The sequence below is a fragment of the Acidovorax sp. sic0104 genome (genome assembly GCF_019219095.1).
Classification (GTDB): Bacteria; Pseudomonadota; Gammaproteobacteria; order Burkholderiales; family Burkholderiaceae_C; genus Acidovorax.
In genome coordinates this window covers 57,672-112,987 of record NZ_JAHUWH010000015.1, presented here as the reverse complement: position 1 = coordinate 112,987, position 55,316 = coordinate 57,672, and the positions used below count along the sequence as shown (strand labels likewise).

Genomic DNA, 55,316 nt, shown 5'->3' with positions numbered 1-55,316 from the left:
GTGCACCTGGCGCGCCTGGGCTTCAAGCTGCGGGCTGCGCGCAATGAGGCGCACCTGTGCTGCGGCTCGGCGGGCACGTATTCCGTGCTGAACCCCACGCTGTCCTACCAACTGCGCGACCGCAAGCTCGGCGTGCTGGGCGAGGCCTTCGGCGAGCAGCCGCCGGATGTGATCCTGTCGGCCAACATCGGGTGCATCACCCACCTGCAAAGCGGCACGGGCACACCCGTGCGGCACTGGATCGAGGTGCTGGACGAGGCCATGCGCTGACGCACACAGGGCTCGCTGTCGGACATTTTTGCCAACGCTGGCATGATGGAGGGCTTTGTCGCCCCCCACCTCACCCTTTTGCACGCCATGACCGATTCCGTGTCCGCACAAGAACAACAAGCACCGAACGCAGCAGCAGCAACGACGGCTGCGGCCCCGGCCGGGTCCACCGCTACTGCCGCCCCTGCCGGCGTGGCAGCCGCCGTGCCCGATGCACCCGCTGGCGAGCACGCCGCAGAGCGCGGTCGCCGCTCGGACGGAAAGCGCCGCAGCAACCGCGGCAATGCGCCGCGCCAGGGCGCCGCGCGCAACGGCGATGCAGCGCAGCCCTTGATCGCCCAGGGCGCTGCGGCCCGCACGCCGCCGCGCACGCACCCTGCGCTGGAGCAGCTTGCCGGCCTGTACCCGCAACTGTTCGGTGCGGTGTTCCGCCCCCTCAAGCGCGGAATCTTCCAGGACATCCTGGCGGCGCACCCCGACGCTTTTGAGCGCGAGGCGCTCAAGGTGGCGCTGGGTATCCACACCCGCTCCACACGCTACCTGCAAAGCGTGGCGGCCGGCGACAAGCGGCATGACCTATCGGGCCAGCCGGTGGAAGACATGGCGCCCGAGCATGTGCACCACGCGCTGCTGGAGGTCTACCGCCGCCGCAAGAACAGCAAGACCCGCCCCACCGAAGACCTTCTGCCCAAGCTGCGCAATCGCATGATGGCCGCGTTCGAGGCATCGGGCCTGGCGCGCGAGGCGTACACCGAACTCGTGCAGGGCCGCGACGACGCTGCCAACGCGATCCTGGAAGAAGCGTTTGCCGAATGGTCTGCCCGCAATGCGAAGGACGAGGCCCTGCTGCGCGCCTTCGAGGGCAGCGGCCAGACGCTGGAAGCCTTTGCCGACATGTACGGCCTGGTGCCGCGCACGGTGGGCCAGCAGCTCGAACGCGCGCGCCGCCTGGCGGCTGCGCGCGCGCAGCAGGCTGCGGATGCCGCCGCCGCTCCTGTCGCATCCGCTGAGGATGGCGATGGTCATGCAGCGGTGGTGCCGCCGACGGCGCCGGCCCAGGACAGCTGACGCCGCCCGTCACCAGCTTTGTGTCCGCAGCACCCGGCCGCCTGATCTTCCTGCCCGGCGTGGGCGGCAACCCGGCTTTCTGGCGGCCTGCCTCGGACGCGATCGTGTTCGAGTCAGAGCGGGTGCTGCTGGGCTGGCCGTGGTTTGGCGCGGCATCGGCGGCGGACATGCCGCCAGGCACGGCGGACCGCATGCAGAACCTGGTCGATGCGGTCACGCCGCACATGGACCAGCCCTGCGCACTGATAGCCCAGTCCATGGGCGGCGTGGTGGCCGCGCTGGCCGCCCTGCAGCGGCCCGAACATCTCACGCACCTGGTGCTTGTGGCCACGTCCGGCGGTGTGCCCATCGACGACCTGCGCCCCCACGACTGGCGCCCTGATTTCATCCGCGCAAACCGCGCCTTCCCACCATGGATGGCCCGTGAACGCTGGGACCTCGCACCGCAGCTCGGCTCGGTGCGTGCGCCCGCCTTGCTGCTGTGGGGCGACGCCGACCCCATCAGCCCCGTGGCGGTGGGCGAGCGCCTGCTGGGCCTGCTGCCGCAGGCGCAGCTGCACGTGCTGCCAGGCGGCGCCCACGACGTGTCCCAGACGCACGCCGAGGCGGTGGCCGCGCACATCGACCGCCACCTGCGGGCGGGGCACTGAGCGCCTGGGCGCTGTCCTGGCTGGAGGCCTTCCCGGCCTGGCCGTCCGGTGCTGCTGGCGCACGTTGTCAGCAACCGGCGCTGCCCACCCCAATGCCCGCAGCAGGCTACTGACATCAGGGTGTCAGCAGCAGGCCCCCACCATCCGTTGCCTGCAGCTGCACACACGCGGCAACGATCGATCCGTCGATCGGCTCCACCATCGAACAAAGAGAGAGAGGACCTGCCATGACCACCCCCGCTATCGTCCGCATCCCTGCTTTCAGCGTGGCCGGCATCGCCGTGCGCACGCGCAACAGCGAAGAGATGAACCCTGCCATCGCGCGCCTTGGAGGCCTGTGGAACCGCTTCTTCAGCCAGAGCTGGGAACACAAGCTGCCCAGCCGGGGTGACGACGGCCGGGTTTTCGGCGTCTACAGCGGCTACGAATCCAACGAACATGGCGCTTTCGACGTGACGGCTGGCGTGGCCGTCGCCGAGGCGGACAGGGCGCAGGCAGCGGCCGTGCCAGGCGCGGCGCGCGTCGACATCGAGGCGGGCGACTACCTCGTGTTCACCGGCGCAGGCGAGATGCCACAGATGGTGATCGACACCTGGGTGCGCATCTGGCAATACTTTGCCGAAAATCCGCAGGTGCAGCGCCGCTTCGGCACCGACTTCGAGGCCTACGAAGGCCCGGACCAGGTGGCCATCCACATCGGCGTGAAGCCATAGCCAACGGTCGGGCAGCGGAGCCCGGCAAGCTGCAATTGCTATATTATTGATAGCTGACGACGCTTTCTGATCAGGCGCTGCAGCCCCAAATGCTGAGAGAATGAGCCCCGTCCATGCGCCGCGCTGACCGCCTTTTCCAGATCGTCCAGCTCATCCGGGGCCGGCGCCTGTCCACGGCGGCTTTCCTGGCAGAGCGGCTCGAAGTCTCGGCGCGGACCATCTACCGCGACGTGGCGGACCTGCAGCACCAGGGCGTGCCCATTGAGGGCGAAGCCGGTGTGGGCTACCGCCTGGGTGCGGGCTTTGACCTGCCGCCGCTGATGTTCAGCCAGGGAGAGGCCAACGCGCTGGTGGCAGCCGCTCGGCTGGCGCAAGCCTGGCTGGATGCGGGCCTGGCGCGCGAAGTGGAGGGCGCCCTGGGCAAGATCCTGTCGGTGCTGCCCCCCGCAGCGCGCGTGGCAGCCGAGGCGCAGGCGCTGTACGCGCCGTCGGTGGGCCTGGGCCCGCAGGCACAGGCCACGCTGCAGGCGCTGCGCGAAGCGGTGCACAGCCGCCACGTTGTGCAGGTCCACTATGCCGATGTGCAAGGCCGGCCCAGCCTGAGGCGCCTGCGCCCGCTGGGCTGCTTCTATTGGGGCAAGGTGTGGACGCTCTCTGCGTGGTGCGAGCTGCGCGGCGACTTCCGGGGCTTTCGCATCGACCGCATCGTGGACCTGGTGGTGCTGGAAGAGCAGTTCCGCCAGGAGCCCGGCAAGACGCTGGCCGACATGCTGCGCAAGGTGGAGGCGGAGATGGGCTCGCGCCCGCACGAATGGCCGCCTTCGGACACTCCCGGCCTGAATGTCTGAGCAGGCAGACCCAGCCTGCCGCCTCGATGTCGCCGCGGCGCCGGGGCGTGCCGGCAGCGGCGGCCCCAAGGCATCGAGCTGCGGCCGCACTTCGGCCTGCCCCGCAGCGCAACCTGCACAATGCGCCGATGACCCTTTGCCTGCTCGACCTTGCGCCTGCCGTGGCGCTGCGCCCCGCAGCCCCCGATGACGTGCTCCGGCTGGCCCGACTGTGGCGTGACGCCTGGAGCTCTGCCAACCCGTCGGCACCTGCCGTCGCGCCGCTGCCTCACTGGGAGGCCCGGGTGCGTGCCGAGTTCGGTGCGCCCCACACGGCACTGCTGGCCGAACGCGCCGATGGGACGCTGCTGGCGTTCATGGTGCTGGACCTTCGGCGCAGCCATCTGGAGCAGCTGTTTGTAGCCCCCGCCGCGCAGGGCCAGGGGCTGGGCGCCGCGATGGTGCGGGAGATCTGCGCGCGGCTGTGCCCCGCCGGCTGGACCTTAGAACCTGTTCAAGATCTTTTCGGGGATCGCATTGGAGTGCAATCGGGATGAGTGGATGCCTCGGATGCGCCGCATGGGCTCGTGCCCATGCAAGCAGCCGGGGCGTCCAATCGCCCGATTTCACTCCAACCCTTCGGGCAAGTGCCTTGCCGGGCGGTCTGCGGCGTTGCGGCGCTTGTGGATAGCAGGGCTATCCACTGCGCACCGCGCCTAGCATCCCATCCCGGCAAGGCACTTGTGCGACCCCGAAAAGATCTTGAACAGGTTCTTACATGTGGCCACCGCCAACCAGCGTGCGCGGCGGTTCTATGCGGTGTGCGGGCTCGTGGAGGAGGCAGTGGACAGGCACCCGCAGACCGGCCGGGAGCGGGTGCTGTGCCGCTGGGCGCCGCAGGACATCGATTGAGCAGGGGCGCTTTCCGTGACCTCGGTCAGGCCAGCGCGGCCTCGATGTCCCCCGCCAGTTTCTTGGGCGCATCCTGCGGTGCATAGCGCCGTATCACCTGGCCGTCCTTGCCGACCAGGAACTTGGTGAAGTTCCACTTGATGGCCTTGCTGCCCAGCAGGCCCGGGGCCTCGGCGGTCAGCCACTTGTACAGGGGCGATGCGCTGGCGCCGTTCACGTCGATCTTGGCCATCATCGGAAAGCTCACGCCGTAGTTGAGCTGGCAGAAGCTTGCGATCTCGTCGTTGCTGCCGGGGTCCTGGCTGCCGAACTGGTTGCACGGAAAGCCCAGCACCACCAGGCCCTGGCCGGCGTACTGCTTGTGCAGCTCTTCCAGTCCGCCGAACTGGGGCGTGAAGCCGCAGGCGCTGGCGGTGTTGACGATCAGCAGCACCTTGCCTTTGTACTGCGAGAGCGGCACGGTCTGGCCGTTCATCTGCTGGGCGTCGAAGTCGTAGATGCTGTCGGGCATGGCGCAGGCTCCTCAAAGGGTGGATGACCGTCGATGGTAGTGGTTGTCCGTGGTGCGTGCTGCAGCTGCGGGATGTTCTCAGGCAGTGCTTCGTCCGCGCCTGTACTGCAGCGCGGCCAGCAGCGACGCCGCCAGGATCAATGCGCCGCCCGCTACCGTGCGCGGCGTGAGCGTGGCCGCGCCCAGCAGGGCCGACGACACGCTGGCGAACATCACCTCCGACAGCATCACCAGCGCTGTGGTGCCTGCGGCCAGGCGCGCGGCGCCGAACTGCAGCGCCCAGTTGCCCAGCATGAGCACGCCCGCCAGCAGCAGGCCGGTGGTGAGCCAGGTGGCGTTCACGGCGGGGAACGGATCGACCACGCCCAGCTGCAGCCCCACGCAGGCCACGGCCAGCGCCATGAGCATGCAGCCGCCGAACATCGAGAACATGCGCGCGGGCCCCGGCACGGCGTGCAGGCGCCGCAGCGTCACGTTGGTGAGCGCGAACATGAACCCGCCCAGCAGCGCAAGACCGTCGGCCAGCGACAGGTTCTGCAGCAGCCGTGCGGCGGGCGCGCCCTCGGGCAGCAGCACCAGCACCACACCCGTGAAGGCCAGCGCCAGCCGCAGCAGCGCGGACGCCGTGGGCCGCTCGCCCAGCACCTTCCAGGCCAGCAGCACCGCCCAGGCGGGCATCAGGTAGAACAGCAGGATCACGCGCACCACGTCGCCGATCGTCACGGCCCAGTTGAACGCCACGTTGTTCAGCCCCGAACTCAGCGCCAGCAGCCACAGCTCTGGGTGCGCCCGCACCTGCGCAAGGATCCCCGGCCGCCACGCCAGCAGCCCCAGCAGCACCACCGCATACATGAACGCCGTGGCCCACAGCGGATGCAGCCCCGCCTGGTGCATGTGCTGAAACGGCCACCACGCCAGCCCCCAGACAAAGGCGTTGAACAGCAGGGCAGCGAAAGGCAAAGGCGATTGCATAAGAAAATGGCCGCCAACGCTGGGTAGAAAAGCGCAAGCAGCTACAAAAACGATAGTAATTCGCACCGAGCGTAAAAACCGGCGCGCCCTGAAGCCAGTGCACCCGTGGATCTGGCTCCGCCAGTCCACCGGGTGCGTTCCCCTCCGGGGGAAGCGGCGCAGCCGCTCAGGGGGGCACTCCGTGGGGCTTCAGTGATGCGTATCGTGCCGCGCAATGTGCAGCAGGTGCTCCACCTCTTCGCGGTGCTGGACGCAGTTGTTCTGGTGCCAGCGCTGGATCACCCACATCACCGCGGCCACCACCAGCCCGAACGCCGTGATGGCACCGAAGACCGACAGACCCAGCTTGAGCGAGAGGCTGTAGAAAGCGCCCAGCGCCAGGATGCAGGCCTGTTCGTTGAAGTTCTGCACGGCGATCGAACGGCCCGCGCCCATCAGGTTGTGGCCCCGGTGCTGTAGCAGCGCATTCATGGGCACGACCAGGTAGCCGCCCAGGCCACCCAGGATGATGAGGAACGGGATGGCCACCCAGATGTTGTTGATGAACACCATCAGGATCAACAGCAGCCCCATCGCAATGCCCAGCGGGATGACCTTGGTGGCGACATCCAGCCGCATCCGCATCGAGGCCACCACTGCGCCCACGGCGGTGCCGATGGCGACCACGCCGGTGAGGGCCGATGCCTGCGTGGTGTTGTAGCCCAATGCCACGGCGGCCCAGGCCAGCACGATGAACTTGAGGTTGCCGCCCGCGCCCCAGAACAGGGTGGTGGTGGACAGCGAGATCTGGCCGAGCTTGTCGCGCCACAGGCGGCTGTTGCAGGCCCAGAAGTCGGGCAGCAAGCTCAGCGCGTTCGACAGGATGCCGCGGGCCGGGTCGGCGCGCAGCGGGCGCATCTCCACGCCGGTGTGCGGAATGCGGGTGTTGAACCAGGCGGCCAGCGCGTACACGGCGATCAGCGCGGCGATGGCCGACTCGGCCGGCGTGTCCACGCCCGTGTCGATGAGCGGGAAGTCAAAGCCCAGCAGCATGCCCGACAGGTGCTGGCCCACGAGCTGGCCGCCGAACAGGACGCCCAGGATGATCGATGCGATGGTGAGCCCTTCGATCCAGCCGTTGGCCTTGACCAGCTGCGACGCGGGCAGCAGCTCGGTCAGGATGCCGTACTTGGCGGGTGAGTACGCCGCGGCGCCCAGGCCCACCACCGCGTAGGCAATGAGCGGGTGCGAGCCGAACAGCATCATCAGGCAGCCCACCACCTTGATGGCGTTGCTGATGAACATGACCTTGCCCTTGGGCAGTGCATCGGCAAAGGCCCCCACGAAAGGCGCGAGCACCACATAGAACAGCGCGAACATGGGCACCAGCGCCGCGCGCTGCCACTCCGGGGCGCCTTCTGAGCGCAGGAGTTCCACGGCGGCCACGAAAAGTGCGTTGTCGGCCAGCGAGCTGAAAAACTGCGCCGACATGATGGTGTAGAAACCGCGCTTCATCGAATGGCTGTTGGGTGCATCAGTTCGGCTGATGCACTGTTAAAAGTGGGGAACCCTGGCGAGTGACAGGCGGTTATATCACGCGGATAAACGGCTGCAGTGCCAGAATCCTCCGCGTATTCCCCGGTAAATCCCTCGCCCGAACAGGTCCTTTGTCATGCCCCGTCCCATCGCCGCCACCATCCACACCGCCGCCCTGCACCACAACCTGGAGCGGGTGCGCCGTTCGGTCCCGGACGCCAAGGTCTGGGCGGTGGTGAAGGCCAATGCCTATGGGCATGGCATCGAGCGGGTGTTCGAGGGCCTGCGCAGCGCCGACGGCTTTGCGCTCATCGACCTGGCCGAGGCCGAGCGCGTGCGCCACCTCGGCTGGCGCGGTCCCATCCTGCTGCTCGAAGGCGTGTTCGAGCCGCGCGACCTGGAGCTGTGTTCGCGCCTGGGCCTCTGGCATGCGGTGCACTGCGACGAGCAGATCGACATGCTGGCCGCGCACAAGACGCAGGTGCCGCACCGCGTGTTCCTCAAGATGAACTCGGGCATGAACCGCCTGGGCTTCACGCCCCAGCGCTACCGCGCGGCCTGGGCGCGGCTCGATGCGCTGCCGCAGGTGGACGAGATATCCGTCATGACGCACTTCAGCGACGCCGATGGATCGCGTGGCATCGACCACCAGATCGATGTGTTCAACCAGGCCACGCAGGACCTGCCGGGCGAGCGCAGCGTGGCCAACAGTGCCGCCACGCTGCGCCACCACGCCGACGCGCGCCTGCGCTCGGACTGGGTGCGCGCCGGCATCGTGGTGTACGGCAGCGCGCCGGACTTCCCAGAGAACGACGCCGGCCACTGGGCGCTGCAGCCCACCATGACGCTGTCCACGCGCCTGCTGGCGGTGCAGCAGCTGCAAAAGGGCGACACCGTGGGCTACGGCTCGCGCTTCACGGCCGACGGCCCGCTCACCATCGGCGTGGCGGCCTGCGGCTATGCCGACGGCTACCCACGCCATTGCGACACCGGCACGCCCGTGCTGGTCAACGGCGTGCGCACCCGTCTCGTGGGCCGTGTGAGCATGGACATGGTCACGGTGGACCTCACGCCGCTGATCGCGCAGGGCATGGCGGTGGGCTTCGGCACCGAGGTCACGCTGTGGGGCAGCGCCAGCAACGGCGCCGTGCTGTCCATCGACGAGGTGGCGCGCGCTGCCGGGACGGTGGGGTACGAGCTGATGTGCGCGCTGGCCCAGCGCGTGCCGGTGTCGGTGGACGGCGAGCGCTGACACCCGCCTTCGCTGCGACCGCTCGGGCGCAACGGGGTGCAGATTCGTCGACAAGTTCACGCGCCCTGCGGCTTGCCGGGTAGCGTGGGGCACCGGCACGGCGTGAAAGTGGTGTGAAATGGGCGCTGCCCCACATCCACAACGCGTTTCCTTGTATGGCCACTCCCCGAAGCAACGGCACCAGAAGCAATAGCGGCAACAGCACCAAGCCCCGGAAGAAGAGCTCCAGCTGGCGCTCCGTGCGCATGCCCCAGCAAGGCAGCGTGGCGCGCACCCTGCAGCAGCGCTACAGCTTGCGGCTGCACGGGCTGCTCATCGGCAGCTTCACGTTGCTGCTCATGTGGTGCACGTCGCATGTGCAGATGCTGGTGGGCGTCGATTCGCTCGCGCTGCGTTATGCGGTGACGCTGTCGGTCGGCTACCTTGCCTACCTGCTGGTGCTGCGGGCCTGGGCCGCGCGGCTGGTGGACCGGCGTGAGCACAACGACGGCGGCGACGCCGGCCTGGACCTGCCCGATGTGTCCTGGCCGAACGGCGGTGGTTCGTCATCCGGCGGCGGCGGCGGTGTGCCGCTGCCGCGCACGGGTGGCGGCAACTTCGGCGGGGGCGGTGCGTCGGGGGACTATGGGGGCGGGTGGACCTCCGGCCTGTCCAACGCCGGCTCCGCAAGCAGCAGCGGCAGCGAAGGCAGCGCCCTGGGCGATCTGGCCAGCGGCGCCGCCGATGCGATCGGCAGTGCGGACGAGGGGGCCGTGGTGGTCGTTCCCGTCGTGGCCATCTTCCTCATCGGGGCCGCGCTCATCTTCGGTGCCGGGTCGCTGGCCATGCTGTTCTTCGGCTGGGACGTGCTGCTGACCGTGGCGGTGGAGCTGGCCTTCTCGGTCGCCACCGCGCGCGTGGCGGTGGGTGTGGAGCGCGAAGGCTGGCTGGGCGCCGCCGTGCGGCTCACCTGGAAACCGCTGCTCGGCGCGCTCCTGTGCGCCGTGGCGCTGGGCGCCACCATCGACCACTTCCTGCCGGATGTGCAGTCCTTGCCCCAGGCGGTGCGGGCCATCCAGGGGCGCTGAAGATCTCCTATTTGCTATGCATATAGTAGCGATGGGCGCTCTCCCATAAAGCGCTAGAGCCTCATAGGGCCTGCGAAATGCAAGCCCCCAGGCCCGTCCCACTCAGCGGAGTCCGTGCCGCCCGTGCCGGCCCTCGGCGCAACCCGCAGTGCCTTGCGCCTCCATGCTGCTGCGCACCTGCGCCAGCAAGTCCAGGAGCTGAGACTGCGTGGCGCTGTCGCAGTCCTGCAGCAGCGTGGCGGCAACGCCCCGGCGGGCTTCGCGCAGCGCCTGGTGCAGGGCTTTGCCCTGCTCGCTCAGGCTCAGGCAGCGGCTGCGCTTGTCGTCGGCGTTGGGCGCGCTCTCCAGCCATCCCTTGTCCTGCAGCATGGCCACCATGCGCGCCACCTGGGCCTTGTCGGCGCCGCTGTGGGCCACCAGTTCCTTCTGCGTGGCGCCCGGATGGCGGCCCACGAACATCAGCGCGCGCACTTCATTGAGCGTGAGCTCCGGGTGGACGGACGCCATCGTGCGCACCATGTGCGCCTTGTACACGTGGAGCAGGTCGTGCATGGCCTCGAACACCTCGGAGGCTGCGTGGGGGGCTGTACGGGATTTCATCGCGGCATGTTGTTGACAAAATCAACCAAATGGCGGATCATTTGGTGGACTTTGTCAACATTTTAGATCATGAACGCACCCCTGCCTGCCACCGCCCTTGCGCACCTCACCGTCGAACGTGTGCGCCACACCCTGCAAGCCCGTCACCTCCAGGTGGTGCGGCGCACCGCCGTCAGCCCCGGCTTCGTGCGGCTCACCCTGGCCGGGCCTGAGCTGGCCGGCTTCGTGAGCGCGGGCTTTGACGACCATGTGAAGCTCATCCTGCCCCAGCCGGGGCAGGAGCGCCCCTCGCTGCCATCGCTGCAGGACGGCCGTCCGGTGTTCCCCGACCCGCGCCCCGTGCTGCGCGACTACACGCCCGCACGCTTCGACGCCGCCGCTGGCGAGCTGGACATCGAAGTGGCCCTGCACGACGCCGGTCCTGCGACCGACTGGGCGGCCAGCGCGTTCGTCGGGCAGTGGGTGGGCATTGCAGGCCCGCGCGGCAGCCTGGTGATTCCCACGGGCTTCGACTGGCACTGGCTCATCGGCGACGAATCGGCGCTGCCGGCCATCGCGCGCCGGCTGGCCGAGCTGCCGGCCACCACGGCGGCCACGGTGCGCATCCATGTCCGCAACCCGGCGGACCGGCGCGCGCTGGCCAGCGCGGCGCAGCTGGACGTCGCGTGGGTCGATTCGCTGCCGGCCGCGGTGGATGCCCTGGCACTGCCGCCCGGCGCGGGCTACATCTGGGCTGCCGGAGAGCACGCCGAGATGGCCACGGTGCGCAAAGCCGTGCTTGCCAAGCCGGGCGCGGACGCCAAGCGCATGCGCATCGCGGCGTACTGGAAGCGTGGCGTCGCAGATCACCACGAAGATCTGGCGACGGCCTGAGGCAGCAAGGTCCCGGCCCAAGCGCTGTGGAGGCCCGACCAGGACAGGGCGGTCAGGTGGTCACGTGATCAGCGTGAGTGCGGCGGCCTGCCGCACCGCCTCCGTCATGCGGTGCAGCGCCCGCACGTTCAGGCGCCAGTACTGCCAGTACAGCGGCACGTCCACGGGCCTGTTGGGGGTCAGCTCCACCAGCGTGCCGGCTGCGAGGTCGCGCTCCACCATCGGGTCGGGCGTCATGCCCCAACCCAGCCCGGCGTGCGTCGCGATGACAAAGGCATGGGCCTCGGGCAGCCAGTGCACCGGCGGCGCGATGGCACGGCGCGTGATGCGGCGCACGAAGCGCCCCTGCAAGGCGTCCTTGCGGTTGAATACCAGCATCGGGGCCTGCGCGAGCGACGCCGCGTTGACGCCCTGCGCGAAGTGGCGCTGCATGAACGCGGGACTGGCCAGCGCCCGGTAGCGCAGCGTGCCCAGGGGCAACACCTGGCAGCCCTGCACGGGCTGCGGGTCGGCCGTGACTGCGGCCATCACGCGACCCTCGCGCAGCAGGTCAGCGGAATGGTCCTGGTCCTCCACATGGATGTCGAAGGTCAGGCCGGGGCCGTCGGCGGCATGCGCACGCTCCATCGCCGCCGGGAACCAGGTGGCCAGCGAGTCCGCATTCACGCCGATCGCCAGACGCGTGGACGTGCGCTGCCCGCCGCCGATGGCGTCGAGCGCATCGGCCTCGCTCAGGGCCACTTCGCGGGCGTGGCGGTACAGGGCCTGGCCGGCTTCGGTGGGCGTGCACGGGGTGGCGCGGCGCACCAGCACTTGGCCCACTCGCTCTTCCAGCAGCTTCACGCGCTGTGACACGGCCGAGCGGGTGACATGCAGCGCAGCGGCGGCGCGCTCGAAGCTGCCCTCGTCGATCACGGCGGCGAAGGCGCTGAGCTGGGCAGAGTCAAGGGTCATGGCTAATGCTGCCAAGCTGGTTAGAAATTCTGACGGATAGTTAAAAAGTATAGCTGGCGTCAACAGTGACGAATGCCCAGAATCCGTGCCATGAGCAGCACCGCCTTCGTCCACGGATTCACTTCCACCGCCCTTCTGATCATGGCCATCGGCGCGCAGAACGCTTTTGTGCTGCGCCAGGGTCTGCGGCGAGAGCACGTGCTGCCCGTGGTGCTGTTCTGTGCGCTGTCCGACGCCGTGCTGCTCCAGGCGGGCATCTGGGGCATGGGGGGCGTGCTGGTTGCCCGGCCGGAATGGGCGCAGCTCATGCGCTGGGCCGGTGCCATCTTTCTCGTGGCCTACGCCTTGCAGGCCGCGGCGCGGGTGTTCAAGCCCGGCCACCTTCTGGTGTCGGCCAACGGCGCGGGCGCGAGCCTGCGCACCACCTTGCTGACCGTGATGGCTTTGACCTGGCTCAACCCGCATGTCTATCTGGACACCGTGGTGCTGCTGGGCACCATGGCCAGCCCCTATCCCGCCTGGGGGCGGGCCACCTTCGCAGCCGGGGGCTCGCTGGCCAGCGCGCTGTGGTTCCTGAGCCTGGGTTTCGGTTCGCGCTGGCTAGCGCCGCTGTTCGCCTCGCCCGGTGCGTGGCGCGTGCTGGACGGTGCCACGGCCGCCACCATGCTGGTGCTGGCCGGGGTGATGGCGTGGGGATGAGGCGCTGCCCTTCTGCCCAACTGTTCTTGTGCCTGTCTGCCTAAGCTAAGAAGGATAAGTTCGTTAGCGAAGGGCGCGCTTTGGGCCATAGTGCGGGGATTGATTGACCCGGAGTGATTCCCCCCATGCGTTTCAAGACTCTTTTGCTGGCTGCCGCCGTTGTCGCCGCCGCAGTGCCCCTGGCCAGCCAGGCCAAGACCTTCCGGTGGTCCCGTGCCGTCGACGTGTCCTCGTGGGACGTGCATGCCCAGAACGTGGGTGTGAACAACACGCTGCACGCCGCTGTGTACGACACGCTGGTCGAATACAACAGCAAGACCTTCAAGGCCGAGCCGGCCCTGGCCACCGAGTGGAAGCGCGTGAGCCCCACGCAGCTGCGCATCAGCCTGCGCAAGGGCGTGAAGTTCAGCGACGGCAGCGACTTCACAGCCGACGACGCGAAGTTCTCGCTGGAGCGCGCCAAGGCCAAGAGCTCCAACTACGCGGTGTATGCGCTGGGTATCGACCGCATCGAAAAGGTGGACTCGCACACCATCGACATCTTCTCCGACCTGCCCAACCCCGTGCTGGTGAACCAGCTCACCGAGCTGCGCATCCTGAGCAAGGCCTGGGCCGAGAAGAACAAGTCGGTGGAGCCCAAGGACATCAAGACCAAGGACGAGACCTTCGCCCACCGCAATGCGCTGGGCACCGGCCCCTTCCAGCTCAAGTCCTGGACGCCCGATCAGCGCGTGGTGCTCGAGCCCAACCCGCACTGGTGGGGCAAGGGCAAGTTCCCCACCAACGTGACCGAGGTGGTCTACACCCCCATCAAGGCGGACGCCACGCGCACGGCGGCGCTGCTGTCAGGCGAGATCGACTTCATCATCGACCCGAGCCTGCAGGACCTGGCGCGCGTGCGCCAGACGCCCGCGCTCAAGGTGCTCGAAGGCGCCGAGTACCGCACCATCTTCCTGGGCCTCGACCAGTTCCGCGAGGAGCTCCCGGGCTCCGACGTGAAGGGCAAGAATCCGCTCAAGGACGTGCGCGTGCGCAAGGCGCTCTACCAGGCCATCGACATCAACGCCATCCAGCGCGTGGTGCTGCGCGGCCTGGCACAGCCCACCGGCACGCTGATCGCCCGCCAGGTAAACGGCTGGACGCCCAAGGCCGATGCACGCTGGCCCTACGATGCCAAAGCCGCGCAGAAGCTGCTGGCCGACGCGGGCTACCCCAACGGTTTCGAGGTGGACTTCGCCTGCAGCGCGGGCCGCTACATCAACGATGAGCAGCTGTGCCAGGCCATCACTTCGCACTGGGCCAAGGTGGGCATCAAGGCCAAGCTGCGCTCGCTGCCGTTTGCCACGTACTTCCCGATGATCCAGCGCAACGAGGCCAGCATCTACCTGCTGGGCTGGGGCGTGCCGACGTTCGACGCGTTCTATTCGCTGCAGTCGCTGATCCGCTCGCCGGGCGCGGGCGGCGACGGCAACTTCAACCTGGGCCGCTACTCCGACCCGCAGCAGGACGCCCTGATCGAGCGCATCAAGAAGGAAACCGATGCCGTCACGCGCAACGCGCTGATCGAGAAGGTGCTGGTGCAGGACCACGAAGCCATCTCGCACATCCCGCTGTACAACCAGGTGATCCCGTGGGCCGCCACGCAGAAGGTGGACCTGCCGCACCGTGCGGACAACCGCATCGACTGGCGGTATCTGAAGGTGAATTGATCCCCTGCGTCCGTTCGGCGCAGCAGCCGGGAAAGAAAGGCCCCGGTCGTCCCGCAAGACGACCGGGGCCTTTTCTATGTGGGGACGGCCTTGGTCAGGCCAGCGCGCGCTGAACCGCAGGCCGCGCCGCCACCCGCTGGTAGTGGTCGGCCACCTTGGGGAAGCGCGCAATGTCCACCCCGTCGCTCTTGAGCCAGCCCGCGATGGTGAACAGGTATGCGTCCGCCACCGAGTAGTGTTCGCCGAGCACCCACGGGCCCTGCAGATAGTGCTGCTCGATCACCTCGAAGCACTCGGTCATGGTCTGCGGCACCTTGCGCTGCATGGCGGCGATGGCCTCGGGCTCGTCGGCCCAGCGGGCCGCACGGCGGCCGTGCGCATGGGCCACGTGCACCGTGGAGGCCAGGTAGCTGTTGAACTCCTGCAGGCGAGCCAGTGCGAACGGATCGTCCAGCGGCGCCAGGCGAGCCTGTGGAAAGTGCTGCGCCACGTACACCAGCAGCGCCGGGGTCTCGGTGAGCACGCCACGGTCTGTGAGCAGCGCTGGCACGCGGCCCTTGGGGTTGATGGCCAGGTACTCGGGGCTGCGCTGCTGGCTGTTGGCAAAGTCCAGCCGCGCCACCTCGTGGCCCGCGTTGGCCTCGTGCAGAGCGATGTGGACGGCGAGGGCGCAGGTGCCGGGGGCGTAGAAAAGCTTGAGCATGTGGAAGGTGCAGAAAAGGTTGAATGGAAGGGGGTCTAGTAGAGGCCGCGCGTCTGCGCCATCAGCCGCACCAGCCCGAGCAGGGCATCGGTGTGCGGCGTGGGCGTGCCGGTGATCTGGCCCAGCTCGCGCACGGCGCCCACCAGGGCGTCGATCTCCATGGGCTTGCCGGCCTCCACGTCCTGCAGCATCGAGGTCTTGAAAGCGCCCAGCTTGCGTGTGACGGCGTGGCGGTCTTCGGGTTGCTGGTCGATGGGCAGGCCCAACTTCTCGCCGATAGCCTTGGCTTCTAGCATGACGTGAGAGACGAAGCCGCGCACCAGGTCGTCGTCCAGAATGCGGTCGGTGGTGGCACCGGTGAGTGCGCTGATGGGATTCATGGTGAGGTTGCCCCAGAGCTTGAACCAGATGTCCCGCTGGATGCAGCCGGACACCTCCACGTCGATGCCGCCGCGCTGCAGCGTGGCGGCCAGTGTCTGAAGGCGCGCGCTCTGGCTGCCATCTGGTTCGCCCACGATGAGCCGGTTGCCGAAATGCTGGCGCACGAAGCCGGGCGCGTCCAGCGAACAGCTGGTGTGCACCACGCTGCCCACCACGTTCTGCGCGGGAATGGCGCCGGCGATCACGCCGCCCGCGTCCACCGACTCCAGCGCCCGCCCCTGGGCCGCGCCGCCAAAGCCGTCCAGGAACCACCAGGGCACGCCGTTCATGGCCGTGAGCACGATGGTGTCAGGGCCTATCAAGGGCCCCATGGCCTGTGCGACCTCCGGCAGGCCCGGTGCCTTGACTGCCACCACCACCAGGTCCTGCACGCCCAGCGCGGCAGGGTTGGCCTGCGCGTTCACTGCCGTGTGGGCCAGGGAACCGTCGGGCCGGCGCAGGCGCAGGCCGTCGGACTGCAGCGCGCTCAGCGTGGCGCCGCGCGCCACCAGGCTGACGTCGCAGCCGGCTTCTGCCAGTGCTACGCCCAGCCAGCCGCCGATGGCGCCAGCGCCGTAGATACATGCTTTCATCGTCAAGGCTTTCAGGTCAGTTGAGAGAGAAACACTAAAAAGAAGAAGGGGCCGCGTCAGTAGCCCAGCGGCCTCGCAGCGGCACTGCCCGGGGCGCGAAAGCGGGCTGCCAGATCGGCCGCCGCGCTGGCCAGCAGCATGGTGTCCACGCCGACCGCGACAAACAACGCGCCAGCGGCCAGCCACTGGCGTGCCTGGGCCTCGCTGGTCGCCAGAATGCCGGGCGCCTTGCCCGCGCGCAGGATGCTCGCGATGCCGCCCAGGATGGCGGCCTGCACGTCCGGGTGGCCGGGGTTGCCCGGGTGGCCCATCGACGCCGACAGGTCGGCCGGACCGATGAATACGCCGTCCACGCCGGGCGTGGCGGCGATCGCATCGAGATTGCGCATGGCCTCCATCGTCTCGGCCTGCACCAGCAGGCAGACCTGCTCGTTGGCCTCGTGCACGTACTGCGGGAAGGCCTGCCAGCGCGAGGAGCGGGCCAGGGCGCTGCCCATGCCGCGCACGCCTTCGGGCGCATAGCGCGTGGCGCTGACCAGGGCCTGAGCCTGCTGCGCCGTGTCGACCATGGGCACCAGCAGCGTCTGTGCGCCGATGTCCAGGTACTGCTTGATCAGCGCGGTGTCGCCCACCGGCACGCGGGCGATGGCATGGGGCGGTGCAACGCCGGGGGGCAGGGCGCTGGTGGCGCTGGCGATGGCCTGCAGCTGGTGCAGGATGGAGCGCAGGTCGTTGGGCGCGTGCTCGCCGTCGACCAGCAGCCAGTCATAGCCCGTGCCGGCAACGATTTCTGCCGTGTACGCGTCGGCGAGGGCCAGCCACAGGCCGATCTGGGCCTGGCCCTGGGCCATGGCCGCCTTGAAGCGGTTGGTGGGTGTGTGCATGCATGCATTTTGCCGACGATGGCAAGCCTGTGTGCGATGCTGCGCCACATCGGCGCCGCTATAGTCTCCAGCCCGCCCCGCCGATCGCTCGTTTTCAACTCCCCCATGGCCAAAGAAAAAACTGTCTTCACCTGCACCGAGTGCGGCGGCACCAGCCCCCGCTGGCTGGGTAAGTGCCCTGCCTGCGGCGCCTGGAACACCCTGATCGAAGCCGTGGCAGACGCGGGGCCGGGCAAGAACCGCTACAGCGCGCCGCAGTTTGCGGGCCTGGCGCAATCGCAGGCGGTGATGCCCCTGTCGGCCATCGAGGCCAGCGATGTGGAGCGCACCCCGAGCGGTATCGACGAGCTCGACCGCGTGCTGGGCGGCGGCATCGTGGAAGGCGGCGTGGTGCTCATCGGCGGCGACCCGGGCATCGGCAAGTCCACGCTGCTGCTGCAGGCGCTTGATGCGCTGCAGCGCGCGGGTTTGCCCACGCTGTACGTGACGGGCGAGGAAAGCGGCGCGCAGGTCGCGCTGCGCTCGCGCCGGCTGGGGCTCGATCACAGCCAGGTCAACGTGCTGGCCGAGATTCAGCTCGAAAAGATCCTGGCCACCATCGACGCCATGCAGCCCTCGGTGGCGGTGATCGACTCCATCCAGACCGTGTACTCCGACCAGCTCACCTCGGCCCCAGGCTCGGTGGCGCAGGTGCGCGAATGCGCGGCCCACCTCACGCGCGCGGCCAAGGCCTCGGGCGTGGCCATCGTGCTGGTGGGCCACGTGACGAAGGAGGGTGCTTTGGCCGGGCCGCGGGTGCTGGAGCACATGGTGGACACGGTGCTGTATTTCGAAGGCGACACGCACAGCCAGTTTCGCCTGGTGCGTGCCATCAAGAACCGCTTTGGCGCCGTCAACGAGATCGGCGTGTTCGCCATGACGGAAAAGGGCCTCAAGGGCGTGAGCAACCCGAGCGCGATCTTCCTGTCGCAGCACAGCGAGCCGGTACCCGGCAGCTGCGTGATGGTGACGCTGGAGGGTACGCGGCCCATGCTGGTGGAGATCCAGGCGCTGGTGGACAGCGCGGGCCCCAGCCCCCGGCGCCTGTCCGTGGGCCTGGACAAGGACCGCCTGGCCATGCTGTTGGCCGTGCTGCACCGGCATGCGGGGGTGGCCTGCATGGACCAGGACGTGTTCGTGAACGCGGTGGGCGGCGTGCGCATCAGCGAGCCCGCGGCCGACCTGGCCGTGATGCTGGCCATCACTTCCAGCCTGCGCGGCAAGGCGTTGCCGCAGGGCTTTCTGGCGTTCGGCGAAGTGGGGCTGGCGGGCGAGGTGCGGCCAGCGCCGCGCGGCCAGGAGCGCCTGAAGGAAGCCGCCAAGCTCGGCTTTCGCGTGGCCGTGGTGCCCAAGGCCAACGCACCGAAGAAGCCCATCGAGGGCCTCACCATCCACGCCGTGGAGCGCGTGGAAGAAGCGATGAACGTCGTGCGCGAGATGGGCTGAAGAGGGCGGCTAGGAGAGAAGAGAAAGGTACGAAAAAGGAGCGGGAGCGTGTTCAGCCCACGGGCCTGCAGACGGCGGTGACGCGCTTGTACAGGACCACGCCGCTGTACAGGCCCAGCACCTCGTCGCGCGTGCAGAGCATGGTCACCGCATGCTGTCCCTCAACGGAGATCGCGGCCCTGGATTCGTACTTGGCCGTGGCCTGCGTGCCTTCTGCGCTGACACGGATGTCGGCCTTGTTCATGCGGCTGCTGGAGCGCAGGCCGCCGGCCTGCATCGCCTGGGCGGATTCCTGCTGCAGTGCGCAGATCTCGGCGCGCCCGCCGGTGTAGACGCCTGCCGGGCTGCTGCTGTGGTCCGTGAGCTTGAAGTTCAGGTCGGGGGCTGCCAGCGCGCACTGTGCGCGGTAGTCCCTTCGGTCGGCCAGTTCCAGTGCGCCTTGCAGCACGCCCTCGACGATGGCGGCCGTCAGCTTGGCAACGCTCTCGGGCTTGGCCGGGCCGGCTGGCGCCGGGGCGGCGGCTGCGGTGCCCGCGGCGGGGCCGGCCTTGGCTGCCGGCGCGGGTCTGGGCGCCGGTGGGGCAGGCCTCGGCGCCTGTTCGCACGCCCGGTCCGAGTAGGTCGTCTGCCCTTTGTCGTTCGTGCACTTGAACATGTGCTGGGCGGATGCCGTGGACGTGGTCACGGCGGCGGCCAGGGTGGCCAGCAAGAGAAGAACGTTGCGCATGCGAGAGGCGGGACTGATGGAAGACAGCGTGATTAGATCAGCACGCAGCGACGGCGCCGCGACACGGCGTGCCGCCCGATCAAAACGACTCCCAGTCGTCGTCTGACCCTTTGGCCGCCTTCGGCGCGGCTGCGGGCGTTGCGGCCGGCTTCGGGGCCTGGAGCTTGCGGGCCGCAGCGGGGGCTGCAGCGGGCCCCGTCGCCCTGGCAGCGGTCGGAGTGGCCGGGCGCAGTGCAGGTGCTGCTGCACGGACTGCCACCGTGGATGCCACACGCGCCGCCGTAGGCAGGGCTGTCGGCGCAGGCACTGCGCTGGCGGCTGCCGGCGTGTGCCCCACATTGAACACCGACACCACTTCGGACAGGCGCTGAGCCTGGTCGCGCAGCGAGGCGGCGGCCGCCGCCGATTCTTCGACCAGTGCGGCGTTCTGCTGGGTCATCTGGTCCAGGTTGCTCACGGCCTGGTTGACCTGCCCGATGCCGTCGCGCTGCTCGTTCGACGACGCGGTGATCTCGCCGATCAGGTCGGACACGCGGCGCACGCTGGCGACGATCTCGTCCATGGTCTGGCCGGCCTGCGCGACCTGGCTGGAGCCGGTCTCGACCGTGGTGACGGACGCGCCGATGAGGTTCTTGATCTCCTTGGCGGCCTCGGCGCTGCGCTGCGCCAGGCCCCGCACCTCGCTGGCCACCACGGCAAAGCCCCGTCCCTGTTCACCGGCGCGTGCAGCCTCCACGGCGGCGTTCAGCGCCAGGATGTTGGTCTGGAACGCGATGCCGTCGATCACCCCGATGATGTCGGCGATCTTGCGCGAGCTGTGGCTGATGCCCTGCATGCTTTCCACCACCTGTGCCACGACCTCTCCGCCACGGGCGGCCGCCTGCGCGGCGGTAGTAGCCAGTTGGTTGGCCTGGCGCGCCGTGTCGGCCGACTGGGTGACTGTGGCGGTCAGCTCTTCCATGCTGGCGGCGGTCTGCTGCAGGTTGGCGGCAGTCTGCTCCGTGCGTGCCGACAGGTCGTGGTTGCCGGTGGCGATCTCCACCGATGCATTGGACATGGAGTCCACGCCGCTGCGCACCTCCGACACCAGGCTGCGCAGGCGCGCGGCCATTTGCGAGACAGAGCGCAGCAGGTGGCCGAACTCGTCCTGGCGCTCATCGTGGGCCGACACAGTCAGGTTGCCGCCGGCAATGGCATCCGACAGCTCCACCGCGCGGTGCAGCGGGCGCGCGATGGATCGCACCAGCAGGAAGGACAGCACCAGGCCCAGGGCGAACACAATGCCTTGCGTCACCCACGCGAGCATGCTGGCCTGGGTGCGGGCGGCCTGTGCTTCCTGGCGCGCCGCGTCGCGCTGGCTCTGCTGCAGCTGCACGAAGGCTTCCAGGCTGTCCACGTAGCTGCCGATGGCCGCGAGGTACCTGGTTTCGATGAAGGCCTTGAAGGCGGCGCCATCGCCGGCCTGCTTGATCTCGCGCGCCTGCTTGTTCAGCGCCAGCACGCCGGTGCGCTCGCTGGCCACGCGCTCAAGCGCCTTCTTGTCGGCGGGCGTGGTGGCCAGTTCGAGCACCTTGGCCTGGATGGCCGAGATGCCGGCGATGCCCGACTTCACGCGGCCATCGAAAAGCGTGGTCAGGTCCGCGTCCGGGGTGGAGTTACTGGCCAACACGCGCTCTCCGGTGGTCTCGGTGGCGCCCTTCCACTGCACGGCCAGCGTGATGCGGTTCTCGAACGAAGCCATCGATGCGAGGGTGCTGTCCATCACCTGCGCCGCCTGGTACTGCGCCCAGATCGACACCAGGAGCATGGCACCCAACAGACCCACGATAGAACCCCACAGCTTGGGCGCCAGGCGCACGTTATCCAGTTTCATTCCATGATCTCCAGAAGGACGAGCCTGCATTTTTCGTGCTTCGGCGACTGTCGTAAACAGTCTGCAGCGCAAGTTGGCGGGAGGTTGCCAGCTTCTTTGATTAATGTAGTGCTTACACAACGAAACATTTGCGGCGAAGCATCTGGAGGGGCGAACACGCCAGGGTGCGTCCGACGCCGGACCCGGCGCTTGGCCGTGGTCCCCGGGGGGGCAGCCAGGTTCACCGCTGCCTGGGTTGGCAAGCAGCCCGCATGTGGGGGGAATTGGGCGGGCGGGCCTGGCACTCATAAGACAATAGCGTCCATGAATTTGCGCAATATCTTTGTACCGCTGGGCGTGGTCGGTCTGATCGCCTTTGGTTTCATGGCCTATGGCTGGGCCGGCCTTGCCGCGGTGATCGGCGGCCTGGTGATGTGGGCGCTGCTGCACTTCACGCGGCTCATGAACGTGATGAAGAAGGCGGCCAACCGGCCCATGGGCTATGTGGGTAGCGCGGTGATGCTCAACGCGCGCCTGCGCGAGGGCGTGAACCTGATGCACGTGGTCGCCATGACGCAGGCGTTGGGCGAGCAGCTCTCGGCGGAAGGCGCCGAGCCGGAGCTGTACCGCTGGACCGACGGGACAAATTCGCACGTGACCTGCGAATTCCGCCACGGCAAGCTCGTGAAGTGGACGCTGGTGAGGCCACCCAGCGACGAGCCGGCGGTTGCCGCCGGCGCCGACACGCCTGCGGCGTCTGGCTGAACAGAGCGGGCAGGGCACGCGCTAGATACTGCTCGCCGGGCCTGGGCCGGGCCGCCGGCGCGCTGGCCACCAGCCCGCCGTCGCCTAAAATCCCGCCTTTGCGACCCACAGCAACAAAGGATACCCATGAGCCCCGTAGTTCCCTCGATGGCCGATCGTGACGGCAAGATCTGGATGGACGGCCAGATGGTGGACTGGCGCGATGCCAAGATCCACGTCCTGACCCACACCCTGCACTACGGCTGCGGCGCGTTCGAAGGCGTGCGTGCATACAAGACCGCCGACGGCACCGCCATCTTCCGCCTGGAAGAGCACACCGACCGCCTCTTCAACAGCGCCAAGATCCTGCGCATGAAGATCCCGTTCACCAAGGACGAAGTGAACGAGGCCCAGAAGGCCGTGGTGCGCGAGAACAAGCTGGAGTCGTGCTACCTGCGCCCGCTGACCTGGATCGGCTCGCAGAAGCTGGGTGTGTCCCCCAAGGGCAACCAGATCCATCTGATGGTGGCCGCCTGGGCCTGGGGCGCCTACCTGGGCGAGGAGGGCATGAAGCGCGGCATCCGCGTCAAGACCAGCAGTTACACCCGTCACCACGTCAACATCACCATGACGCAGGCCAAGGCGGTGAGCAACTACACCAACTCCATCCTGGCCAACATGGAAGCGCTGGACGACGGCTACGACGAAGCCCTGCTGCTCGACAGCTCCGGTTTTGTGTCCGAGGGCGCGGGCGAGAACATCTTCGTGATCAAGAACGGCGTGATCTACACGCCCGACCTGTCGGCCGGCGCGCTCAACGGCATCACCCGCAACACCGTGTTCCACATTGCCAAGGACCTGGGCCTGGAGATCGTGCAAAAGCGCATCACGCGCGACGAGGTCTACATCGCCGATGAGGCCTTCTTCACCGGTACGGCCGCCGAAGTGACGCCCATCCGCGAGCTCGACCGCATCGAGCTGGGCAAAGACGACTATGTGGGCTCGCGCGGCCCCATCACCGAAAAAATCCAGAGCGCGTTCTTTGACATCGTCAACGGCCGCAACCCCCAGTACGCCCACTGGCTCTCGAAAGTGTGACCAAGCCCCTGAGCCGCTGCGCGGCTTGCCCTTCTCTCGGCTGCGCCGGGAAGGGGGCGGCGCCGGTGGCCGGGCCAAGCCCGCTTCACGGCGCCCGCTGGATTGGAGCGCGCCAGTTTCAAGCATCGCCACCCAGGCGGTGCGCCCCGGAGAACGAATAACTATGTCGCAAGCTGCTGCTGCCGTTGAATTGCTGGCCAAGGACTTGAACCCCCAAGGCGGGGTTTTCTGCCCCAGCCCCAAGGCCGATATGAAGATCTGGAACACCCACCCCAAGGTGTACCTGGACGTGGCCCGCTCCGGCGAAGCCAAGTGCCCCTACTGCGGAACCGTCTACCGCCTCAAGGCCGGCGAGCACGTGCACGCCGGTCACTGATTGATGCCAGTTGAAGCCGGGGGCGGCACGCCGCAGCCCACGTTGACCGTGGCGGTGCTGACCCACAACGAGGCGCTCCGCATCGAGGCCTGCCTGCGCAGTGCCGCCTTTGCCGACCAGTTGCTGGTGGTCGACAGCGGAAGCACGGACAACACCGTGGCCATCGCGAAGGGGCTGGGCGCCGAGGTGCACAGCTACCCGGACTGGCAGGGCTTTGCCGTGCAGCGAAACCGGCTGCTGGCGCATGCGCGCGGCGACTACATCTTCTTTCTCGATGCTGACGAGGTGATGACACCCGCGTTCGCGCAGGAGCTGCAAGCCATCGTGCGCTCGGGCGAGCAGGCCGTATGGACGATCCGCTGGCGCATGGTCGCTTTCGGGCATGAGCTCACGCACTTTCGGTCGCAGTCGCAGATCGAGCGTCTCTTCGTGCGCCGCCTTGTCAAGGAGTACGCCGGCGTGGTGCACGAACAGGCCCAGCTGCACACTTTGCCGGGCGGCGGGGCGGTGCCGCGCCGGCTGATCCGCGCACGGTTGCTGCACTACTCGCGCACCACGGTGCGTGGCAGCCTGGAGAAGCTCACGCAGTACGTGATGTTGGGTGCCGCCAAGCGGGCCGAGAGCGGAAAACGCGGCGGCGTGCTGCGCGGCCTGGCCTCGGGTGGGTCGATGTTCCTGCGCCTGTATGTGTTTCGCCTGGGTTTTCTTTGCGGCGGGGCGGGCTTTCTGTATTGCTTTTTCGTGGCGCTGGAGGGGTTCTTTCGGTATGCCGCACTGCACTATGACCGAGACAGCCTGACTGGCCGTGTGATCCGTTGATGTGATGAAGACTTACCGCTGGTTCGGGCGCTGCGCAAGCCTCGGTGCGTTCATGGTGCCGGGCCTGGCGCTCTGGCTGCCCTCGGGCTATTCCTATGGTGCCGTCGTGCTGCTGCTGGCCGCGCTGGCCAGCGCGCCGGTGTGGTGGCGGCGGCCGGCGCCGCGCGCCGCATGGTGGCTGACGGCCGCCTTCTCCTGCATGGCGGCGCTGTGGCTGCTGGATGTGGGCGCCTCCTGGGGCTGGGGCAGCATGGACCGCCCGGCCAAGTACCTGCTGGTGCTGCCGTGCATCTTCTACCTGATGACCTTCGAGCCGCGCGCTGCCTGGCTGTGGATGGGGGTTGCCGTGGGCGCCGTGGGCAGCGGCATCGTGGGGCTGTACCAGACCTTCGTGATGGCGCTGCCGCGCGCCAACGGGTTCACCAATGCCATTCAGTACGGCAATCTGAGCATGCTGCTGGCCGTGATGAGCGGGCTGCTGCTGGTGGTGCAGTGGAAGCGATGGGTGCTGTGGCAGCGGGCGCTGCTGGCCGCCGCCATCGCGCTCGGTGCGGCGGGTTCGGTGCTCTCGCAGTCGCGCGGCGGCTGGCTGGCGCTGGTGCTGTTGCTGCCGGTGTGCGCATGGCTTCTGGTGCGCACCACCGGCCAGCGGCGCGTGTACTGGGGCCTGTGCGCGCTGGCGCTGGTGGCCGCGGCCCTGTCGCAGGTGCCGGCGGTGGAGCAGCGGGTGGACGAGGCGCGGGCCGAGGTGCAGACCTACCAGCAGCGCGGCGATGGCCGCAGCTCGGTCGGCCAGCGCCTGGCCCACTGGCACCTGGCCTGGCAGATGGGCTGGGACCGTCCCCTGACCGGCTGGGGCCGCGCGGGTTATGTCGAAGAAAAGGCGCGCCGCGTGGCCGCCGGCCAGGCGCACCCGGTCGTGCTGGAGTTTGGCCATGCGCACAACGAGGTGCTGGACCTGTTCGCCAAGCGCGGCATCCCGGGGGTGCTGCTGCTGCTGTCGTTCTACGGCATCCCGCTCGTGATGTTCTGGCCCACGGCCCGCCGCATCCGCGACGGCGCCGGCAAGATGGACCGCGAGTCGCTGTCCCTGTGCCTGATGGGCGTGCTGCTGCCGCTGTCCTACATCGGCTTCGGGCTCACGCAGGTCTTCCTGGCCCACAACAGCGGCAACATGTTCTACCTGTTCATGTGCCCGCTGCTGCTGGCTGCCCTGCACGAGCGGCGTGCGCGCATCGGCTGCGGGCGGCCGTTCTAGATGAGACGACACTCCCTGAGCCGCTTCGCGTCTTCCCTCTCTCTCGCTGCGCGGGAGAGGGACGCCACCGGTGGCCTGGCGAAGCCAGTTCCACGGCGGCACTCGCTGGGGCCGCGCCAGTTTCGATCGTTGCGACCGGTGTCCAGCGCCATGGATTCCTGAGACGAAAGGCTTCTTCATGCACATCCTGCTGGTCAACAACTCTCCCATCCCGGTCTACGGCTATGGCGGCACCGAGCGCGTGATCTGGGACCTGGGCAAGACCCTGGTGCAACAGGGCCACCGCGTGAGCTACCTGGTGCCCGAGGGCTCCACCTGCGACTTCGGCGACGTGTTGCCCATCCGCCCCGACGAACCCTGGGAACGCCAGATCCCGAAGGGCGTGGACATCACGCACTTCCAGTTCAACCCGCGCACCGAGCTGGCCAAGCCGTATCTGGTGACGGAGCACGGCAATGCGCGCAAGCCCAAGCCGCTGCCGCTGAACACCGTGTTTCTCTCGCGCGACCACGCGGCGCGGTATGGCTCCACCGAGTTCGTCTACAACGGGCTGGACTGGGGCGGCTACGGCCCGGTGGACTTCCAGTCGCCACGCCCGCGCTACCACTTCCTGGGCAAGGCGGCGTGGGGCGTGAAGAACGTGCGCGGCGCGATCAAGGTGGCGCTGCGGGCGGGTGTGGAGCTTGATGTGCTGGGCGGCACGCGCATCAACTTCAAGCGCGGCTTTCGATGGACGCTGTCGCGCAAGATCCATTTCCACGGCATGGTGGGCGGCACAGAGAAGACGGGCCTGCTCAACGCATCGCGCGGGCTGATCTTCCCGGTGCGCTGGCACGAGCCTTTCGGGCTGGCGGTGATCGAAAGCCTGTACTTCGGATGCCCGGTGTTTTCCACACCGTATGGTGCGCTGCCCGAACTGGTGCCACTGCACTGCGGGGTGCTGTCGGCCGAGGCGAGCGTGCTGGCCGAGGCCGTGCGCAACAACCGCTTCGACGCGCGTGCATGCCACCAGCATGTGGTGGACCACTTCAGCGCCGACCGCATGGCCCGCAACTACCTGCGGATGTACGAGCGCGTGCTGGCGGGCGAGAAGATCAACGCCCAGCCGCCGGTCATCCAAGGCCCCGCACGCGAGCTGCCCTGGAAGAACTGAGGCCCCCCTGAGGCGCTGCGCGCCTTCCCCCCAGGGGGACGCACCCGGTGGCCCGGCAAAGCCGGATCCACGGGTGCGCTGGTGGGGACCCGCGCCCTTGGCGGGGGCCCGTCTTGATCCTGCGCCTGCCGCCCGCGTCGCCCTTCAACCGTTCGGGCTGAGCTTGTCGAAGCCTGGGCGCACACGGCGCGAATCCTGTCCTGGATGCTGCACCCGTTGCAGAGAGCGGCCCCACGGTCCGAGCCGGCGTCGCTCTACCCCATCCGTTCGGGCTGAGCCTGTCGAAGCCAGGGCGCGCACCGAGCCTCCATGGGCCACGAAGCACACAAGCTCGGATTCAAATCGGCCGTTGGCGCTTGCCCAGCAAGTGCAGTCAGCTATTGAATAGATAGCGTTATTGCGCCTGCAACAACGCCGCCTGCGCCGCCAGCGCGGCCCGCCATTCCGTCTCCAGCGCCGCTACCAGCGCAGCGGCCGGCATGGGACGCACGGCCGCCACGCCCTGGCCGGCCCACAGGGACAGGTGGTCGGCGCGTCCCGCGTCGGCGCTGGCACGGCGCAGGGCGCCGGTCAGGGCGTTCTGCACGGGGTAAGCGGGCACGTCGGTCTCGTGCGCGTGCAGCTTCTGCAGCATGGGGTTGACGATACCGCGCGCGGGGCGGCCCGAGAAGACGCGGGTGGTGCGCGTGTCGGTGGCGATGGCGCTGCCCATGGCGTCGCGATAGGCGCGGCCGATGCCCGATTCGTCGCACGCCAGGAAGGCCGTGCCCATCTGCACGGCTTGCGCCCCGAGCGCCTGCGCTGCGGCGATGCCCCGCCCGTCCACGATGCCTCCGGCCGCGATCACCGGCACACCGCGTGGGCGAAGTGCGTCCACGCACTGCGGCACCAGCGCGATCGTGCCCACCATCGCGGCGGCGAAGTCCGCCTGCGACGGCGTGCCAGTGCGCACGGCGCAATCCGCGGGGGCAAGGCCTTCCGCCTGTGGCCGACCCGTGGGCAGGAAGGTGCCGCGATGGCCGCCGGCCTCCATGCCCGAGGCGCACACCGCGTCCGCTCCCACATCGGCCCAGGCCAGCGCCTCGGCCACGGTGGTGGCCGTGCCGATGACGTAACTGCCGGCACTGTGCAGTCGCTCTACCTGCGCGGCGCTGAGGATGCCGAAGGTGAAGCTGGCGACGGCGGGCCGGGCCTCGATCAGCGCCTCGAACTGGGCTTGGAAGTCCTCGCACCAGCGCGCGGGCACGGCAGCCTCCAGACCGAACTCGGCGTACAGCGGTGCCAGCCGCGCCAGCGCCGACTGCACGGTGGCGTCGTCCGGCGCGGGCGTGTTCTGCACGAACAAATTGAGCCCGAAAGGCCGGTCGGTGCGGCTTCGCACCTCGGCTGCGGCCTGCGCCATGGCGGCGGGCGAGCGCATGCCGCAGCCCAGGGTGCCCAGCCCGCCCGCGGCGGACACGGCGGCGGCCAGCGCTGGCGTGTCCGCCCCGGTCATGGGCCCCTGCACGATGGGCAGGCGAAGGGAGAGGGTAGTGCGCAGGCTGTGGTGGGGCATTTTGTGTGGTCCGTGACAATAAAAGGAGACTTGGCGGGGGGTTGAACTGCGACCAACGACACACCCGCTACAGCGCGCTGCGGTGCGCTGCGGTGCGCTGTAGCGCGATGCTTGAAACCGGCGCCACCCAAGCCAGCGCCCCGCGCAAGGGCCGCGCCGCCCCGAAGGCGGCGTATCCAGAGCTTGCGCCGGAGGTGTCATCTCAAGTTTTCAGCACCTGCTGCAGCGCATCAAGCGCGGGCGAGTGATAGCCCTGTCGCCAGATCAGCAAGGTGGCGATGGTGGTGATCGGGTGCTGGCTCAGCAGATCCGCGTGCGGCGAGAGGCAGAGTACCGAGCGCGGCACGATGCCCGCGCAGCCACCGCCAGAGACGCTGGCCAGGATGGCGTGGTACGAGCCCAGCTCCAGCAACTTCATGGGCTCCGGCCGGGGGGCGAACCAGTCCTGGGCGATGCGCCGGTACGTGCAGCCAGGCTCGAACACCGCCAGCGTGCCGGGCACCACATCCTGCGGGCCGATCACGGGCGGGTGGTCGGCGGGCAAGACCAGCAGCAGCTCTTCGGTGAACACAGGCCTGGTTTCGAGCGCCGGGTCCGGCGGTTGCCCCGGCGGCCACGCCACCAGCACGGCATCGAGCGCGTGTCCGCGCAGCCGGTCCACCAGCACCCGGGTCGCGGCCGTTGTCAGCTCCAGTGCAACGCCTGGACACTGACTGTGCAGGCGGGCCAGCGGCGCGGGCAATCGGCTCGCAGCGGTGCTTTCCATGGAGCCCAGGCGCAGGCGGCCGGCGGGCGGCCCTGGCTGCAGCGCCTGGCGCGCCTCTTCGGCCAGTGCGAGCAGCCGGTCGGAATAGCCCAGCAGCACCTGGCCCTCGGGCGTGAGCGCCATGCGCTTGCCTTCGCGCAGGAACAGCGGCGTGCCCAGGCCCGCCTCCAGCTGCTGCACCCGCGTGGTCACATTGGATTGCGCCCGCGAAAGCCGCTCGGCAGCACGCGTGACGCTGCCTTCCGCCGCCACGGTGCGGAAGATGTCGAGCGCTGCGAGATCCAGCAAGGGCGAGGTTTTTTCCATCTTGAAAAAGTATGAATTACAGAAATTCAATCTCTTGATAAGATGATAAGCAGCAGCTTCCCCCGTGGCAACCCCCACGCTTGATCCCATGAACCACGTGTCCATGTCTTCCTCCTCCGTCCCAGGGCAGGCCACTGACGGCGCGTCGGCGCTGCGGATTGCCTTGGCCGGCATGGCCGCGCTGGCGGCGGCCATGGGCATCGGCCGGTTCGCCTTCACCCCGCTCCTGCCCATGATGCTGCACGACGGGGTGGTGGACATTGCCACCGGCAGCTGGCTGGCCACGGCCAACTACGCAGGCTACCTGGCGGGGGCGTTGCTTTACATGGCCTTGCCGTGGCTCTCGCGGCGCCTGGGCCGCGAACCCGGCAATGCCGCACTGAATGCCACGCTGGTGCGCGGCGGGCTGGTAGCTACCGTGCTGCTCACGGGGCTGCTGGCGCTGCCCTGGCCCGCGTCGTGGCCGCTGCTGCGTCTGCTGGCGGGTGTGGCCAGCGCGCTGGTGTTCCTGGGCACGGCCAACTGGTGCATGGGGCGCCTGGCCCACCTCGGGCGCCCTGCGTGGGGCGGGCTGATCTTCTGCGGCCCGGGGCTGGGCATCGTCATCACCGGCCTGCCGACCAGCGCCATGGTGGCTGCAGGCTGGAGCGCGGCGGCAGGGTGGGCGGCGTTCAGCCTGCTGGCAGCCATCCTCTGTGCCTGCGCCTGGACGGTGTTTCGGGGCAGCGAGGTGCCCGCTGCGGTTGCGGCCTCGGGGGCTGCTGCGGCTGTGCCGCTGATGCCCGCACCGCGCCCGGTGGGCGAGCGTGCCTTGCTGGCTGCCGCCTATGGTCTGGCGGGATTGGGCTACATCGTCACCGCCACCTTCCTGCCGGTGATCGCGCGGGCGGCGCTAGCGGCTGGCTCGGTGTGGCCGGACCTGTTCTGGCCCATCTTTGGCGCCGGCGTGGCGCTGGGCGCACTGCTGTCCACCCGCATCGCTCCCACGCGGGACCGCCGTTGGCTGCTGGCGGCAGCCTACTTGCTGCAAGCGGTGGGTGTTGCGCTGGGCGTGCTGTGGCCCGGGCCGGCCGGTTTTGCGCTGGGCAGCCTGCTGCTGGGTTTGCCGTTCACGGCCATCACCTTCTTCGCACTGCAGGAGGCGCGCCACCAGTGGCCGCAGGCGGCTGCGGGCTTCACCGGACTGCTCACGGCGTTGTACGGCATCGGGCAGATCGTGGGGCCGCCGATGGCGGCTGCGCTGCTGGCGCGCGCCGGTACGCGCGCGCAGGGGTTCGACTGGGCGCTGGGGGTGGCGGGCTCGGTGCTGTTGCTGGGGGCCGTGCTGTACGCCTTCATGGCGTGGCGCTGGCGTTCACGGATCAGGGCCTGAGAGGCCTGCAGCGGCCGCGCATCAAGCGCTAAATGCTACTAATGTGATAGCGGAAGCCGGAGCACGAAGCACGCGCCGCCGCCTTGTCGGTCTTCGCAGTGCACGGTGCCGTTGTGGCGCCCCGCGATGGAGCGCACCAGCGCCAGCCCCAGCCCCACGCCGCCGGCGCGCTCGCTGGCACCGGGCAGGCGGTAGAACGGCTCGAAGATGCGTTCGCGCTGGGTCAGCGGAACGCCAGGGCCGCGGTCGCACACGCTCACTTCGGCGTGGCCCTGGCGGCGGTGCACCACCACCGTGATCTCGCCGGTGCTGTAGCGGCGCGCGTTTTCCAGCAGGTTGCGGATGGCGCGGCGCAAGAGCTTGGAGACGCCCCGCACATCCACGGAGTCGGGGCTGGAACTCACGTCCAGGTCGGCGTCCACGCGGGCGCACTCCTCGGCGGCCAGGCCGATCAGGTCCACCAGTTCCACGGTGCCCACGTCGGCTTCGCGCGCGTCCAGGCGGCTTGCGAGCAGGATCTCGTCCACCAGCTGGTCCAGTTCGGCGATGTTGCGCAGGATTTCCTCGCGGAATGCGGGCGAGGGCTGCTGGCCTCCCATCAGCTCCATGCCCATGCGGATGCGGGTGAGCGGCGAGCGCAGCTCGTGGGAGGCATTGGCCAGCAGCGATTTGTGCGACTTCACCAGGTTCTCCACCCGCTCGGCCGCTGCGTTGAACTGCCGCGCCAGGTCGGCAACTTCGTCCTGGCCCTGTTCGGGCACGCGCACCGACAGATCGCCCTCGCCAAAGCGCTGCACACTGCGCTGCAGCGCTTCCAGCCGCAATGTGAGGCGGCGGATGATGGGGTACACGCCGATCGCCACGGCCAGGCCCACGATGCCCAGCAGCCACAGGAAGCCGAAGGGCGGGCGCGTCCAGAAGGCGTCGCCGGGCCGGCCGCCGCCACCGCCTCGCTCGCCCCTGGGCTGGCGTGGGGCCATCTGCAGCACGAAAGGCTGGCCGTCTCCCGATTCGATGTGGAATTCCGCGCCTTCGCCCGGCTCGCTGGGCTGGCGCGTGGCCAGGCCGCGCAGCACCACGTTGCCGGTGTTGTCGCGCAGCACCATCTCGCGCGAGGGCGGAACGAAGGGCTGTGCGTTCTGGGCCTTCTGCTCTTCGGCCATGCGCCAGGCCCAGCCCACCGACAGCGTCAGCACCGCGATGCCGCCGACCACGGCCAGCCAGATGCGCAGGTACAGGCGGCGGGAAAAGGGCGTGGACAGGGACATGGCTATCAAGAGCAAGAGGCGCACTGCAGGGGACTGGCGCGGCCCAGGCCGGCGGCCGGGGCGCAAGGGGCGTCCCGCCGCGCTGGCGGCGTCTCCCTGAGGGCGAAGGCGCGAAGCGACTCAGGGCGCATGCATTCAGTCCTGCTGCTTGGCGAACACATAGCCCACGCCACGCACCGTGAGGATGCGGCGCGGGTTCTTGGCGTCGGCCTCGATGGCCGCGCGGATGCGGCCCATGTGCACGTCGATGCTGCGGTCGAACGCTTCCAGTTCGCGGCCGCGCACGGCTTCCATGATCTGGTCGCGGGTGAGCACGCGGCCCGCGCGCTCTGCCAATGCCACGAGCAGGTCGAACTGGTAGGAGGTCAGGTCGGCCAGCTGGCCGCCCACGTTCACGGTGCGCGCATCGCGGTCGATCTCCAGCGTCCCGAAGCGCAAAGCCTGTGTGGCCGGTGCTGCACCGCCGTCGGTGCGCCGGCGCAGGATGGCGCGGATGCGCGCCAGCAGCTCGCGCGGTTCGAAAGGCTTTGGCAGGTAGTCGTCGGCGCCCAGCTCCAGACCGATGATGCGGTCCATCGGGTCGCCTTTGGCGGTGAGCATCAGCACCGGCACTTGCGCTGCGCTGCCCTGCAGCGACCGGATGCGGCGGCACACTTCCAGGCCGTCCATGTCGGGCAGCATCAGGTCCAGGATCACCAGGTCGGGCAGCGCGCCGGCCTCGGGGCCCTGCAGCTGCGCCAGGCCGCTCTTGCCGTCCGCGCGGTGCGTGACCTGCAGGCCCGACTGGCCCAGGTACTCGCCCACCATTTGTGCCAGGCGGGCGTCGTCTTCGATCATCAGCAGTTGGGAGCTCATGGGGACAGTTTAGTGGCGGTCGTCGTGTCCATCGTGGCCGCAGAGCGTCACTCCGCTTTGTCTCAGACGTAAAGCTGCCGTAAAGCAACCAGGCACGCCCGGCGGCGCCCGCGACATAATCCCCGGGTCGCCCTCTCTTGCCCCGAAGCGGGCAGAGCCTTCTTGTGCTGCCTCTTTTTCCGGGTCTTGCGCTTCGATGACCAAATCAGTGGATGTTGCTTCCCCCGCGCACGCGCCGCCGGCCCGGGCCGACGGGCATGTGCACGCTGCATGCGGAGCAGACGGAGCGGCCATTTCGGTCGGCCTCGTGGAAGACGACCCCGGGACGCGGGAGCGGCTGCGGCTGGCGCTCGCCCGCGCGGCGAAGCTGCGACTGGACTATGTGGGGGCGACGGTGGCCGAGACCGTTCAATGGCTGCAGGTCCACAGCGTGGATGTGCTGCTGGTCGACCTCGGCCTGCCGGACGGTTCGGGGCTGGAAGTGATCGGGCAATGCCGGGCGCTGCGCCCCGACACCGAGATCATGGTGATCACGATGTTCGGGGATGAGGCCCACATGATGCGCGCGTTCGAGGCGGGTGCCCGCGGCTACCTTCTGAAGGACGGCACCGAAGACGATCTGGCGGAACATGTGCTGAGCCTCAGCGCGGGCGGCTCTCCCATGACGCCCATCATTGCGCGGCAACTGCTGACCCGATTGTCCCCCGTACCATCCTCGTCGAGGGTTCCTCCGGCGGCGGCTGCCTTGACGGCGCGGGAAAGGGACATCCTGGCCAAGCTCGCGCGGGGATTCACCTATGCCGAGGCCGCGGAGATCATGGGCCTTGCGCCTTCCACAGTCCAATCCCATGTCAAGAACATCTACAGCAAGCTGGCTGTCCATTCCAAGGCTGAGGCGATCTTCGAGGCCCGCCAGATGGGGATCCTTTAGGGCCCTTGCGCCTGGCGGTGCGTGGCGATGCTTCCTGCGGCTCGCAGCGTGCGCACTGTGGATGCTGGCCTGCGCAATCACCCAGGCGCAGGAGCCCGGGCCTGTCCACACCCTCTCTGTCGCGCAGGCCTATCTGGAGCCGGAAGGCGCGGCTGCCTGGGCGGGCCCGGTGCAGCTGCCTCACCTGTGGGACAAGGCGTATCCGGGGCGCGCGGGACGCGCCAGCTACCGGCTGGAGCTACCGCCCGTTTCTTCGGACGGGACGCTGTGGGGAATCTACTTTCCGCGCGTGGGCAACCAGGTCGAGATATTCCTGGACGGCGATCTGGTGGCCCACCGCGGCACGCTGGGTGACAGCCGCCACGATGCCACCAAGTCGCCGCTGTGGGTGCCCGTGCCTTCGCGCTTCCTGTCGCCCTCGCGGCCCACGGTGCTGGAGGTGCGCCTGACCGTGCAGCCCGTGCGGTGGGGTGGCCTGGCGGCGCCGCGTCTGGGGCCTGAGGCGGTGTTGTGGCCGCAGTACCGCGAGCGCTATGTCTGGCGGCAATGGGGGGCGGTGGCCGTGGTGTTCGCGCTGGCGCTCACCGGCGTGATAGCCGCGGGGCTTTGGCACCTGAGCCGCGAGCCGGTCTATGGCTACTTTGCGCTGTGCGCCCCGTTCGGGGTGCTTCGCTACGGCGACCGGTTGTGGGGGCAGCCCCTGGACTGGCCGCTCTGGGGCGGGGTGGTTGCGTTCTCGCTGATGGCGCATATGCTGCTGCTGGTGCGTTTCTCGCTGGCGCTGCTGGGCCGCGATGGCGTTGCCGTGCGCCGTGGTTTCTGGAGCTTCGCCCTGCTGGAGGCCGTGCTGGTGTGCATGGCGTTCGGCCTGGGCCGGCCGGTGTACTGGACCGCTGGCCTGGCCCTGCTTTTTCTGCCGGCCTTGTGGGCCTACTCCGTGGCCGGACGCCAGGCATTCGTCTCACGCAAGCCCGAAGCCATCGCGCTGTGCCTTGCGAGCTTCATTCCCATCGGTGCAGGCCTGTACGACTTCCTGGAGATACGCCTGTCCACCGAGAGCGTGGGCCGGTCGTCCTACCTGCCCCTGGCCACGATGCTGTTCGTGCTGCTCATGGGCTGGATCATCGTGAGCCGCTATGCGCGGCAGGCGGGCGCCTACCAGAAGCTGAGCAGCTCGCTGGACGAAAAAGTGCGCCAGCGCGAGCAGGAGCTCCGGGTCAGCTATGCGCTCCTGCAGCAGGAGCATGCCGAGCACGCCGCGCTGCAGGAGCGCCAGCGCATCATGCGCGACATCCACGACGGGGTGGGGGCGCAGCTGGTAGGCCTGCTCAGTCTCATCGGCAAGGGCCGCGCCAGCCGGGACGAACTGCGCGAACATGCCAACGCCGCGCTCGATGAATTGCGCATGGCGGTGGACGCCATGCAGCCCGTGGATGGCGACCTGGCCACCGTGCTGGCCACGCTGCGCTACCGGCTGCAGCCGCGCCTGGCGGCCACGGGCATCCAGGTCGATTGGCAAGTGGAGGAGTTGCCCACGCTCGACAGCCTCACGCCCCACATGGTGCTGCAGATCCAGCGCATCCTGCTCGAAGCATTCACCAACGTGCTGCGGCATGCCCAGGCCACCAGCGTGCGGGTGGGCGCGCGGCACGAGGCCGAGCCGCAGCACCCGCCGCCGTGCCTGGTGCTGGAGATTGCCGACAACGGTGTCGGCCTGCAAGGATCGCCCCAGGCGCGGGGCCAGGGGCTGGCCAACATGCGCGCCCGGGCCCAGGCCATCGGTGCGCAGCTCACGATCACGGCTGGGCCGGGCCAGGGGACGTGCGTGCGGATCGCTCTGCCGGTTGCGCCTGCTGCACCTGGCGCACCCGCGATGCCAGCCACACCAGCACCAGCACAGGCAGGCCCAGCAGAGCCGTCGACGTGAAGAACTGAGCGTAGCCGAACGCGTTCACGTAGTCGCCCGAGAAGCCCGCCACGAACTTGGGCAGCAGCAGCATCATGGAGCTGAACAGCGCGTACTGCGTCGCCGAGTAGCTCACGTTGGTCAGGCTCGACAGGTACGCGATGAACGCGGCCGAGGCGATGCCGCTGGCCAGGTTGTCTGCCGAGACCACGGCGATCAGCGCCGTCACGTCGTGCCCGTGGCCCGCAAGCCATGCGAACAGAAGGTTGCTGGCCGCGCTCAGGATCGCGCCCAGCATCAGGATGCGCATCACACCGAAGCGCATGGACAGCACGCCGCCCACGAAGGCGCCGGCCAGCGTCATGATGACGCCGTAGACCTTGGTGACGGCGGCCACCTCGTCCTTGGTGAAGCCCATGTCCACGTAGAACGGGTTGGCCATGATGCCCATGACCACGTCGCTGATGCGGTAGACGGCGATCAGCGCGAGGATCAGCACCGCGTGCCAGCCATAGCGGCGCAGGAAGTCGGCAAACGGCTCCACCATCGCGCCCTGGATCCATTCGGCAGCGTTCTTGGCCGGGGGCAGGGCCACGGGGGCAGGCTCGCGGGAGAACAACACGGTGACCACCCCGACGGCCATCGATGCCGCCATCACCAGATAGGCCGTTTGCCAGGCCCCGTTCTGATACGCGGCCGCGCCTTGCAGCACGGCCTGGCCCACGGCAGGTGCTGCCTCGGCACGCGCCGCGATCCACAGCACGCCCGCGCCGGCCCAGATCATGGCCAGGCGGTAGCCCGTCTGGTAGGACGCGGCCAGCGCTGCCTGGTGGTTGGCGTCGGCCGACTCGATGCGGAACGCGTCGAGCGCGATGTCCTGCGTGGCCGAGCCGAAAGCCACGGCCAGCGCGCACCACACGATAGGCCCGAGCGTGAGGCGCGGGTCCGACACCGCCATGCCCACGAGTCCCGCCACCACCACCGCCTGTGACAGCAGCAGCCAGCTGCGCCGCCGCCCCAGCAGCGGCGTCAGCACCGGGATGGGCATGCGGTCCACCAGGGGCGCCCAGACCCACTTGAAGCCATAGGCCAGCCCGACCCAGCTCAGATACCCGATGGTGCTGCGGTCGATGCCCGCCTCGCGCAGGCGAAACGACAGCGTGCCCAGCACCAGCAGCAGCGGCAGGCCCGCCGCGAAGCCGAGGGTGAGCATGCGCAGGCTGGCAGGCTCCAGGTACACGCGCAGGGTCTGCAGCCAGGGCGTGCGTGCGGGCGGTTGCGTGGGCAGTGCCGGGCTGTTGGATCGGGAATGGTTGGCGGAGGTGTCTGACATGGGCGCCCGGAGGTTTTGTCTATCATCGCTGACACCTTGCAGCGGGCGCTCCAGCCTCCATCTGGCTGGCAGTGCCGCTGCTCGGGGACACGGCCTGTGCCTTGCGGTCCCGCGTCAGTGCAACCGCCTATTATTCCCTTGCCCTCTTCCCTTCAGGTGATCCGGTATGTGCCTTCTGTGCCCCACGCCTTCCGTTGCGCCCTCGTCGCCCTGGTCCGCGCGCCGCGCCTTCCTGCTGGCCGCCGGAGCCACCGCTGCCGCGCCCGTGCTGGCGCAGGTGGATGTGGGCACCGCCTCCAGCGTGCGCAAGCTGATTCCGGCAGAAACGCTGGAGAACTCCGCCGCGCAGCAGTACCGCCAGATGCTGGAGCAGGCCAAGGCCAAGCGGGCCCTGGCGCCCGAAGGGCACCCGCAGCTGCAGCGCCTGCATGCCATCGCCAAGCGCCTGATTCCCTACGCAGCGCCCTGGAACGACCGCGCCAGGCAGTGGCGCTGGGAGGTCAACCTGATCGGCAGCCAGCAGATCAACGCCTTCTGCATGCCCGGCGGCAAGATCGCCTTCTACACGGGCATCCTCGATCAACTCAAGCTCACCGACGATGAGGCCGCGATGATCATGGGCCACGAAATGGCCCATGCCCTGCGCGAGCACGCCCGCGAACGGCTGGCCAAGACGCAGGGCACCAACCTCGCGCTGCGCCTGGGCTCGCAGCTTCTCGGGCTGGGCGACCTGGGGCAGGCGGCGGCCGGCCTGGGCGGCCAGTTGCTCACGCTGCAGTTCAGCCGCTCGGACGAGAGCGAGGCCGACCTGGTGGGGCTGGAGCTGGCCGCGCGCGGCGGGTTCGACCCCGCGGCCTCGGTGAGCCTGTGGAAGAAGATGGGCAATGCCACGGGCAGCAAGCAGGGCGGGCTGGCCTTCCTGTCCACACACCCCTCGGGCCCCGCGCGCATCAAGGAGCTGGAGCTGAACGTGCCCAAGGTGCAGAAGCTCTACGAAGCGGCACGGCGCAACGGCTGATTTGCTATTGAATCGATAGCTGTTTGCGGTGATGGGGCAAGCGCAAAGGCCTGATTTCTCTTGTTTTTCAGCCTACGCTCACGCGGTTGCGGCCGGTGTGCTTGCTCTGGTAGAGCGCCTGGTCGGCCCGCGCGATGGCCGCCGGCAGATCGTCGCTGCCCGTCACCTGCGCCACGCCGAACGACATGCTCAGCGGTACCGGCGTGCCCTGGTTTTCCAGCGCGATCTGCTCGATGGCCACGCGGATGCGTTCGGCCGCTTCGGCGGCAGACGCCCGCGAACTGGCGGGCATGAGCGCCAGGAACTCCTCGCCGCCCCAGCGCGCGACCACATCGCTCTCACGCAGCTGGTGCCTGAGAACCTGCGCCACCGCCACCAGAACGCGGTCTCCCGTGGCATGGCCGTGGCGGTCGTTCACCTGCTTGAAGTGGTCGATGTCGCACAGCATCAGCGCCACGGGTTCGCCCGTGCGCTGGATGCGGGTCAGCGTGTGCCCGGCCAGCGTCTGGAAGTGGGCGCGGTTGTTCAGGCCCGTCAGCCCGTCGAGCGTGGCCTGCCTGAGCAGCCTGTTCTCGGCAATCAGGATGGTGCGGCGGTAGAACGCAGCCAGGGCCGCGAACATGCCGAAGACCACGCACACGTGGATGGCATTGACGATCTGCTGCCCCTTGCCGGCCAGCGGCGCCAGCGGGCCCAGCTGGTCGCACACGAAGCGCAGGCCCAGGTAGTAGGCCAGCAGCGCCAGCACCACGGGAACGGCGTAGCGGCCCGAGTTGGCGATCACCACGGCAGGAATGAACAGCCACAGGTAGTAGTGGAAACCGCTGTCCCAGCCCACCAGCAGCGACCCCAGCGCGGAGTGCGCGATCACCTCCAGCCAGATGAGCAGGATGCCGGCGGTGTTGCGCCGCCGTCGGATGAGCGCATAGGCCCCCAGGTACATCGCGATGCTGGCCACGTTGACCACCGCGAGCGGTACCGAGCCCAGCCAGAGGAACAGCACGATGTACAGCCCGTCGATGGCAGCCGCCGTGAGCGCCACACGCTGTGCCATGGCCCAGTAGGCCTTGCCGGCGACGCTGGAGCCCCGCTGTGCGGGCTCGTAAGGACGTGGGGCACGCGCGGGGTGGGCCGGAGAGCTTGCGAAGGAATCCATGGAGGGGCCGCCGAAGGGTGCCCCATGGCCCCCGGTTGTTAACAAAATGTCACATCCTAGGCGCCGGCCGCGCAGGGCATCCGCAGATCAGGCCTGCGAAAACAGGCCAGTTGCCCGGAATCCCGCCCTGTAGGACCCGGGTACAGGCAGTCAGAGCGCCTGCACGGGCCGCCACTCCACGGCCATCGGGCTCTTGCGCGAGAACAGTTCGATGTGGGAGTCGATCGCGAACTGCACCCGGGCCAGGCTGGCATCGTCGTCGGCGCTGCAGTCGAAGTGCAGGGCACTTTCGTCGGCGCGCAGCACGCACAGGCCCCACGGGAAGTGCGCTTCGCCCCGGTGCTCGTCGTAGGTCACGTTGATCTTGCGGGTGAAGTGGAAGCACAGGCGCTGCAGATAGCGGCTGGCTTCGGGCGTGGGCACCTGGCCCTGGCGTCGCATCATGGGTGGGGAGAGGTTGTTGTGGGAGAAAAGGGCTCGGACAGAGGCAGTGCCGCATCGGCCAGCACCAGCAGGTTGCCTTGCGAGCAGCGTTCCACACGCGCCCGCACGCCATAGGCGCGTTGCAGCAGCGCCGGGGTGAGCACCTGCGCGGGCTCGCCGGCGGCCAGCACCGTGCCGCCGCCCAGCACCAGCACATGCTGGCAAAAGCGCAGGGCCAGATTCAGGTCGTGCACGGCCACCAGGCCGGTCGCACCCTGCTGCTGCACCATGGCGCGCACGGCCTGCAGCACCTGCAGTTGCCAGCGCAGGTCGAGTGCGCTGGTGGGTTCGTCCAGCAGCAGCAGGCGCGGCGCGCGCACGATGACCTGGGCCAGCCCCACCATCTGGCGCTGCCCGCCCGAGAGTTCGTCGAGCCGGCGCAGCGCCAGCGCCTGCAGGCCCAGCGCCGCCACCACCGACTCGATCGCCGCCTCGCGCTGCGCGGTGCTCCATTCGCTGCGGCCGGCGCGCAGGGCGCTCTGCCAGGTCTCGTAGGCCACGAGCGAGGTGCTCTGCGGCAGTGCCTGGGGCAGGTAGCCCACGCGCCGCAGGCGCTCCCGCGGGGCCAGCGTGGTCAGGTCGGTCCCTTCCAGCAGTACACGTCCCTGCGCGGGCCGCAGCCCGGCCACGGCCTTGAGCAGCGTGGACTTGCCCACGGCATTGGGGCCCACCACGGCCACGAGGGTGCCGGCGGGCACGGCAGGCAGGTCCACGTTCTGCAGCACGGGCCGGCCGGGATAGCCGGCGCTGAGTTGTTGGAGGCTCAAGCCTGTTGTCATGTCAAGCCTCCATGGCGCCGTGCGTCCCCGGCGGCCGAGGAAACTGGCGCGGCCCAAGCCAGCGCCCCCGCGCAAGGGCCGCCCCGCCGCGCTGGGGGCGTCCCCCTCCCGCATTGCGCAGCAATGCGAGAGAGAGAGGGGGAAGACGCGCAGCGGCTCAGGGGGTGCTTCATACGGCCCTTCTCTGGCGCAGCACCAGCACCATGAACAGCGGCACGCCGACCAGCGCGGTGATGATGCCGATGGGTAGCACCACGCCGGGCACCAGCGCCTTGCTCAGGATGGAGGCCAGCGACAGCATCAGCGCTCCGGCCAGCGCGCTGCCCGGCAGGTAGTAGCGGTGGTCTTCGCCCAGCAGCATGCGCGCGATGTGCGGCCCCACCAGGCCCACGAAGCCGATGGTGCCGACGAACGACAGGGCGGTGGCCGCCAGCAGGCTTACGCGCAGCAGCGTCAACAGCCGCAGCCGTTCCACCGCGATCCCGAAGCTGCGCGCCTGGTCCTCGCCCGCGCGCAGCGCCGTGAGGGCCCAGGCCTGGTGCGCCGACCACAGCAGGCACAGCGAGAGCACCGTGCCCACGATGCCGATCTTGGTCCAGGTGGCGCGGCCCAGGCTGCCCATGGTCCAGAACACGATCTGCTGCAGCGCGTTGCTGTCGGCGATGAACTGCAGCAGCCACAGCAGGGCCTCGAAGCTGAACAGCAGCGCGATGCCGAACAGCACCACCGTGTCCACCGTGGCGCCCTGGCGCCAGGCGAGCAGCTGGATCAGCGCCGTGGCGCAGGCCGCGCCGGCAAAGGCGCACAGCGGCACCGCCAGGTTCTCGCCCCAGGCCAGCAGCGTCACGCCGCTGACCACGGCGGCCGAAGCACCCACCGCCGCGGCGGCCGACACACCGAGCGTGAACGGGCTGGCCAGTGGGTTGTTGAGCGCGGTCTGCATCTCGGCCCCGGCCAGGCCCAGGCTGGCGCCCACCAGCACCGCCATGACGGCATAGGGAAGGCGCACCTCCCACAGGATGACCTGCTGTGCTTGTGGCAGGCTGGCGGGAGCGAGGAGGCCCCGCAGCACATCGCCGAACGCAAAGTTGGACGGGCCGAGCGCGATGTCTGCCACGACGCTGGCGCACAGCGCCGTGAGCAGGCCTGCCAGCAGCAGCAGGCGCAGGCGCACGAACTGCCGGTAGCGCTGCGCCAGCGGGCCCGCTGGCAGCGGGGCAGTCCCGTGGGGGTGGGGGGGCAGGGCGGTTGCGGTATCAGGCACGGTGGGCATTGCTGTAAAGGGCGGAGGGCGGTCGTCGGTGCGCGGGCTCAGCGGGCCTGCTGGGCGAGTGCCAGGGCATCGATCAGAGCGGGCGCCATGACGCTGCCATGGTCCAGGCCGGGCAGTACGGCCAGGTGCACGCGCAGCTCGGGCCACTGCAGGGCGGTGAGCTGCTGCGCCAGCGCCTCCGTGCGCTCCAGCAGCCGGCGCTCGGCCTGCACGGCAGCGCGGGCGGGCGTGGCGGCGGCCCGGGCATGCTCCAGGCTTCCCACGCGCAACTGCAACTGCGCGTGAAAGGCGCGTGGCGCCTGGGCGTGCGCTTGCGCGAACTGCGCCGCCGTCTGCAGCACCTGGCCCTGGTTCCACCAGACCGAGGGGCTGGTGGCGGCGTAGCGGGTGAACAGCGCCGGGCGCGTGAACAGCGCATGCAGCACCAGCAGTCCACCGAAGGAATGGCCGCTGAGGGTCTGCCGCTGCAGGTCCACAGGAAAGGCAGCCGCAATGCGCGGCTGCAGCTCGCGCGCGATGAAGTCGAGCAGCACGGGTGCGCCGCCGGCCTGGTCGCTTGTACTGCCGCCGCTGCTGCCCGGGGGCGGCGGTGTGTAGTCGCGCTGCCGTTCGGCGGGGTGGATCACCGCGTCACCCGGGTGGCCGATGCCCACCACGATGGCCGCGTCAGGGCGCATCTCCGGGGGGCGCTCGGCATCGTTGCGCGCCAGTTGCGAGGCCAGCGCGAACGCGGCATTGCCGTCCAGCACATACAGCACCGGGTGGCCGGTGGGCGGCATCGGCCCTGCAGGGCGCTGCACCCAGATGCGCCAGGTGCGGCCGCTGGCCGGGTCGCGCAGGTCTTGCTGGTGCGTGCCCGGCAACATGGCGGGTGGTGCCCGGTTCAGCGGCGGCGAGGGCTGCCCGGGCCTGCCGCTGGCGCAGCCGCTCAACATGCCCAGCAGGCCCAGGCCCGCACCGGCGCTGGCGGCAAGCATGGCGCGGCGCGGCGGCGTCCCCTGCGGCAGGCGCAGTGCGGGCATCAGAGGCTGGTCCAGTACACGCCGGTCAGCGGTATGGGCTGGAACTGGGTGTACATGGTTTGCAGCGTGGCGCGCGGGTCCAGGTCGGCAAACAGCTCGGGGTGCAGCCATTTGGCGAACACCTGCACGGCCACCACGTTGAAGGGGGAGTTGTAGTAGTGGTGCCAGATGGCGTGGGCGCGCCCCGCCTGGTGCACGGCCTCCAGCTGGGCGATGCCCCGGCGTTGCGTGGCGCGCACCAGCGAGGCGCGGGCAGCCTCGGGCGTCGCGTCGGCACCCAGCACGATGCGCAGCGGCGACTTCTCGGTGGTGGCCATGCTCCCGATGCCGGTGCCGATGTACAGCCGGGGCTGCGTGGCGATCAGGAACTCGGGGTTGAGCGTGCCGTGCTCGCCTGGAATGCGGCCCCGCGCCACGTTGTCGGCGCCAGCGGCATCCAGCAGCACGCCCACCAGGCCCACCATGGTGGCGCAGCAGTCGTCGGCCAAGCCCACCCGGTTCTCCAGGAAAACGCTGGGGCGGCGGGTGCCTGCGGGCAGCGTGCGCAGGCGGGACTCGACCCGTTCGAGCTGGGCCCGCCACAGGGTGTTGAAGGCGTCGGCCTCCTTGCGCTTGCCCAGCACGGCGCCCAGCAGCTCCATGCTGCGCGGCGTGTTCCTGAGCGGGTCGTGGCGGAAGTCGATGAACACCACGGCGACGCCTGCCGCTTCCAGCCGCGCCAGGGTCTCGCGGTCGTTCTTGCTCGGCCCGTGGCCGCCGGCCAGGCCCAGGATGGCGACCTGCGGGCGCAGCGCAATGGCCTGCTCGTCGCTGAAGCTGCCAGCGTTGTTACGGCCGACGCGGGGCACCTTGTCCAGCTGCGGAAAGCGGTTGCGCCACTGGGCGTAGCCGGCCGGGTCCAGCGTCTCGTAGTCGCCCATCACGCCCACCAGGCGGCGGGCGACGTCTTCGCGTTCGAACACGCCCAGCGCGGGCAGCAGCCGGCCTTCGCCGAGCAGGATGCGGTCCACCCTGGCCGGCAGGGTGACGGTGCGGCCCGCCAGGTCGGTCACCGTCTGGGAGGCGCCCTGGGCCTGGGCGGGGGCGGCAAAGAGCAGGGCGCAGAGCGCGGCTGCCAGCGGGGCCAGGAAACGGGGGAGTGTGAGGGTCATGGGCGGATGCAAGGTGCAGGACACGCGAGCCGATGGAGCGGCCGGCAATGAGCACTATTGAGAATCATTTGCATTTATTATCGCAAGTTGCTAGCATCCCACGTGCTGGTGTCCGGCGTGTTTGCCTCATGGAGAAAAACCTTTGCGCAAACGTCTGGCGCGGCCGGGGTGGTGCGGGGCGTTCCGTCTTCGGCATCCATCTCGTCGTACTTCCGCACTTCTTCGCCGCACTCTTCGCACCCCATTCCCATGTCCGCCGTGAGCCCCCTGACCGTCCAGCCTGCGGCGCCTCCGTCGGAAGGCATGCGGGCGTCGCTGCTGCGCCATCTGCAGCGGGTGCGGGTGCTGCGGCCGGGGCTTCATCTGCACGCCGACGACACGGCCGACGTGCAGGACTTCACGGCCAGCGGCGACATGGAAACGGGGCTGCGCATCGTGGTGCTGCTGGAGGGCTCGGTGGACGTGAGCTACGGCCCGCGCCGCGTGGCCTTGTCCAGCAGCACGGCCCAGCGTGCGCGCGAGCCTGCATTGCCGCGGGCGCTGCTGGTCTCCGTGGCCGAGCCCGAACGCTTCGAGCGGCGCGCGCGCCGGGGCACGTATGCGCGCCGCGTGAGCGTGGGCCTGGGCGGTGAATGGCTGGAGCAGGTGGCGGGGCCCGCAGCGTCCGACGCCATCGAGGCGTTTCGCCGCCAGCACCTGGCCATGCACCACTGGCAGCCATCGCCCCGCATCGCCGCGCTGGCCGAGCAGATCACCCACGCGCCGGACCTGAGTCCCTTGCTGCTGCACCTTTACCTGGAAAGCCGCGCGCTGGAGCTGGTGGGTGAAGCCCTGGGCAGCCTGGCCCAGCATGCCCCCGGGCCGGCCCCCGCGCCGGCGCCTGCCCCCGCACCGGCCGCCGCCGCGCTGCGCCTGCTTCCGCATGAGCACCAGCGCATGCGCGCGCTGCATGCTTTTTTGCAGACCGACGGCGCGATGGACATGTCGCTCGACGCGCTTGCGCGCCAGGCGGGCACCAATGCCAACACGCTGCAGCGGCACTTCCGCGCGGTGTATGGCACGACGGTGTTCGACTTCGTGCGCGAAACCCGGCTGCAGCGCGCGCGCCACGCGCTCGAGCGCGACGGCCTGACGGTGGGGCAGGCGGCGCTGGTGGCGGGCTACAACAGTGCCGCCAACTTTGCGACGGCATACCGCAAGCGCTTTGGCATGCCGCCCAAGCTGGCCCGAGCGAGGGTTTGATGCCGCCCTGAGCGGCTGCGCCGCTTCCCCTCTCAAGGAGGACGCCACCCGTGGCCTGGCGGGTGCTGCGCCCTGTGCGGGTGGCGGGGGTGTGGCAAACGTCTTTGTTGGGCGTGCAAACACAGACGGCAGGGCTGCGTGAAATCATCGATGCCATGCCCGATGTGATCCATCGGCACGCCTTGCACAACGCTTCGGGCACTGCGTCTTCACTGATTTTTTCTCTGAAGTCCGTGCGTGTCCTGGGTGGAATCGCATTCATTCTTGTTTGCAATCCTGCGGTGGGGCGTACTCCCTTTTCCCTCGTTTTTATTTCAGGACTTCTATGCAGACTCGCCGCCCATTCCCGGGTGTTTCCCGGGCCCAACCTTTTGCCTTGCGCCAGGTGGCCCAGGCCTGCGCGTGGACCTTGCTGGCCGGTGCCGGCGCGGCCTGGGCGCAGAGTCCGGCCGCTGCGGTGGCGCTCAAGGAAGTGACGGTGAATGCGGCAGCCGAGACGCCCGAAAGCCTTCCGGCCGCAGCGCCCGGCGGCCAGGTGGCCAAGGGTACGCGGCTGGGGGTGCTGGGCAATGTCGGCGTGATGGACACGCCCTTCAACATGACGGGCTACACCGCCGAAGGCATTGCCGACCAGCAGGCCCAGACCGTGGGCGCGGTGCTCAAGAACGACCCTTCGGTGCGCACCACCACCAATGAAGGCCACATCGTCGAGAACTTCATCGTCCGGGGCTTCTCGCTGGGCGCCAGCGCCATGGCGATCAACGGCGCCTACGGCCTCGCGCCCGAGCAGAACACGCCCACCGAGATGTTCGAGCGCGTGGAAGTGCTCAAGGGCCCAGGCGCCATGATGATGGGGCTGCCGCCGTCCGGCGACGTGGGCGGCGCCATCAACCTGGTGCCCAAGCGCGCGGGCAAGGAGGCGCTGACGCGCGTCACCACCACCTATTCGTCCAAGTCGAACCTGGGCGTGCATGCCGACGTGTCGCGCCGCTTCGGCCAAGGCCAGCGCCTGGGCGTGCGCGTCAACGGCGTGCTGTCGGGCGGCGAGACCTGGCTGGACCACCAGACCAAGGCGCGCGAGATCGGCCACCTGGCGCTGGACTACCAGGGCGAGGGCTGGAATGTGGAGGCCGATGCCTATTCGCTCAAGAACAAGGTGCGCAAGGGCTCGCCCATGCAGCCCATCATCACGGGCTGGACCACGGTGCCCAAGGCGCCCGATGGCTCCACCAACTTCTTCTACGGCGAAGGCGTGTACAGCAACACGCTCACACAGGGCCTCATCGTGCGCGGCCAGGCCCGGATCAATGCGGGCTGGACGGCGTTCGCATCGGCCGGCAAGGCTGAGCATTCGTACGATGGCTTCATCTTCGGCACACGCCCGGTGTGGACAGCAGCGAACGCGGCCTCGGGCAATGCCACGGGCACGGCTTACAACTCCTGGGGCGAGTACGACACCACCACGGCCGAGTTGGGCCTGCGCGGCCAGTTCAGCACCGGTGCCGTGGCCCACAAGCTGACCCTGGCGGCCAACGTGATGAACTACGAAGGCGGCAGCCGTGCCAACGGTACGGCCGCCATCAACAGCAACATCTACAACCCCCGGCCCATCACCATGCCGGCCGGCGCGGCGGCGGCCACCTACAACAAGCTCAACGACGACGCCATGTCGGCATTGAGCGTGGTGGACACGCTGTCGTGGGCCGACGACCGGGTGCAGGTCACCCTGGGCCTGCGCGCGCAGCAGGTGAACCAGAAACTCAACAAATACAAGGAAAGCGCCGTCACGCCGCTGGTGGGCGTGGTCGCCAAGCCCTGGGGCGAGAACATCTCGCTGTACGGCAACTACGTGGAAGGCCTGAGCGCAGGCACCACGGTGAAGGCGCCCTATGCCAACGAAGGCGAGACCTTCAAGCCCTACAAGAGCAAGCAGGCCGAGGTGGGCGTGAAGTGGGCGATGGGCAGCCTGACGCAGACGGTGAGCCTGTTCCAGATCAGCAAGCCGGCGCTGATCGAAGCCAACAACCGCCAGGTGCTCGACGGCGAACAGCGCAACCGGGGCGTGGAGTGGAACGTGTTTGGTCAGCTGAGCCCGACGCTCACGCTGCTGGGCGGTGCGGCCTACACCGAGGCCAAACAGACCAAGACCGCCAAGGGCGTGAACCAGGGCCGCGCGCAGTTCGGCGTGCCCCGGCTCACGCTGAACCTGGGGGCGGACTGGGCCATACCCGGCGTGCAGGGCCTGTCGGTCAACGGCCGCGTGAACCACACGGGCGCGCAATGGCTCACGGGCGACAACAGCGTGAAACTGCCCGCCTGGACCACCCTGGACGTGGGAGCCCGCTACGCCACGCGTTTCGGGTCGCAGCCGGTGGTGTTGCGCGCAACGGTCACCAACCTCACCAACCGCGCGTACTTCGACAGCCTCTGGGGCGCCGGCCGGGTGAACGTGGGCGCACCGCGCGCCGTGCGCGTGTCGGCATCGTTCGACTTCTGAGGCGGTGCGACATCGCCCTGACGGGTGGCTGGCGTGTGACCTGGTGGGCGCGCCGGCTTACCCATGCGGGGTGCGAATGCTATCAATGTAGTAGCTGCTGGCGCTTGCCCATCAAGCGCAAGAGGCTGAAAAGATTCAAAGCATGGTGCGGGCCGCGACTCAGGTCCCGCCCACGTAGGGATTGCTCGTGCGCTCGCGGCCAAAGGTGCTCTCCGGGCCGTGGCCCGGGATGAACACCGTCTGGTCGCCCATGGGCCACAGGCGCTGGGTGATGCTGTCGATGAGGTCCTGGTGGTTGCCCATCGGGAAATCCGTGCGTCCGATGCTGCCTGCGAACAGCACGTCGCCGACGAAGGCCCGGTCGATCTGCGGCGCGTGGAACACCACGTGGCCAGGCGTGTGGCCTGGGCAGTGGCGCACATGCAGCGTCTCGTGGCCGATCTGCACCGAGTCGCCATCGGCCAGCCAGCGCGTGGGCGTGAACGGCTGCGCAGGCGGAAACCCGAACATCGCGCTTTGCTGCGGCAGCCCGTCGATCCAGAACTGATCGCCAGGGTGCGGCCCCACGATGGGCAGCGCCAGCCGCTCGGCCAGCTCCCCCGTGCCGCCCGCATGGTCGATGTGCGCGTGCGTGAGCCAGATCTGCTCCAGGGCCAGGCCCAGGCGCTCAGCCTCGGCGAGCAGGGTGTCGAGATCACCGCCCGGGTCGATGACGGCGGCCTTGTGCGTGGCGTCGCACCAGACAATGGAACAGTTCTGTTGGAACGCTGTGACGGGGACGGTGAGATAGCGGAGCATGGCAATCCAGGTGGTTGTTGCTAACAGAGAGTGGATTTTGCAAACAGAATGTGGATCTGTTGATAACAGAGAGTGGACTTTGCGAACATAGACTGGACCTTGCTGACTTACGGTTGGCACTCTCTGCCGACATGCGCACGGAGCAGCGTGCTGGGCTAGTGGGTAAGTTTTGCGATTTGGCTAAGTCCGTGACTCACAGCAGGGCTGCTTTCGTTTGCGTCCGCGTTTATTATTCTGGGTAATTAAAGTCGTAAACACGCGAATAAAGTCGTAAACAAGCCTCCAGCATTCACGCGGGTTTGCGGGGTGGTCATTTGTAACAGTAAAGTCGTAAACTCGAACTTGACTGGTACCGGCGACCTAGAAATACGAAGCAACCTGCAGCCCTGTTTGGGCTTGTTGCTATATAAAAAAGAGCGCCCAGTTTGAGCGCTCTTTTTCTTTGGTTTTTCTAGAAGTTCTTGTGGTCCGAGTGGCCCCCAAAAAGGCTCCAATGACTGCAAGAGGCTGGATGCTGTCTTTCAACCGGCAGTAAGTGAACGACTGCTGCAATCAAGAGCGGACGGTAGGGCGCAGCATCGGGTGCGCTAGGCAGTCCCACCGTATACAGCTCTCCAATGCGGCGTCCTTAGCGTCGGTAAGGATGCCAGTTCACGACGATGATCGAACGGCGTGTGCCAAAACATGACAGTACTACTTGACCGCTAGGTCCGCCAAGGCTCTCGTAAGTGCGCTTCTTGCTCGTGCTGCATGTATCGAATCCACCCGCTCCGCGAGGATCTGTCCCAACTGTTGAAGCTGACGAGCCGTAAGACCCACGTTCATGCTGATGCCCATGTGCGACTGCAGCTGCGATTCGGCGCCGGCCAGGGCCGATAGCATGCCCACCGTCGCGATTTCCCGGCTCTGCCAATCCAAGTTGTCACGCTCGAAGATTTCGCCGAAGAGGTGGGTCTTGAGGTACTGGTTGATGGCCGGTGCGAAGTCGAACAGCGGGCCCTTGACGGGCGCACCCACCAGGCGCGTCTGGTTGGCGGTGCCGGCTGCCAGCAGGGCATCGCCTTGGGGGATGGGCCGGCTGGGCGCGCGCCCGGGGGCGTCCTGCAGGCCGCGCTGGCGACGGGCCTCCAGCACCTTCATGAGCTCGCCCAGCGCGTTCAGACTGCGCGGGAAGCCCGCGTAGGCATACACCTGCACCAACACTTCGCGCGCGTCGCCCACTGTCAGGCCCGCGTCCAGGCCCTGGTCCAGCGCAGGGCCCAGGCGCGCGATGTCGCCGGCCGCTGCGAAGGCGGCGATGGGCACGATGGCCTGCTGGCGTGGCGAGAGCGTCTCGTTGGTCTGCGCGGCGGTGGGTTGCATTGCTTTGAGCTCCTGAGGGCTGGTGGATGCATGGCTCGGTACAAGTGCCAGGCACGCCAGCAGGCCGATCGCTGCAAGCCGGGCCATGCGCTCAACGCGCCGTGGTGTTGCTGTTGTATTGCTCATCGCTGACCTTCTCCATCCATTCGACGTTCTTGCCATCTGCCGTGCCGGTCACGGCCAGATGGGTCATGGCCGTGCTGGACGCGGCGCCGTGCCAGTGCTTTACGCCGGGCGGGCACCAAATCACGTCGCCGGGGCGGATTTCCTGCACCGGTTTGCCCCATTCCTGCGTGCGGCCTGTGCCCGAGACCACCACCAGTCGCTGGCCTGCGGGGTGGGTGTGCCAGGCAGAGCGGGCGCCGGGCTCGAAGGTGACATGCGCGCCCGATGCGCTGATGCCTTTGTCGGCAGGCCAGATGGGATCGACGCGCACGCGGCCAGTGAAGAATGCATCGGGCCCGGCGGCCGAGGCCTGGGCGCCGGCCCGTGTAATCTGCTGAGTGCTGGTGGCGGCCAAAGCGGGTGCCTCGGTCGCGGCGGCCGCGCCGCCCTGGGCCACGGCCAGGGCGAAGGCTGTTCGCATGAGGGTGGGGTTCATAATCTGGCGCTCCTGAAGGTTGGAAGGGGGCGGCAGGCGGGCTGTGACACCGCAAGCCGGTGCAGTGACTGTAGACAGGGGTGATTGGGCTGAGAAGATGCCAAAATCGGCATGCACTTGTGCAGCACATTCACCAATCCATGGCCTCTGGCGAAAACCTCAACGATCTGCGCGCCTTCGTGGTGGTGGCGCGCGAGCGCAGCTTCACCCGCGCCGCGGCGCAACTGGGCCTGTCGCGCTCGGCACTCAGCCATGCCATGCTGGCGCTGGAGGCGCGCCTGGGCGTGCGCCTGCTGTCCCGCACCACGCGCAGCGTCTCCACCACCGAGGCGGGCGCGCGCTTGCTTGCCACGGTGGCCCCGCGCCTGCAGGAGATCGAGGCCGAGCTGGGCGCCTTGAGCGCGATGCGCGACAAACCCGCCGGCACCGTGCGCATCACCGCGCACGACCACGCCATTGCTACTGTGCTCTGGCCCCGGCTGCAGCCGCTGCTGCTGGAGTACCCCGACATCCGCATCGAGTTCAGCGTGGACTACGCCTTCACCGATATCGCCTCGCAGCGCTTCGATGCGGGCGTGCGCGTGGGCGACCGGGTGGACAAGGACATGGTTGCCGTGCGCATCGGGCCGCCGTTGCGCATGGCCGTGGCGGCCTCGCCGGCTTACCTGGCATGCAAGGCGCTGCCGGCCACGCCGCACGATCTGACAGGGCACCAGTGCGTGAACCTGCGCCTGCCCACGCACGGCGGCCTGTATGCCTGGGATTTCGAGAAGGACGGGCAGGCCCTGGCCGTGCGCGTGCAGGGCCAGGTGGTGTTCAACAACACCCAGCTGATGCTGCAGGCGGCGCTGGACGGCCTGGGCTTTTGCTACGTGCCGCTGGAGATGGTGCAGCCGCACTCCGCGCATGGCCGCCTGGTGCCGGTGCTGCAGGACTGGTGGCCGAGCTTCTCGCCCTATCACCTGTATTACGCCAACCGCCGCCAGACAGCGCCCGCGCTGGCCCTGGTGATCGAGGCACTGCGCTGGCGTGAATAGGTGACCAGTGCAGCAGCGGCATGGACCATGCCACGATCACCCCCACGAGTCGCCCCGCAGCGCACAACACAAGTCTTGGCAGATCGGGTGTCTCGCCTGGCGCACTAGGCGGCGCGCGAACCGTTCAGGCGCAGCGCCTTCACCACCAGAGAAAACGCGGGCGAGGGCTGGCGCTTGCTGGGGTAGTACAGGTGGTAGCCGGCAAACTTGGGGCACCAGTCCTGCAGCACGCGCACCAGCCGCCCGGACGTGATGTGCGGCATCAGCTCATCTTCTGGCAGCAGGGAGATGCCCAGCCCGGCCAGCGCCGCGTCGACCTGCGGCGCGGAGGTGTTGAAGATCAGCGGCCCATCGACACGCACGTTCATCTTGCGGCCGCGCTTTTCAAAATCCCAGACATAAAGACCGCCCGATGTCGGCATACGCTGGTTGATGCACTGGTGCCGGGTGAGGTCTGCGGGCGTCTTGGGAACGGGGTGGGCCGCGAAGTACCCGGCAGAGGCGACCACCGCCATCTGCAGCGGCGGGCCGATGGGCACGGCAATCATGTCGTTGTCGATAGTGTTGCCCATGCGGACACCGGCGTCGAACCGGTCGGCCACGATGTCGCGAAAGCTGTAGTTCACGTCGAACTCCAGCTTGATCTCGGGGTACTCGCGCAGCAGCGGCGCGAGCTTGGGCAGCAGCACCGTGTGCAGCACGTTGTCGCCACAGGTGATGCGGACCGTGCCTGCGGGTTTGTCCCGCAGCTCAGTCAGCGCGTCGAGCTCGGCCTCGATTTCCTCGAAGCGGTGCCCGATGGCCTTCATGAGCCGCTCGCCAGCTGATGTCGGTGCGACGCTGCGGGTGGTGCGCGTCAGCAGCCTTATCTGCAGGCCCTCTTCGAGCCCGCGGATGGCTTGGCTGAGGGCCGATTGGGTGACGCCCAGCGTGCCCGCCGCGCGCGTAAAGCTCCCCTCGCGCGCGACCGTCACAAAGGCCAGCAGATCGTTGAAATTGCGTCGCGGCATCGATGGCGCTCCCTTGCAACTTGTTGTCCGACTTGTTATCCAGGCTAATAAATGTATTAAGCATTGATTACCTAGTCAATGGATGCCCTGGCCGGCACACTTGCCTTCAAGCCCCAGGGCAACAGCACAGGCAGCGCGCTGCACTCCCACAGCAAAAGGAACTCCGGCCATGAAACACCACGCAGACCCCGCCCATCCATTCTCAGTCGGGCAGACCGACCGATCGCCCGACCGGCGCGAATTCCTGAGGATCGCCGGCACCGGCGCAGCCGCCGCCGGCATGCTGTCGACGGCGGGCGGCACGGCATTCGCCGCAGCGCCGAAGATGGGCGCAACACTGCCCACTGGCGCTGCCAACTTCTACACGAGCAACCAGGTCGTCGTGCAGCAAGTGAGTTTCAAGAACCAGTACCAGATGACCGTGACAGGGACACTTTTCGTACCCAGCACGCTGAATCCGAAGAAGCGCACCCCGGCCATCGTCGTCGGCCACCCCATGGGTGCGGTGAAGGAGCAAAGCGCCAATCTTTACGCAACGAAGATGGCCGAGCGGGGCTTCGTGGCCCTGTCGGTGGATCTGGCGTTCTGGGGCGGCAGCGAGGGCCAGCCGCGCAACGCGGTGTCTCCCGACATGTATGCCGAAACCTTCAGCGCTGCAGTTGACTTTCTGGGCAGCCAGGCGTTCGTGGACCGGCAGCAGATCGGCGCCATCGGCGTATGCGGCAGCGGCAGCTTTGTCATCAGTGCCGCCAAGATCGATCCGCGCCTGAAGGCCATTGCCACCGTCAGCATGTACGACATGGGAGAGGCCAACCGCAATGCGCTCAACCACTCGCAAACGCTGGCGCAGCGCAAGCAGATCATCGCTGCCGCCGCGGCGCAGCGCGACGTGGAGTTCAACGGCGGTGCAGTGCAGTACACCGGCGGCACAGTGCTCAGGCTGCAAGCGGACACGCACCCCATCCAGCGCGAATTCTTCGACTTCTACCGCACCCCGCGCGGTGAGTTCACGCCGCTGGGCGCTTCGTCACAGACCACCACCATGCCAACGCTGAGCAGCAACGTGAAGTTCATGAACTTCTACCCGTTCAACGACATCGAGACGATCTCGCCCCGGCCGCTGCTGTTCATCACCGGCGACCAGGCGCACTCCCGTGAATTCAGCGAAGACGCCTATAAGCGTGCTGCCGAGCCTAAGGAACTGCACTACGTGCCCGGTGCCGGCCATGTCGACCTGTACGACCGGGTGACCCTGATCCCATGGGACAAGCTGGCATCGTTCTTCGACCGCCACCTCATCAAGGCACGGGCCTGATGGCGGCCCCTGCCATCACCGCGAGCGCCGGCATCCCGCTTGACAAGGAAGACGGTGATCGCCCTGCGCACTGGGGCGGGGTCTTCGCGATGACGCTGTGCATCTTTGCGCTGATTGCTTCGGAGTTCATGCCCGTGAGCCTGTTGACGCCGATGGCATCGGACCTGCAGGTCACGGAGGGCATGGCCGGGCAGGGCATTGCCATCTCCGGCGTGTTTGCGGTGCTCGCCAGCCTGTCGATCCCAGCGTTTGCAGGGCGAATCCATCGCAAGGCGCTGCTGCTCTCGCTGACGGCGATGATGTGTCTTTCCGGTGCCATTGTCGGCCTCGCGCCCAACTACCTCACGTACATGGTGGGTCGGGCGCTGATCGGCGTGGTCGTCGGCGGCTTCTGGTCCCTGTCGGCTGCCACCGCCATGCAGCTGGTTCCACCGTCCAAGGTGCCCCGTGCGTTGGCCATCTTCAACGGCGGCAACGCACTGGCAACGGTCATCGCCGCGCCGCTCGGCAGCTACCTTGCGTCCATCATGGGCTGGCGCGGGGCCTTCTTGTGCCTGGTGCCCATCGCCGTGGTCGCATTCGCCTGGCAGTGGTTCAGCCTGCCAGCCATGCCGGCCTTGCCGCGCGCAGGGTCTGGCAACGTGCTCAGGCTTTTCAAGCGCCGGCCGGTCGTGCTTGGCATGCTGGCGGTGGGCACTTTCTTCATGGGGCAGCTTTCGCTGTTCACCTACCTGAGGCCGTTCCTTGAGGCGGTGACAGGGGTCGATGTATTCATGCTGTCCGTCATACTGCTCGCGCTCGGCGCCGCAGGCTTCGTCGGCACCCTGTTCATCGGGCGTTTCTTGAAAGCAGGTTTCTATGCCACCCTGGCCATCATCCCGGTGGTGATGGCTGCCATCGCTGTGCTGCTCACGGCCCTGGGCGGTTCTGTTGTCGCCACCACGGTGCTCCTGGCGCTGTGGGGCATGGTGGCCACTGCGGCCCCGGTCGGCTGGTGGACATGGATCGCGCAGACCCTCCCGCAGGACGCCGAGGCGGGCGGCGGGCTGATGGTGGCGGTGGTCCAGCTGTCCATTGCACTGGGGTCCACTTTCGGCGGACTGCTTTTCGACGGCAGTGGCTACCGGGCTGCTTTCCTCTTCAGCGCTGCGCTGCTGCTGATCGGCGCATTCTTCGTGATCTTGACGGCGCGTGCGAGCCACGCGAGACCCACATGACGCAACACCATTCCCTGTGCGCCAACACGGCACGAGCTCACCCATCCTGCCAGCTGCGTACCGTGTTTCTGGCCACCGCACTCCTTGTGTTCAGCTTGGGCAACGCTGCTGGACAGGCGCTGCCCAGCGTGCCGTTGGCAAGCCAGAAAGACGTAGCACTGGCATCCGACACTTCAAAGGCAACGCGCATGCAGCTCACCGTTGGAAACCGTCGTTTCACTCTCACGGTGGCTGACACCGATGCCGCTCGCGCATTCGTCAGTCAATTGCCGCTGACGCTGGACATGCCGGACCTCAACAGCAATGAGAAGCACGCCAAGCTGCCCAAAGCACTGCCCGCAAATGCAATTCGACCGGGC

53 protein-coding genes and 1 pseudogene (2 of these 54 cut by a window edge) are annotated in these 55,316 nt (G+C 68.4%); 29 read left to right on the top strand and 25 right to left on the bottom strand.

The window, feature by feature from the left end; genetic code table 11:
* From glcF to KW835_RS20960, 7 genes are all read left to right on the top strand, one after another.
* A protein-coding gene (gene glcF / locus KW835_RS20990) for a glycolate oxidase subunit GlcF (RefSeq protein WP_218385999.1) crosses the window boundary here: on the top strand, window positions 1-270 show its final stretch. 981 nt of this gene lie to the left of the window's left edge; 270 of the gene's 1,251 nt are visible here — the last part of the coding sequence; its start codon lies beyond the left edge, outside the window; its stop codon occupies window positions 268-270.
* 87 nt (window positions 271-357) lie between these two features.
* Window positions 358-1,338, top strand: a complete 981-nt coding sequence (locus KW835_RS20985) for a ProQ/FINO family protein (protein WP_255593752.1) — start codon at window positions 358-360, stop codon at window positions 1,336-1,338.
* A gap of 20 nt (window positions 1,339-1,358) precedes the next feature.
* Window positions 1,359-1,988: an alpha/beta fold hydrolase gene (locus tag KW835_RS20980; protein WP_218385996.1), complete on the top strand. Its 630-nt coding sequence runs from the start codon at window positions 1,359-1,361 to the stop codon at window positions 1,986-1,988.
* 227 nt (window positions 1,989-2,215) lie between these two features.
* Window positions 2,216-2,701: a GyrI-like domain-containing protein gene (locus KW835_RS20975; protein ID WP_218385995.1), complete on the top strand. Its 486-nt coding sequence runs from the start codon at window positions 2,216-2,218 to the stop codon at window positions 2,699-2,701.
* A 113-nt stretch (window positions 2,702-2,814) separates the two neighbouring features.
* Window positions 2,815-3,549 carry a YafY family protein gene (locus tag KW835_RS20970; RefSeq protein WP_218385993.1) on the top strand — a complete coding sequence of 245 codons (735 nt, stop codon included), beginning with the start codon at window positions 2,815-2,817 and terminating at the stop codon, window positions 3,547-3,549.
* Between the two features lie 128 nt (window positions 3,550-3,677).
* Complete coding sequence (locus tag KW835_RS20965; protein WP_218385992.1) at window positions 3,678-4,085, top strand: GNAT family N-acetyltransferase; 408 nt, start codon at window positions 3,678-3,680, stop codon at window positions 4,083-4,085.
* Window positions 4,086-4,290: 205 nt separating this feature from the next.
* Window positions 4,291-4,440: a hypothetical protein gene (locus tag KW835_RS20960; RefSeq protein WP_255593751.1), complete on the top strand. Its 150-nt coding sequence runs from the start codon at window positions 4,291-4,293 to the stop codon at window positions 4,438-4,440.
* Between the two features lie 25 nt (window positions 4,441-4,465).
* Here KW835_RS20960 and KW835_RS20955 read toward each other — a convergent pair whose 3' ends face one another.
* From KW835_RS20955 to lplT, 3 genes are all read right to left on the bottom strand, one after another.
* The gene (locus tag KW835_RS20955; protein ID WP_218385991.1) at window positions 4,466-4,951 is read right to left on the bottom strand and encodes a glutathione peroxidase; all 486 of its coding nucleotides are present in this window, start codon (window positions 4,949-4,951) and stop codon (window positions 4,466-4,468) included.
* Window positions 4,952-5,029: 78 nt separating this feature from the next.
* Window positions 5,030-5,923, bottom strand: a complete 894-nt coding sequence (locus KW835_RS20950; RefSeq protein WP_218385989.1) for a DMT family transporter — start codon at window positions 5,921-5,923, stop codon at window positions 5,030-5,032.
* A 189-nt stretch (window positions 5,924-6,112) separates the two neighbouring features.
* Entirely contained in the window at window positions 6,113-7,417 is a 1,305-nt protein-coding gene (gene lplT / locus KW835_RS20945) for a lysophospholipid transporter LplT (protein ID WP_218385988.1), read from the bottom strand.
* 157 nt (window positions 7,418-7,574) lie between these two features.
* Here lplT and alr point away from each other — a divergent pair, with 157 nt between their 5' ends.
* A complete protein-coding gene (gene alr, locus KW835_RS20940) occupies window positions 7,575-8,690 on the top strand; it encodes an alanine racemase (protein WP_218385987.1) in 1,116 nt (371 codons plus the stop codon).
* A gap of 155 nt (window positions 8,691-8,845) precedes the next feature.
* Window positions 8,846-9,757 (top strand): hypothetical protein, encoded by a 912-nt coding sequence (locus KW835_RS20935; RefSeq protein ID WP_218385985.1) that lies wholly within the window; start codon window positions 8,846-8,848, stop codon window positions 9,755-9,757.
* Between the two features lie 102 nt (window positions 9,758-9,859).
* Here the strand turns inward: KW835_RS20935 and KW835_RS20930 are convergent, their stop codons facing one another.
* A complete protein-coding gene (locus KW835_RS20930; RefSeq protein ID WP_218385984.1) occupies window positions 9,860-10,357 on the bottom strand; it encodes a MarR family winged helix-turn-helix transcriptional regulator in 498 nt (165 codons plus the stop codon).
* A 69-nt stretch (window positions 10,358-10,426) separates the two neighbouring features.
* On the opposite strand from KW835_RS20930, the gene KW835_RS20925 reads away from it, so the two are divergent.
* Window positions 10,427-11,230, top strand: a complete 804-nt coding sequence (locus KW835_RS20925; protein WP_218385982.1) for a siderophore-interacting protein — start codon at window positions 10,427-10,429, stop codon at window positions 11,228-11,230.
* Between the two features lie 60 nt (window positions 11,231-11,290).
* On the opposite strand, the gene KW835_RS20920 is transcribed toward KW835_RS20925, so the two are convergent.
* Window positions 11,291-12,184, bottom strand: coding sequence for a LysR family transcriptional regulator ArgP (locus KW835_RS20920; protein WP_218385981.1), 894 nt, complete (start codon window positions 12,182-12,184; stop codon window positions 11,291-11,293).
* A gap of 90 nt (window positions 12,185-12,274) precedes the next feature.
* Between KW835_RS20920 and KW835_RS20915 the strand changes: the two genes are divergently transcribed.
* Together KW835_RS20915 and KW835_RS20910 are read left to right on the top strand one after the other, a co-directional pair.
* A complete protein-coding gene (locus KW835_RS20915) occupies window positions 12,275-12,883 on the top strand; it encodes a LysE/ArgO family amino acid transporter (RefSeq protein ID WP_218385979.1) in 609 nt (202 codons plus the stop codon).
* 125 nt (window positions 12,884-13,008) lie between these two features.
* Window positions 13,009-14,592: an ABC transporter substrate-binding protein gene (locus tag KW835_RS20910; RefSeq protein ID WP_218385978.1), complete on the top strand. Its 1,584-nt coding sequence runs from the start codon at window positions 13,009-13,011 to the stop codon at window positions 14,590-14,592.
* A gap of 94 nt (window positions 14,593-14,686) precedes the next feature.
* Here the strand turns inward: KW835_RS20910 and KW835_RS20905 are convergent, their stop codons facing one another.
* From KW835_RS20905 to KW835_RS20895, 3 genes are read right to left on the bottom strand one after another with little or no spacing between them, the layout of a single operon-like run.
* Complete coding sequence (locus KW835_RS20905) at window positions 14,687-15,295, bottom strand: glutathione S-transferase family protein (RefSeq protein ID WP_218385977.1); 609 nt, start codon at window positions 15,293-15,295, stop codon at window positions 14,687-14,689.
* A 35-nt stretch (window positions 15,296-15,330) separates the two neighbouring features.
* On the bottom strand, window positions 15,331-16,308 hold the full coding sequence (locus KW835_RS20900; protein WP_218385976.1) for a 2-dehydropantoate 2-reductase: 978 nt from the start codon (window positions 16,306-16,308) through the stop codon (window positions 15,331-15,333).
* Between the two features lie 56 nt (window positions 16,309-16,364).
* Window positions 16,365-17,192, bottom strand: a complete 828-nt coding sequence (locus KW835_RS20895) for an aldolase/citrate lyase family protein (RefSeq protein WP_218385975.1) — start codon at window positions 17,190-17,192, stop codon at window positions 16,365-16,367.
* 105 nt (window positions 17,193-17,297) lie between these two features.
* Here KW835_RS20895 and radA point away from each other — a divergent pair, with 105 nt between their 5' ends.
* The gene (radA, locus tag KW835_RS20890) at window positions 17,298-18,677 is read left to right on the top strand and encodes a DNA repair protein RadA (RefSeq protein ID WP_218385974.1); all 1,380 of its coding nucleotides are present in this window, start codon (window positions 17,298-17,300) and stop codon (window positions 18,675-18,677) included.
* 52 nt (window positions 18,678-18,729) lie between these two features.
* On the opposite strand, the gene KW835_RS20885 is transcribed toward radA, so the two are convergent.
* Window positions 18,730-19,404 carry a hypothetical protein gene (locus KW835_RS20885; RefSeq protein WP_218385973.1) on the bottom strand — a complete coding sequence of 225 codons (675 nt, stop codon included), beginning with the start codon at window positions 19,402-19,404 and terminating at the stop codon, window positions 18,730-18,732.
* Window positions 19,405-19,483: 79 nt separating this feature from the next.
* Complete coding sequence (locus KW835_RS20880) at window positions 19,484-21,277, bottom strand: methyl-accepting chemotaxis protein (RefSeq protein WP_218385972.1); 1,794 nt, start codon at window positions 21,275-21,277, stop codon at window positions 19,484-19,486.
* Between the two features lie 303 nt (window positions 21,278-21,580).
* Between KW835_RS20880 and KW835_RS20875 the strand changes: the two genes are divergently transcribed.
* From KW835_RS20875 to KW835_RS20850, 6 genes are all read left to right on the top strand, one after another.
* Window positions 21,581-22,021: a glycerate kinase gene (locus KW835_RS20875; protein ID WP_218385971.1), complete on the top strand. Its 441-nt coding sequence runs from the start codon at window positions 21,581-21,583 to the stop codon at window positions 22,019-22,021.
* A 126-nt stretch (window positions 22,022-22,147) separates the two neighbouring features.
* Window positions 22,148-23,098, top strand: a complete 951-nt coding sequence (locus KW835_RS20870) for a branched-chain amino acid transaminase (protein WP_218385970.1) — start codon at window positions 22,148-22,150, stop codon at window positions 23,096-23,098.
* 163 nt (window positions 23,099-23,261) lie between these two features.
* A complete protein-coding gene (locus KW835_RS20865; protein ID WP_218385969.1) occupies window positions 23,262-23,474 on the top strand; it encodes a zinc-finger domain-containing protein in 213 nt (70 codons plus the stop codon).
* Between the two features lie 3 nt (window positions 23,475-23,477).
* Window positions 23,478-24,293, top strand: a complete 816-nt coding sequence (locus KW835_RS20860; RefSeq protein WP_218385968.1) for a glycosyltransferase family 2 protein — start codon at window positions 23,478-23,480, stop codon at window positions 24,291-24,293.
* A 4-nt stretch (window positions 24,294-24,297) separates the two neighbouring features.
* Complete coding sequence (locus KW835_RS20855) at window positions 24,298-25,551, top strand: O-antigen ligase (protein ID WP_218385966.1); 1,254 nt, start codon at window positions 24,298-24,300, stop codon at window positions 25,549-25,551.
* 178 nt (window positions 25,552-25,729) lie between these two features.
* The gene (locus KW835_RS20850; RefSeq protein ID WP_218385964.1) at window positions 25,730-26,704 is read left to right on the top strand and encodes a glycosyltransferase; all 975 of its coding nucleotides are present in this window, start codon (window positions 25,730-25,732) and stop codon (window positions 26,702-26,704) included.
* Between the two features lie 394 nt (window positions 26,705-27,098).
* Here KW835_RS20850 and KW835_RS20845 read toward each other — a convergent pair whose 3' ends face one another.
* Both KW835_RS20845 and KW835_RS20840 read right to left on the bottom strand, forming a co-directional pair.
* Window positions 27,099-28,259: a nitronate monooxygenase family protein gene (locus KW835_RS20845; protein ID WP_218385962.1), complete on the bottom strand. Its 1,161-nt coding sequence runs from the start codon at window positions 28,257-28,259 to the stop codon at window positions 27,099-27,101.
* A 202-nt stretch (window positions 28,260-28,461) separates the two neighbouring features.
* Entirely contained in the window at window positions 28,462-29,331 is an 870-nt protein-coding gene (locus KW835_RS20840; protein WP_218385960.1) for a LysR substrate-binding domain-containing protein, read from the bottom strand.
* Window positions 29,332-29,434: 103 nt separating this feature from the next.
* Between KW835_RS20840 and KW835_RS20835 the strand changes: the two genes are divergently transcribed.
* Window positions 29,435-30,703: a YbfB/YjiJ family MFS transporter gene (locus tag KW835_RS20835; RefSeq protein WP_255593746.1), complete on the top strand. Its 1,269-nt coding sequence runs from the start codon at window positions 29,435-29,437 to the stop codon at window positions 30,701-30,703.
* Between the two features lie 38 nt (window positions 30,704-30,741).
* Here the strand turns inward: KW835_RS20835 and KW835_RS20830 are convergent, their stop codons facing one another.
* Window positions 30,742-31,971: an ATP-binding protein gene (locus tag KW835_RS20830; RefSeq protein ID WP_218385956.1), complete on the bottom strand. Its 1,230-nt coding sequence runs from the start codon at window positions 31,969-31,971 to the stop codon at window positions 30,742-30,744.
* A 135-nt stretch (window positions 31,972-32,106) separates the two neighbouring features.
* A complete protein-coding gene (locus KW835_RS20825; RefSeq protein WP_218385954.1) occupies window positions 32,107-32,826 on the bottom strand; it encodes a response regulator in 720 nt (239 codons plus the stop codon).
* A 196-nt stretch (window positions 32,827-33,022) separates the two neighbouring features.
* Between KW835_RS20825 and KW835_RS20820 the strand changes: the two genes are divergently transcribed.
* Window positions 33,023-33,757, top strand: coding sequence for a response regulator transcription factor (locus tag KW835_RS20820; RefSeq protein ID WP_218385952.1), 735 nt, complete (start codon window positions 33,023-33,025; stop codon window positions 33,755-33,757).
* Window positions 33,675-35,546: pseudogene (locus tag KW835_RS27175) on the top strand (histidine kinase); the annotation flags it as partial. The gene KW835_RS20820 and the pseudogene KW835_RS27175, both read left to right, overlap by 83 nt.
* A 7-nt stretch (window positions 35,547-35,553) precedes the next feature.
* Here the strand turns inward: KW835_RS27175 and KW835_RS20815 are convergent.
* On the bottom strand, window positions 35,554-36,996 hold the full coding sequence (locus KW835_RS20815) for an MFS transporter (RefSeq protein ID WP_218385951.1): 1,443 nt from the start codon (window positions 36,994-36,996) through the stop codon (window positions 35,554-35,556).
* Between the two features lie 166 nt (window positions 36,997-37,162).
* Between KW835_RS20815 and KW835_RS20810 the strand changes: the two genes are divergently transcribed.
* On the top strand, window positions 37,163-38,014 hold the full coding sequence (locus KW835_RS20810; RefSeq protein ID WP_218385949.1) for a M48 family metallopeptidase: 852 nt from the start codon (window positions 37,163-37,165) through the stop codon (window positions 38,012-38,014).
* A gap of 67 nt (window positions 38,015-38,081) precedes the next feature.
* On the opposite strand, the gene KW835_RS20805 is transcribed toward KW835_RS20810, so the two are convergent.
* From KW835_RS20805 to KW835_RS20780, 6 genes are all read right to left on the bottom strand, one after another.
* Window positions 38,082-39,170, bottom strand: a complete 1,089-nt coding sequence (locus tag KW835_RS20805) for a GGDEF domain-containing protein (protein WP_218385947.1) — start codon at window positions 39,168-39,170, stop codon at window positions 38,082-38,084.
* 150 nt (window positions 39,171-39,320) lie between these two features.
* Window positions 39,321-39,614, bottom strand: coding sequence for a DUF2218 domain-containing protein (locus KW835_RS20800; protein WP_218385945.1), 294 nt, complete (start codon window positions 39,612-39,614; stop codon window positions 39,321-39,323).
* Complete coding sequence (locus KW835_RS20795; RefSeq protein WP_218385944.1) at window positions 39,611-40,432, bottom strand: ABC transporter ATP-binding protein; 822 nt, start codon at window positions 40,430-40,432, stop codon at window positions 39,611-39,613. Before KW835_RS20795 ends, KW835_RS20800 begins: the two co-directional genes overlap by 4 nt.
* A gap of 169 nt (window positions 40,433-40,601) precedes the next feature.
* Window positions 40,602-41,705 (bottom strand): FecCD family ABC transporter permease, encoded by a 1,104-nt coding sequence (locus KW835_RS20790; protein WP_370633665.1) that lies wholly within the window; start codon window positions 41,703-41,705, stop codon window positions 40,602-40,604.
* Between the two features lie 38 nt (window positions 41,706-41,743).
* Window positions 41,744-42,727: an alpha/beta hydrolase gene (locus tag KW835_RS20785; protein WP_218385942.1), complete on the bottom strand. Its 984-nt coding sequence runs from the start codon at window positions 42,725-42,727 to the stop codon at window positions 41,744-41,746.
* Window positions 42,727-43,878 carry an ABC transporter substrate-binding protein gene (locus KW835_RS20780; protein ID WP_218385940.1) on the bottom strand — a complete coding sequence of 384 codons (1,152 nt, stop codon included), beginning with the start codon at window positions 43,876-43,878 and terminating at the stop codon, window positions 42,727-42,729. Before KW835_RS20780 ends, KW835_RS20785 begins: the two co-directional genes overlap by 1 nt.
* A gap of 249 nt (window positions 43,879-44,127) precedes the next feature.
* Between KW835_RS20780 and KW835_RS20775 the strand changes: the two genes are divergently transcribed.
* Complete coding sequence (locus KW835_RS20775; protein ID WP_255593744.1) at window positions 44,128-45,120, top strand: helix-turn-helix transcriptional regulator; 993 nt, start codon at window positions 44,128-44,130, stop codon at window positions 45,118-45,120.
* A gap of 325 nt (window positions 45,121-45,445) precedes the next feature.
* Complete coding sequence (locus tag KW835_RS20770) at window positions 45,446-47,617, top strand: TonB-dependent siderophore receptor (protein ID WP_218385938.1); 2,172 nt, start codon at window positions 45,446-45,448, stop codon at window positions 47,615-47,617.
* Window positions 47,618-47,776: 159 nt separating this feature from the next.
* Here KW835_RS20770 and KW835_RS20765 read toward each other — a convergent pair whose 3' ends face one another.
* The 3 genes from KW835_RS20765 to KW835_RS20755 form a co-directional block, all read right to left on the bottom strand.
* Complete coding sequence (locus tag KW835_RS20765; RefSeq protein ID WP_218385937.1) at window positions 47,777-48,415, bottom strand: MBL fold metallo-hydrolase; 639 nt, start codon at window positions 48,413-48,415, stop codon at window positions 47,777-47,779.
* Between the two features lie 693 nt (window positions 48,416-49,108).
* Window positions 49,109-49,777 carry a carboxymuconolactone decarboxylase family protein gene (locus KW835_RS20760; RefSeq protein WP_255593743.1) on the bottom strand — a complete coding sequence of 223 codons (669 nt, stop codon included), beginning with the start codon at window positions 49,775-49,777 and terminating at the stop codon, window positions 49,109-49,111.
* Window positions 49,778-49,868: 91 nt separating this feature from the next.
* Window positions 49,869-50,363 (bottom strand): cupin domain-containing protein, encoded by a 495-nt coding sequence (locus tag KW835_RS20755; RefSeq protein WP_218386042.1) that lies wholly within the window; start codon window positions 50,361-50,363, stop codon window positions 49,869-49,871.
* Window positions 50,364-50,518: 155 nt separating this feature from the next.
* On the opposite strand from KW835_RS20755, the gene KW835_RS20750 reads away from it, so the two are divergent.
* Window positions 50,519-51,415: a LysR family transcriptional regulator gene (locus KW835_RS20750; RefSeq protein ID WP_218385933.1), complete on the top strand. Its 897-nt coding sequence runs from the start codon at window positions 50,519-50,521 to the stop codon at window positions 51,413-51,415.
* A gap of 104 nt (window positions 51,416-51,519) precedes the next feature.
* On the opposite strand, the gene KW835_RS20745 is transcribed toward KW835_RS20750, so the two are convergent.
* Complete coding sequence (locus KW835_RS20745; protein WP_218385931.1) at window positions 51,520-52,425, bottom strand: LysR family transcriptional regulator; 906 nt, start codon at window positions 52,423-52,425, stop codon at window positions 51,520-51,522.
* Between the two features lie 169 nt (window positions 52,426-52,594).
* On the opposite strand from KW835_RS20745, the gene KW835_RS20740 reads away from it, so the two are divergent.
* The 3 genes in view from KW835_RS20740 to KW835_RS26940 are tightly spaced (each overlapping or abutting the next) and all read left to right on the top strand, a layout consistent with a single transcriptional unit that may run on beyond the window.
* On the top strand, window positions 52,595-53,740 hold the full coding sequence (locus KW835_RS20740; protein WP_255593740.1) for an alpha/beta hydrolase: 1,146 nt from the start codon (window positions 52,595-52,597) through the stop codon (window positions 53,738-53,740).
* The gene (locus KW835_RS20735) at window positions 53,740-54,957 is read left to right on the top strand and encodes an MFS transporter (RefSeq protein WP_370633664.1); all 1,218 of its coding nucleotides are present in this window, start codon (window positions 53,740-53,742) and stop codon (window positions 54,955-54,957) included. The genes KW835_RS20740 and KW835_RS20735 overlap by 1 nt, the downstream gene beginning before the upstream one ends.
* Window positions 54,954-55,316, top strand: the 5' portion of a protein-coding gene (locus KW835_RS26940) for a cyclophilin-like fold protein (protein WP_255593738.1). Its footprint extends 171 nt past the window's final position; 363 of the gene's 534 nt are visible here — the first part of the coding sequence; it begins with the start codon at window positions 54,954-54,956; the stop codon falls past the right edge of the window. The genes KW835_RS20735 and KW835_RS26940 overlap by 4 nt, the downstream gene beginning before the upstream one ends.

Bases quoted from the DNA above. Each gene is read 5' to 3' on its own strand.
- KW835_RS20760 (WP_255593743.1), bottom strand. From the start codon at position 49,777: ATGCAACCCACCGCCGCGCAGACCAACGAGACGCTCTCGCCACGCCAG.
- KW835_RS20965 (WP_218385992.1), top strand. From the start codon at position 3,678: ATGACCCTTTGCCTGCTCGACCTTGCGCCTGCCGTGGCGCTGCGCCCC.
- KW835_RS20865 (WP_218385969.1), top strand. From the start codon at position 23,262: ATGTCGCAAGCTGCTGCTGCCGTTGAATTGCTGGCCAAGGACTTGAAC.
- KW835_RS20850 (WP_218385964.1), top strand. From the start codon at position 25,730: ATGCACATCCTGCTGGTCAACAACTCTCCCATCCCGGTCTACGGCTAT.
- KW835_RS20795 (WP_218385944.1), bottom strand. From the start codon at position 40,432: ATGACAACAGGCTTGAGCCTCCAACAACTCAGCGCCGGCTATCCCGGC.
- KW835_RS20745 (WP_218385931.1), bottom strand. From the start codon at position 52,425: ATGCCGCGACGCAATTTCAACGATCTGCTGGCCTTTGTGACGGTCGCG.
- KW835_RS20915 (WP_218385979.1), top strand. From the start codon at position 12,275: ATGAGCAGCACCGCCTTCGTCCACGGATTCACTTCCACCGCCCTTCTG.
- KW835_RS20845 (WP_218385962.1), bottom strand. From the start codon at position 28,259: ATGCCCCACCACAGCCTGCGCACTACCCTCTCCCTTCGCCTGCCCATC.
- KW835_RS20885 (WP_218385973.1), bottom strand. From the start codon at position 19,404: ATGCGCAACGTTCTTCTCTTGCTGGCCACCCTGGCCGCCGCCGTGACC.
- KW835_RS20970 (WP_218385993.1), top strand. From the start codon at position 2,815: ATGCGCCGCGCTGACCGCCTTTTCCAGATCGTCCAGCTCATCCGGGGC.
- KW835_RS20800 (WP_218385945.1), bottom strand. From the start codon at position 39,614: ATGATGCGACGCCAGGGCCAGGTGCCCACGCCCGAAGCCAGCCGCTAT.
- alr (WP_218385987.1), top strand. From the start codon at position 7,575: ATGCCCCGTCCCATCGCCGCCACCATCCACACCGCCGCCCTGCACCAC.
- KW835_RS20750 (WP_218385933.1), top strand. From the start codon at position 50,519: ATGGCCTCTGGCGAAAACCTCAACGATCTGCGCGCCTTCGTGGTGGTG.
- KW835_RS20880 (WP_218385972.1), bottom strand. From the start codon at position 21,277: ATGAAACTGGATAACGTGCGCCTGGCGCCCAAGCTGTGGGGTTCTATC.
- KW835_RS20950 (WP_218385989.1), bottom strand. From the start codon at position 5,923: ATGCAATCGCCTTTGCCTTTCGCTGCCCTGCTGTTCAACGCCTTTGTC.
- KW835_RS20905 (WP_218385977.1), bottom strand. From the start codon at position 15,295: ATGCTCAAGCTTTTCTACGCCCCCGGCACCTGCGCCCTCGCCGTCCAC.
- KW835_RS20935 (WP_218385985.1), top strand. From the start codon at position 8,846: ATGGCCACTCCCCGAAGCAACGGCACCAGAAGCAATAGCGGCAACAGC.
- KW835_RS20985 (WP_255593752.1), top strand. From the start codon at position 358: ATGACCGATTCCGTGTCCGCACAAGAACAACAAGCACCGAACGCAGCA.
- KW835_RS20930 (WP_218385984.1), bottom strand. From the start codon at position 10,357: ATGAAATCCCGTACAGCCCCCCACGCAGCCTCCGAGGTGTTCGAGGCC.
- KW835_RS20815 (WP_218385951.1), bottom strand. From the start codon at position 36,996: ATGTCAGACACCTCCGCCAACCATTCCCGATCCAACAGCCCGGCACTG.
- KW835_RS20925 (WP_218385982.1), top strand. From the start codon at position 10,427: ATGAACGCACCCCTGCCTGCCACCGCCCTTGCGCACCTCACCGTCGAA.
- KW835_RS20805 (WP_218385947.1), bottom strand. From the start codon at position 39,170: ATGGATTCCTTCGCAAGCTCTCCGGCCCACCCCGCGCGTGCCCCACGT.
- KW835_RS20955 (WP_218385991.1), bottom strand. From the start codon at position 4,951: ATGCCCGACAGCATCTACGACTTCGACGCCCAGCAGATGAACGGCCAG.
- KW835_RS20825 (WP_218385954.1), bottom strand. From the start codon at position 32,826: ATGAGCTCCCAACTGCTGATGATCGAAGACGACGCCCGCCTGGCACAA.
- KW835_RS20975 (WP_218385995.1), top strand. From the start codon at position 2,216: ATGACCACCCCCGCTATCGTCCGCATCCCTGCTTTCAGCGTGGCCGGC.
- KW835_RS20855 (WP_218385966.1), top strand. From the start codon at position 24,298: ATGAAGACTTACCGCTGGTTCGGGCGCTGCGCAAGCCTCGGTGCGTTC.
- KW835_RS20835 (WP_255593746.1), top strand. From the start codon at position 29,435: ATGTCTTCCTCCTCCGTCCCAGGGCAGGCCACTGACGGCGCGTCGGCG.
- KW835_RS20780 (WP_218385940.1), bottom strand. From the start codon at position 43,878: ATGACCCTCACACTCCCCCGTTTCCTGGCCCCGCTGGCAGCCGCGCTC.
- KW835_RS20790 (WP_370633665.1), bottom strand. From the start codon at position 41,705: ATGCCCACCGTGCCTGATACCGCAACCGCCCTGCCCCCCCACCCCCAC.
- KW835_RS20895 (WP_218385975.1), bottom strand. From the start codon at position 17,192: ATGCACACACCCACCAACCGCTTCAAGGCGGCCATGGCCCAGGGCCAG.
- KW835_RS20920 (WP_218385981.1), bottom strand. From the start codon at position 12,184: ATGACCCTTGACTCTGCCCAGCTCAGCGCCTTCGCCGCCGTGATCGAC.
- radA (WP_218385974.1), top strand. From the start codon at position 17,298: ATGGCCAAAGAAAAAACTGTCTTCACCTGCACCGAGTGCGGCGGCACC.
- KW835_RS20870 (WP_218385970.1), top strand. From the start codon at position 22,148: ATGAGCCCCGTAGTTCCCTCGATGGCCGATCGTGACGGCAAGATCTGG.
- KW835_RS20900 (WP_218385976.1), bottom strand. From the start codon at position 16,308: ATGAAAGCATGTATCTACGGCGCTGGCGCCATCGGCGGCTGGCTGGGC.
- KW835_RS20775 (WP_255593744.1), top strand. From the start codon at position 44,128: ATGTCCGCCGTGAGCCCCCTGACCGTCCAGCCTGCGGCGCCTCCGTCG.
- lplT (WP_218385988.1), bottom strand. From the start codon at position 7,417: ATGAAGCGCGGTTTCTACACCATCATGTCGGCGCAGTTTTTCAGCTCG.
- KW835_RS20755 (WP_218386042.1), bottom strand. From the start codon at position 50,363: ATGCGAACAGCCTTCGCCCTGGCCGTGGCCCAGGGCGGCGCGGCCGCC.
- KW835_RS20830 (WP_218385956.1), bottom strand. From the start codon at position 31,971: ATGTCCCTGTCCACGCCCTTTTCCCGCCGCCTGTACCTGCGCATCTGG.
- KW835_RS20820 (WP_218385952.1), top strand. From the start codon at position 33,023: ATGACCAAATCAGTGGATGTTGCTTCCCCCGCGCACGCGCCGCCGGCC.
- KW835_RS20770 (WP_218385938.1), top strand. From the start codon at position 45,446: ATGCAGACTCGCCGCCCATTCCCGGGTGTTTCCCGGGCCCAACCTTTT.
- KW835_RS20810 (WP_218385949.1), top strand. From the start codon at position 37,163: ATGTGCCTTCTGTGCCCCACGCCTTCCGTTGCGCCCTCGTCGCCCTGG.
- KW835_RS20840 (WP_218385960.1), bottom strand. From the start codon at position 29,331: ATGGAAAAAACCTCGCCCTTGCTGGATCTCGCAGCGCTCGACATCTTC.
- KW835_RS20765 (WP_218385937.1), bottom strand. From the start codon at position 48,415: ATGCTCCGCTATCTCACCGTCCCCGTCACAGCGTTCCAACAGAACTGT.
- KW835_RS20910 (WP_218385978.1), top strand. From the start codon at position 13,009: ATGCGTTTCAAGACTCTTTTGCTGGCTGCCGCCGTTGTCGCCGCCGCA.
- KW835_RS20860 (WP_218385968.1), top strand. From the start codon at position 23,478: ATGCCAGTTGAAGCCGGGGGCGGCACGCCGCAGCCCACGTTGACCGTG.
- KW835_RS20740 (WP_255593740.1), top strand. From the start codon at position 52,595: ATGAAACACCACGCAGACCCCGCCCATCCATTCTCAGTCGGGCAGACC.
- KW835_RS20735 (WP_370633664.1), top strand. From the start codon at position 53,740: ATGGCGGCCCCTGCCATCACCGCGAGCGCCGGCATCCCGCTTGACAAG.
- KW835_RS20785 (WP_218385942.1), bottom strand. From the start codon at position 42,727: ATGCCCGCACTGCGCCTGCCGCAGGGGACGCCGCCGCGCCGCGCCATG.
- KW835_RS20875 (WP_218385971.1), top strand. From the start codon at position 21,581: ATGAATTTGCGCAATATCTTTGTACCGCTGGGCGTGGTCGGTCTGATC.